The sequence below is a fragment of the Desulfonatronovibrio magnus genome (assembly GCF_000934755.1).
Lineage (GTDB): Bacteria > Desulfobacterota > Desulfovibrionia > Desulfovibrionales > Desulfonatronovibrionaceae > Desulfonatronovibrio > Desulfonatronovibrio magnus.
Window position 1 is genome coordinate 287,628 of record NZ_KN882175.1, and the last position, 43,808, is coordinate 331,435.

The window sequence follows — 43,808 nt, forward strand, 5'->3', positions numbered from 1 at the left end:
TTCCAGGAACCAATGCAGCATCAATCTTTTTTATAGTACCTCGCGGGGACTGTCCCAATTTCCAGAAAAGTGACAGACTCGTAAAGTTACTCACAGGTTCGGTCCTGGGCCACCCAGGTGAGACGCTCACAACTACCAAAAGGAAATTCTAAGCATGAGCAGTGATAAAATAGAAAAATTCCACAACTCCATTATACAGCACGGCCCCTTAAATCAAAGAATATACCTCATGCACCTTAGTCCTGATGACTATCCGCAAATCATTCCCGACCTCAAAAATTTTGCATTACAGCACGGCTACACAAAAATTTTTGCCAAAGTTCCATGCAATCTCAGCAGTCACTTTACTGAAGCTGGGTATATGAAAGAAGCTCATGTGCCCGGTATGTATCAGGGCCGGAATGATGGATGCTTTATGGGTCTTTTTCTTGATGAAATGCGCATGATTCCCTATAACGCTGAACTAATGAGACAGGTGCTTCAAGCTGCCACAGACCGAAAAGCTAAGCCACTTACTAATCAACCCCCGCCCAACTATAAAGTCAGACAGCTTGGGCCGGACGATGCTCAGAATATGGCGGAAGTTTATTCCCAAACCTTTGAGACGTACCCATTTCCTGTATTTAATCCTGACTACCTTGTACAAACCATGCAGGAAAACATTTCTTACTTCGGCATCTTTGCTGATAGCAATCTGGTTGCACTGTCATCAGCGGAAACAGATCAGGAAGCAGGAGCCGCTGAAGTGACCGATTTTGCTACCTTGATGTCTTACCGGGGCCAAAGGCTTGGAAGAGTGCTTATTCACTCCATGCTTCAAAGTATGAAGCAGGAAAAAATACTTACCCTTTACAGCATAGCCAGGTCTGTCTCATATGGCATGAACATTACTCTGGCCAGGTCAGGATTCAGGTTCACCGGTGTTCTCATCAACAACACCCATATCGCCGGAAACATGGAAAGCATGAATGTCTGGTACTTGTCGCTATAGCCTCAAATACAACAGGTTCTAAGTAACTACAAACGTATATGTAATAAATTCAAAGCATTACGGTTTTACCATACAGATTGCTTCGGTCGCTTAGGTTCCCTCGTGGGTGACAGGTTTTCAGCAACTACACCCCTGACAGCTCAGCTGTCATTGCGAGCGAGTCTTCGAGCGCGGCAATCTCTATCGCGCTAAGGCTATTACCTCTTTTTTTGTGGCTCAAGCCACATTTCAAAGAAGCGGCTGGAGCCGCAAGAACAAGACGTCCCCAAGCTGGAGCCTGGGAACGAGTGGTGTAAGTTCCTCACAAGTTCGGTCCAGGCCGCCCAGGTCAGGAGCTTCAAAATTTAAAGTCCAGTTATGCCCCAAAATTAACGACCCTAATTTTATCTAAGTTGTGGGCACAGCCCGCATTAGTAACTGATAACCCAATAACAACCAAAAAACGGAGAACAACAATGTCCAATGAAACTGAAATTGCCAAACTGTCCTATCCTGAAAGCCCCAAAATCGTAACCAAGGAAATTCCAGGCCCAAAATCACAGGAAATACTGAAAAAATCTCATGAATCCGAATCTATGGCACGTGGTGCTGGGGCTTTCCCCTTTGTTTTTGACACTGGACAAGGGGCAACTGTTCAGGATCCTGACGGCAATATCCTCATTGATATTTCTGCAGGGGTTGCTGTCAGTTCCATTGGACGCGGTCATCCGGAAGTAATCAAAGCCATTGAACAGCAGTCCAGACAACTCATGCATGCCGGTGACATGTCCAACACCCGCAGAACTGAACTTGCCCAGGCCATCTCTGCAATCATGCCTGGTGAACTGAAAAACAACACCATCACCTACTTTGCCCAAAGCGGCAGCGGTGCTGTGGAAAGTGCCATCAAGTTTGTGCGCATGATTACCGGAAGACAACAGATAGTTGCTTTTCACGGTGCATATCATGGCGTCTGGATGGGGTGCGGTTCTCTTACTACCGGAGACAAGTACAGGGCAGGTTTTGGACCTCACATGCCCGGGGTCATCCATGTGCCCTACCCTTACTGCTACCGCTGCTGTTTCAATCTTGAATACCCGGGATGTGATCTGCAATGCGCCAAGTATGTAGATTATGTCCTCAACACCCCGTATACTGGAGCAGATGATGTAGGCGCGCTGATTTTTGAACCGCAACAGGGAGAAGGCGGATATGTGATCCCTCCCAAGGGATACGTTGAAATCATCAAAAAAGCATGTGAAAAACATGGTGCCCTTTTCATTGCCGACGAAATCCAGGCCGGAGCCGGTAGATCCGGGAAAATGTGGTCCATAGAACATACCGATATTACTCCAGATATGATTACCTGGGGCAAAGGTATGGGAGGTGATCTGCCCATGGCCGGACTGTCCATGCGCAAAGACCTGGCCCTTAAAGTAAAAGAGGCTACCCAGCCCAATACCTTTGCGGGTAATGCCCTTTCTTCCGTGGTGACCATGACCAATCTGAAAGTACTGACAGCTGATAAAAATGCCCTCATTACCAGAGCAGGCAATCTGGGAGAGCAAATCAAAAAATGGCTCCTTCAGGAGACAGAAGCTACAGGACTTGTTGGTGATATCAGAGGCAGAGGTCTTTTTATCGGCATTGAAATGGTTAAAGATGTTCAAACCAGAGAACCCCTTGATCAGAATTCCATGCTCAAACTGATTGTCACCATGCTCAATAAGGGCGTGATCATGATCCCCTGTGGACGCAATGGCAATGTCTTTCGCTTCATGCCTCCACTGGTTCTCACTGAAAAACAGGCCAGAAAAGCTGTTGAAATCTTTGCCGATTCAGTCAAAAGCCTGTAATACTCTCTATTTTGACTTTGCAGATATCAGAATGCAAAAGTCAGATACCTGCCATTACTTATCGAAACACCTTAGGCTCCATGGATTGTCACATCAATCCATGGAGTTTATGGTATCAAATTTGAAATTAATATATTTAAATAATCCTGGACTTAGCAAGTAGTGCCAATGAAGTTCCCCCCGCCAAAAAACTGGACAAGGAGTTAAGGTGGATTTTATGAACATCCTCAAGTCCAGAATTGGGAGGAAAAATATCCAGACGAAAAAATCACAGCGCTTCTTTCAAAGCCCAGGTAGCCCTGCAGGCATAAAATGGAGATATATCATGCCAACTATTTCACTATTTTATGGAATAATAATTTACATGTTTTATTTCGATAACAAAGAACATAAAGCGCCTTGAACAGCGCCTCATATTCATGCGAATTATGCTGAATATGACGCAGTCATTTCAATACCAGAAGGTGAAGTTTTAAGTGGTGAAATGCCAGAGAATAAACTTAAATTGATAAAAGCATGGGTTGAAATCCATCAAGAAGATTTGAGGCCAATTGGAAATTGGCAGTTGAAGGTCATCAACCACATAAAATTTAACCATTGAGGTGAAGAATGTTAAAGGTAAAAAAAGTCAATGCAAATAATGATTATACCCTGTTTGTTGAATTGTCTGATGGATGAACAGGGATATTTGACGTTAAACCGTATATTGAAAAGGGCGTATTTAGACAACTACAAGATATTAATTACTTTAAACAGGTAAAGCCCTTCTTTTGCGGAATCACTTGGCCAAATGAGCAGGATTTAAGTGCTGATACGATCGCATGTGAACTAAAACAAGTTGAAATTGCATAACCAACCAGGGTGGAAGGAAGCCAACAGGGACAATATGTTGCCAGTTTAGTTATGATGCCAGTATCCCGCAAGGCAAAAGCCAACAGAAACAGACAAAACATGCTGATTTTGGAGAAACCTCTGTGGGAAAAATGCTGCACAGAAAGGCAAACTTTAAAATGCCCAAGACACCCTGATAGACCCAGCCTCGGAGCTTTACGGTCCACTTCCTGAGTATTTTTTATCTAAAATCTTACCCATTTGCCTCCCTGCCCAATTCTGAAAAATTAAGAGTCAGCATGGACAGGTTGAACTTGCACTCTGCTTCAAACTGTCGCAGTATAGATAAGGCTTTCTCCTCCCTTTTGATACCTACATCATGAGATGAACTTTCTACGCAAGCTAAAATTGTAGCAGTTCAGCCGTTTGAAGGAAAGCTAAACAGATACATAACAGGCTTGCAATTAACAGTAAGTCACTACTACAATCCGTCTGGAGACAGCTCATGGATCATGACCACTCACACTCCAAAAACAGATTTGATATTAGATATATCGTGCTTGAAACCATCTCTAATATCGGAATAACCCACCTGCAAAAGGCCTGCATCAGAAAAACAGGAGAGCCTGTAGTCTTGAAAAGCATTGACAGTTCGCAGGCCAGTCACCAGGATATTGCAGAGCTGCGCAATGAATACCAGATCCTGCAGGAACTGAATAAAAAGTCATCTCACATCATTAAAGTTCTGGAACTTGACAGAATAGGTCAGCACCATATTCTAATTTTGGAGGACTTCAGATCCGAACCTTTGACTGCTTTGTTCAGCAGGATGGACTTCTCAGAAAACATGAGCAGTTTTCTTAAGCTGAGTATAAAGATAACAGAACAGTTAGAAATAATCCACAACAACAACTTTATCCACAAAGACATTAACCCGGTCAATATTCTTATCAGTACTGACATGAATACAGTCAGACTAATCGACTTTGGTCTGGCCACCACCTTGAGCAGAGAAAACCTGGGATATCACCCCATTCCTGCCATTCGAGGATCTTTGCAGTATATTGCCCCTGAGCAGACAGGCAGAATGAACAGACCCGTTGACTACCGGGCCGATTTTTATTCACTCGGTATCACCCTGTATCAGATGATTACAGGGTTTCTGCCTTTTTCAGGAAATGATCCTTTAGAAATCATTCATGGTCATATAGCCATGGAGCCTCATTCCCCGCATACGCTTACTCCAGCTATTCCCCAGGCCATCTCTGAGATTATTATGAAGCTTATGGCCAAAAATCCGGAAGACCGCTATCAGAGCGCTGCCGGCCTTAAATTCGATCTTGAGCTCTGCCTTGAACATGTTGACGATCCTGATTTCTTGCAGAATTTTGAACCGGGAAAACGTGACATTTCAGAAGTATTCCAGATTTCTGACAAGCTTTATGGACGGGACCAGGAGGTGGAAAGACTTTTGACCACTTACGATGAAACAACTCGTGGTGCAAAGCGACTGGTTTTTATTTCCGGATATTCCGGGGTTGGCAAAACTTCACTGGTCAGGGAAATTTTCAGGCCCATTGTAAGCAATGACGGCTTTTTCATATCTGGAAAATATGAACGCTTCAAACAGGATATTCCATATTTTGCCCTTTTCAAGGGGTTTCAGGATATTGTCAGCGAACTTTTATCGCGTGGTGATGATGAAATAACACTCTGGAAAAACCGGATACTTAAAGCTGCCGGAAATAATGCAGGCCTTTTGACTGAAATGATTCCCAACCTGCAGATTCTTTTGGGAAAGCAGCCCCGGATAAAAGTTCTGAACACAATGGAATCGGAAAACAGATTTCATTATATATTCCTTAAATTCATTAACCTCTTCTGTTCTGCTGAACATCCTCTGACCATTTTCATGGATGATCTGCAATGGATTGATCAGCCATCCCTGAAACTTCTGGATCTGACCATGAATGATGCTGATATCAGTCATATAATGCTTATCGGCGCTTACCGGGACAATGAAATCGACCGTTCCCACCCGCTCTTCAACACCTTGAGCAGCTTCAGACAGCAGGGCATAAACTATCAGAACATTGAGCTTCAGCCCCTTGACAGCGAAGATATTACAGCACTTATTGCGGACACAATGCAGATCAGCAGGGAGAAGGCTGCTGGTTTGTCCAGGATCTGCCATAACAAAACTGGAGGGAACCCATTTTACCTGAACAGGTTTCTTCACCATCTGCATGAAACAGGATATATCTATTTAGACCGCGAAAGTATCCAATGGAAATGGAATGATGAAAATATCATGTCCTTGGATATTGCCGACAATATCGCCGGATTAATTTCCGGAAAGTTGCATCAGTTGCCGCGCATCACTCTGAAACTTATGCGGACCGCTTCTGTACTGGGCAATCGCTTTTCTCTCAAGCTGCTGTCTCAGGTCCTGGGAATGTCCACCCACAAAACCTTTGCTCATATACGCCCGGCTGTAGAACAGCATTGTCTGCTGCCGGTAAATAACGACTACACTGCCATGTCTGCCATTATTGACCAGAAAGTAATCAGCCATGCCGACCAGCTGGAATTCAAATTTTCTCATGACCGGGTTCAGCAGTCTGCCTATGGCATGCTTGAAAAAGATAAAAGGATCAAAATTCACCTGAAAGCAGCACAAACCATTGAAAAAAATACTCTTGACCTGGAAAAAAGTGATATGGTTTTCGCCCTGACCACCCATTTCAATGCTGCCGCAAGTCTTATTTACGATATGGGTGCAAAGCATAAAATTCTAAAATATAATATTATTGCCGCAAAAAGAGCCAGGGATGCAGGTGCCTATCTTCCTGCCCTGAACCTGATGAAAAATGCTCAAAAGATGCTTCCTGATAATCCCTGGCAAGAGGATTATCAGCTGACCAGGCAGGTCTTCAAGCTGAGTGCTGAATTACAATACCTTAACAAAGATTTCTCCAGCTCGGAACAAACAATCAGCACCTGTATGACCAGTCTGAATCCGGGTCGTGACCGCGCTGAGTTTTATTATCTGCTGATCCTGCAGCTGCTTTTAAAATCCCAATACAAGGAAGCTCTTGAAGCCGGTCAGAAGGCTTTACTTGAACTGAATATCACTATTCCTGATGACCTGGACCAGGCTGTTCAGAGTAAATTTGCATGGTTGGATGAACAGATACCAGGAGAAGATGCTTCTGCCCTGCTCAACCTGCCCTCGGCAAGTGACCCTGACTTTGTGGCAACCATGAATATAATTCAAACCATGACTCCTGTTGCCTACTACACCTCAGAAAAACTATTTACTTTTTTTGCCCTTCTCGGAATGGAATTGACCATCACCCACGGCAATACTGCCCAGGCATCCACCAGTTACTGCTGTTATGGCTTAATGCTGGCTCTGGCCTTTGGCAGACTGGAAAAAGGTTTTTCCCTCAACAAAACCGGACTTGAAATTGCCCGTAAATTTGGTTCAGGATCAGATATATGTCGCTCCAGCAATGCTTTTGGAGCCTTTATGTTCCATTGGTACAGACCCATGGATGAAACCGGCAGGATCTTTTCCCAGGGTTATCAGGCTGGAGTTGAATCCGGGGAAATGGAATTTTCTGGATATCTTTTGCTGCATCAAGTTGAGCTTATGTATTACAAGGGTCAAAATATTGAGGATATCTTAGAGGCCATGGACTATCCCCGTAATTTTGCACTGAAGACAAGAAACAGGCTGGTCATCCAGTCGCTTAAAAGCATAGAGGCCATAATTTACTGCCTTACGGAAAACAGCCCCGGCCCCTTAACACTGCACTTTGACAAACATGACGAGCACGACGAGCATAATTTCATTCAGAGCTGTATCAGCAACAATAATCTGCTGGTCCTGTTTCAACATTATACTTTTAAGGCAATGCTCTGTTACCTGCACGGTGATTCCAGGCAGGGTCTTGAACTGATTCTAAAAGCAAAAGAGTATGTTTCCTCAGCAGTAGGTCTGTACAGCACCGCTCTTTATAATTTCACATCATCAGTGATTTTGTGCGATATGTATGATCTGACCCTGGAAAATGACCGAGATGATCTATTAAAGCAGATTCAGAACAATCAACAATCCATGAAGTCCTGGTCAGCAAATTGTCCGGAAAACTTTTCAGCAAAATATTTGCTCATTGAAGCAGAACTGGCCCGAATGCATAATAAAACTGTTCAGGCCATGAATTTGTATGATCAGGCAGTAGAAGCAGCCATCAGAACAGGCTTTACCAATGAGGAAGCCATAACTTATGAACGTGCGGCAAGGTTCTGGTTAGATATGGATAAGCCTGATTTTGCTGGCATTTATATTAATCGCTGCAGACAAAGCTTCAACCTCATGGGGTTCAAGCATAAGGTTCGCCTCCTGGAAAGGGAGTTTCCAAGAATTACAGGCTCATACCATAACCCGCTACCTGAACCACAATTCACACGCCACACAAAGCCCCCTGGCATTTCAGATTCTATTTTAAGGTCAGCACACCTTCACTTAGATACCCATAGCCTGCTCAAGACTTACAGGGCCATTTCAGAAGAGATTAACTTAGACAGTCTACTGGAAAAAACCATGCGCGTTTTGATTGAAAATGCCGGAGCCAGAAAGGGAGCTTTAATCCTGGCCAAACCACGCTGGATGATAAAGGCTATGGCCGGATCTTCCGGCCGCGTTGAAATCCTGGATGGCCTGGACCCTGGATCTCAGGAAGCCGTGGTAAGACTGCCTTCCTCTCTGATTATGTACGTCATCCGCACCAATGACAGTCTGATTCTGCCTGATGCCTCTAAGGACATGCGCTTTGCTTCAGATCCTTACATTACAGCCTCTGAGCTGAAGTCCGTGCTTTGTTTGCCCATTGTTCATCAGGGGCAGACCACTGCCGTACTGTATCTGGAAAACAATCTTCTCAGAAATTCCTTCAACGCTGATCACCTTGAGATTATCAGGATCCTTGGTTCTCAGGCAGTCATATCCATTGAAAATGCCAGGCTTTACACCAATCTTGAAGAACAGGTAGAGCAAAGAACGCGCAAGCTCAACAGTGTCATCCATGAACTTAAAATGGCCAGGGACAAGGCTGAAAACGCCACCCTTGCCAAGGGGCTTTTTCTGGCCAATATGTCTCATGAGATCAGGACACCCATGAATGCCATCATAGGCATGGCTCATCTCACGGCACGGACAAAACTAAGTGCAAAGCAAGAAGAATATATCACTAACATCCAGCAGGCTTCTGAATCTCTTTTGGGTATCATCAATGATATTCTTGATTTTTCCAAAATCGAGGCTGGTAAAATTGATCTGGAAAGAAAAACTTTTTCCTTAAAGCAGGTTCTTGGGGACATCATCAATTTAATGCGGTTCAAGGCAACAGAAAAAGGACTTGACCTTATACTTAACATATCCTCTGACCTGCCCGGCTTCTTTGTGGGTGATGCTTTGCGCCTGAGCCAGATTCTGACCAACTTGACCAGTAATGCTATCAAATTTACCAGCCAGGGTGAAATAGTGATCTCAGCCCGGCAGGCTCCGGATCAGAAAAGTCATGAATCAAGGCAAGTGACTCTGGAGTTATCCGTATCAGATACAGGCATTGGTCTGAGTCAGGAACAGATCAGCAATCTGTTTCAGCCCTTTACCCAGGCCGATGCATCCACCACAAGGCGTTTTGGTGGAACAGGACTGGGCCTTGCCATAAGCAGGCAGCTTGCGGAAATCATGGGAGGCAGCATCAGCGTTAAGAGTACCAGTGGCAAAGGCAGCGTATTTACTTTATCCGTGGAGCTTGAAAGAACCAGTTTAAATCAAAAGGAACTTAGTTTACTGCAGGAAAAACAATTGGATATATCCGGTCTAAATAAAGACTTAAGCAAGTTGAAAGTTCTGCTTGTGGAGGATAACTCTATAAACCTGCTGCTGGCCAAAGAACTGCTCCTTGACCATGGCATCACTGTTGTGACTGCTGACAATGGACGCAAAGCTTATGAGTTATTTAAAAAACATTCTTTTGATATTGTGCTCATGGACATTCAGATGCCGGAAATGGACGGACTGGAAGCTACGCAAAAGATAAGAAGGTATGAAAAATATCAGAAAATCAATAGTAACAACCCGACCCGGGTGCCCATTATTGCCATGACTGCCCATGCCATGGCCGGTGACCGTGAAAAAAGCCTGAAGGCAGGGATGGATGATCACCTGACCAAACCCATCATCCCCAGGCTGCTTTATGATACCCTTGTCAAGTGGGCCCCGGCCCATACTCCGGTACTTCCGGCAGATGGTGACCTGAATGATCATGATAAAATTCGCAGGATCAGACAAGAAAAACCTGAGGACATGAATCAGGCCAGCCTTTTGCCCCCTTCTCTGCCACCTTTTGGCCTTGAACAGGCCCTGCTCAGATGCAACAGCAACCAGCACCTGCTGCACAGGCTGCTTCTGAAGTTTGGTTCAGACTTTAAAGATACAATCTTCAGGATAAAAGATGATATTAAGGGCAATAACCTTGACCAGGCCCGTATAACCGCCCACACTCTTAAAGGGGCAGCTGCAAATCTTGAAGCTGTTGAGCTTGCACAAAGCGCAGCCAAATTAGAAAAGGCTCTGGAGGCAAACATGAAACAGGAGTTTACGAAGCTCCTGCAAAATGTGGAAACCAGGCTGACCCAAGCCCTTGAAGCGGTAAAAAACTTAGAGGATTTTCCAGAACTATCAAATACTGATGAAAACCAGGCTATGAAAAAACCTGACATGAAAGATCTAAAGCCAAGGCTTGTTGAACTAAAAAAACATATTTCAGGCAACAACCTGAGGGCAAGGCACCTCTTTGGCGAGATCAAACCAATGCTCGCCGGGTCAGGCGTTGATCAGGAATGCGCAACTTTGGAAAACAATCTCAACAGTCTTGAATTCCCCAGTGCCTCCCGGGCATTAGATAGACTTTCCCGGAAACTGGGCATTAGAAGTTGATGGGAAAAAGTGGTTGCAAAGCAATCCATATTCCGTGGCATTCAGTCCATTCCGAGGGCAAAGGCTTTTGCCCGGCAGAGGTTTATTTTTCAGGCTGGGTTAAAGGCACAGTCTGCATCTCAAGACACTATGGCAGAATTCTAATTTGTACTGCAGCTGTGCCGGAAAGATCTCTGCAGTCCTGGCTGGTCACATCATAAGTATCAGCTCCATCAAACTCAGATTCAGGATCATTACTGCCAGCCCTAATAAATCCTTCTCCGGACAGACCGTCATCAGCCATACGATCAAGTTCGCATACCAGACGCAAGTCTGCATTGGGTATGTACAGCCAGGTTGCCTCCCCTTCTGAGCCTCCTGCATTCCATTCGTCACCCAGGGGATTTTTTTTGTCCCGGCTTGTCAGGAAACCCACAGAAATCAAAAGCGAAAAAAATGATGAGGTTTCATCACCGGCAACAATACCATCCCTGCTGTTGGTACAATTTATGGGATCTGTCTCTTGAGCATCACAACCATCTCCTGGAAAAAAGCCATATCTGTCATAAAAGGTATACATGGCTGAAACAATTTTATTATATGATGCGTAAGCATTTTTTACCCTTGCGCTGACCACCAGCTCACGGCCCTTTAAAAACATTCCCAGAACCAGCCCAATAACCACAAGAACTATGGCAATTTCAATGAGAGTCATCCCCAGGCTGACGGATTTATAGTCACTTTGCCTGCCCATTGCCTTGCCGGCAGCATGGGATTTGTCTCTTCTCCTGGCTTCCCTGAAGGCATAGAACAGATGGGAATAATTCCTGTTAAAGCATTTTATCATTGTAAAACTCTGGAAAGGGTCTGTACCAGAGGGTTATCCGGCACCTGTATTTTTAGTTGGGCCAACAGCACTCTGGCCTGGGCTTTCTGGTCAAGACGCACCAGTGCCAGGGCCAGATTAGCTCTGGCTATATGGTCTTCAGGAGCGCGGTTCAGTACTGCCGTAAACTTATCCCGAGCTTGTTCATAATTCTCCTGCTGCATGGCCAGTATACCCTCCCACTTTAATATCAAAGGGCTTTGTTCAGGCAGAATTTCATTAAGCATAGTCAGATAGCGGACAAAGGCATTATAGTCTCCAGAAGCAAATGCTGATTCAATATTTTTGTTCAAAGCCATGGCTCTGCGGTTGCGCTCTGCCTGCCTGGAAAAATGGTCAACAAGTTCAGTATCCAGGACAAAATGGCCAAGATCATCGGGAAATTGTGAAGAAGACTTGAATTCCCTGTCAGTTTTTGCTGCAGGCAGCACCGCAGGCCTGGCTTGCACTGAAAGATCTGATGACGCGTCAACAACAGGCTTTTTTTCGGAAAACTGCTCAACAGTTAAAGGCGTGTAATCATTGTTGTTTGCAGGTATAACTCTTGATTCATTAACGGGATCAATGCCTGCAATTAGAAGTTCTTCATCTTCATCCTGATCCATCATGTCGGAAAGAGGTTCATCTTTTTCAGACACTGAAATAGTTTCAGAAACATTGACAGTAGCCGGAGAGTCATTTTTCAACAACGCGATCTGACACAACAACAGGCTGCTGAAATCCTTGGAATGCCGCAGCCCAAATTATCCCAGCTCTTACACGGCAGTTTCCGGGGGATAAGTGAGGCAAAAATGATTGCCTGCCTCAATTCTCTTGGCAGCGATGTGGATATTGTTATCCATAAGACGCATCAGGATTTTTCGAAAGGACACACCCAAGTATCATTCGCCTGAAACTTTGCCGTTTGCTTTCTGTGTAATTCGAGTTGTTTTGCCATAATTCTGCAAGTAGTCCGAGTTCTTCACGGGCAATATGCCAAATTGAGTCGATTCTCTCGTCTCCAGGGCGATCAAATGCTCTTTAGCTGCGATGTTCATTCTGAGTGAATCTCAGGCATGGAATATGTGGCTATACAGCCTTATCACTTTCAAATGCTTCATCATAAAAAGATTTCATATCTAACGCGGGCTTTGCCCGCAACCCAAGTGTGAAGAGGTACTTTGCCGAAACCTGGGACAGTCCCCGCGAGGGCCTATATACAAGTATCATCGTTTATTCCGAAATGAAGATTATCACCTCTATCTCGATTCAGTCCAAGCGAGGGACAGTCCCACTCCCAGTCTCGCAGCCCTGATTTGAGCCGGGACATTTTCATGTTTTTTGTGACAGCATTTCAGCGGTAAGTTACTAAACATTTCTGCCATTTCCTATGCCTGTCTACACTTTCATCACGCTGTCCTCTTGGCATTGACAAAAAGCGAACTGTATCTACATAGCCTAACTCTTTAAACAAAATTTCCGTCCCTTTTGTTATCAGCTCTCTATCAGGCATTTCTCTTGTAACCGTCACTTTATATCCTCCTTTTCACAAAACATTATTGGGCTGCCCGTCCAAATATTAATTCCTGACCTTAAACATTTTTTTATTAACTTATCATCACACGATATAAAAGATGCCTGCATTTTTTCGGCATAAGCAATGTGGGCAGCTTCAGCAATTCCAAATCCTGACCTTGCAAGCTCCTCTGCTCTTTTCCTGGCATGACTTCCAGCCTGCTCAGATCTGAAGGCAATTGTTTCTATCAAATACAATAAGTCAGCCATCTCAATATGATCAGATATCGCTGAAATTTCTATCTCATGTACAGGAGAATAAACCATCCTGTATACACTTTTCTCAACTGCCCTTAATATCAGTTGGACGGCAGTAGTCTCCAGATTGCCACTGCATATCTGTTCGCTTCCACTGAGCCGCCAAAGGCGAGAGACAACCTTTGGTTCTGGCTTCTATCCAGGACAGAAATGGATAATTCAATTTTAAAAGAGCGCTTCAAAGAACCAAAAATTGGCTTGTACACGGACTGAATTTCCAGCGTTTCTTGACCATACCACCTCCATGAGCTATTGCTTACACAGATTTAATTTTTGAAGTGAAAAAAATGAGTGGAAAAATCCCGGGAGAGCAAGAAAGTCGGTGCCAGTGCTGGTGACTGAAAACTGACTCCTGCCCCCTGAAGCCTTCTTCTAAAGCGCGGGGTATGCGGGGTGCTTTTATTGGGAGCATTACGCGTTTCTGACAACTGAAAAAAAATGATGTGCTTGTCACAGCTTTTTTGTGGTTAGAATCGGTTTATCATGGCTTGGCACGGAGACTGTCCCTGGCTTCGGGACTGTCCCCTATCTGGTTGTCAGAAAAGCGTAATGCTCCCTACTTTAAACACTCAAAACCTAAAGAAAAAACAGGCGGGGTAGGACTGGGTATTGCTGGATACTGGCATCATAACTAAACTGGCAGCATAATGTCCCTATTGCTTGTGCTCTAAAGTGTTGTCTAAGATTTCCAGTCACATTCGAATAGCGATTGTCTTATATTTAATTTAGTAATCGGCGAAAATCGATCCAGGAAGATTATTTGGAAGGACAAAAAAAGGTCACACCTTGGCAGTGTGACCTTATTATGGATGTGTGTTTTATTGTAGTGCTCGGTTTACGAGCTCGGAGAATTCTTCCATGGACTGAGTTTTATAAAACTTTCTGGTTAAGGTCCGCAGGCTATCGATGGAGTCTATAGATTTGATTTTATCCTGTAGAGAATTCGGTAAAGGGCCATGGAAGTCTCCAGCTACATCTATAAGGGTTTCTTGGGTTGCTTTAAGTTCACTTCGCTTCTCCCATATAGGTTTTTCCTGCAAAAACCTCTGTTCAGTCTCCTCACGCCCCTCTCTTCTAAACATTTCAGCTATGGTTCCCATATATACTTCCCCTTCGTCTATCTCAGTTTCGGCAATCTGTTTTATGTCTATGTATTCCTTTTCGTCCCTGGTTAACTCCAGATAATGCAAAATCAATTGCAAAAAATCCAGCAAACGCGCTTTAGGATCAACCTTTTTTATCAACTGAAAGGCTCATTTAACCCCATTCATGAATTCTGGAGATCCTGAATAGCGCCAGATGGTAAAAAGAGCTTTTAAGGTTTCATCAAAATCGTAGTCTTCTGGGTCATCATTTACTGCATCATACAGCAAAAAGTTAAAGTCAGGAATGAAAATTTTGAAATCATCAGAGGGCAGATTAACCAGGTCTGACAATTTGGTGGGCTTCCAACCCTCTTCTGGATGAGCTATCAATATGGGGATAATGACCGGTAATCTGGTTTCACCAGTATTTTTCTGGTATTGTTCCCAAAACTCAAGGATATACCTCAAGAACTGCAGCGGAGTATTCTTCTTAAAAGTACTTTTGTGCTCAAGAAGAAAAAATACCTTGGCTACATATGAACTACATTTGGTGGGCACGCTGACAACCAGGTCGGAATAGTAGCTTTGCAGGCTCTTGGGCAGAAATGAATCCTTCTCGTAGTAAATCTTGTTAAAATCAAGCTGTTTCACAATTTTTTCAGGAAGCATTGATTTTAAGGATCTGTTTAGCGCTTTGGATGTGGCACGGGGACTGGCTCTTCCGGGACCCACTTGTCCCAAAAATGAGTCATTTTGATCACAAATTGATGATCAAGTGGGTCCCGGAGTGCCTGTCCCCTGCTTTCCTTAAAAGCGCTAAACAGATACGATTTTAATAAGCTGATGGCATTCAGCCGGTCCGACAAAAAGTACTTGATGGTGCTGTCGTGAATATTTGGTGTGCTCATATTGGTAAAATACTCCCTTCAAAGCTGGTTGGCAAGCACTTTCACAAACATCTCAACTTGCCCTGGAATTTATGGCGGAAATGCCCTTTGAACTTGCCAGCAAGCTGTTTGAAAAGAGTCCGGGAGCATTACGCGTTTCTGACAACCAGATAGGGGACAGTCCCGAAGCCAGGGACAGTCCCCCTCCGGGCTGTAAGCCTCCGGGCAGGAAGCCGTGCCAAGCCATGATAAACCGCTTTTAACCCCAAAAAAGCTGTGACAAACACATCATTTTTTCAGTTGTCAGAAACGCGTAATGCTCCCTACTGTGAAATTGTCTCGCTCCATGGACGGATATTAACAAGCTGTTCGGCCAAAACCGACTCAGCTACCTCCGTGTCATATGCTGCCTGAGCACGCAGCCAATAGCCGTTGGACAACCCAAAAAAACGGCAAAGCCGCAAATCTGTATCAGCTGTAATAGAACGTTTCCCCGCAACAATTTCACCTATCCGTTGCGCAGGAACTCCAATTTCTTTAGCAAGTCGATACTTAGTAATTCCCATTGTCTCAAGGAACTCTTTTTTCAGTAACTCGCCAGGCGTTACAGGATGTATATTACGCATGAGTAACCTCCTAATGGTAGTCAACAATTTCAACATCCTCCGCACCAGCCTTGGTCCAGAAAAAGCAGATGCGAAACTGTTTGTTGATTCGAATACTATGCTGCCCTTTACGATCATGAGATAGAGCTTCAAGCATGTTGCCGGGCGGGATCTTCATCAAGTCGTCCAGACGGCTTGCAGCCTGAAGCTGGCGAAGCTTACGCAATGCAATACGCTCAAAATTCACGAAATGTCTGACTCTCACACCGCCCGCAAGTTTTTCGGTATGCTTACATTTGAAAGAAATGATCATGATAACATAGTAACGCCGCTCATTAATAACGTCACGCATTACAGCATTACCTGGAGTCAGACAAATTTGAATCACTGCGAAAAGCGCATAACGCTCCGCATAACGGGCTGGGTATTGCTCGATACAGGCAACAAAACTTCACCCAGTTGGACAGACCGAAGGTCTCCGGCTCAGCCGCCGTTCAACCGGGTAAACTGGCAACATAATGTCCATGTTGGCTTCTTTTACTCGGGCATAGTAAGATTGAAACCACTATGCGCTATGCTCATCTTGCAGAGGAAACCCTGAAGGACGCAGTGAATGCTGTACCGCTGGGGAAGGCGGCATAGCTGCGGGTGATATTGTTGTGGCCACCCCTGGTTAGAGAGGTGGCCTTGTGGTGTGGTTATGCGAAAGGAGATTAGTTGAGTGCCGCTTTGTTTACCAGTTCTGTGAATTCATCCAGGGACTCTGTTCTGATGATCTTTCTGGCCAAAACCCGAAGGTTATCAATGGATTGAATAGATCTGATTTTATCTGAGAGCATGCCGGGTAGTGGACCGTAGAGTTCTGATGCCTGGTCTATCAGAGTTTCTTGGGCATTTTCTAGTTTGCCCTCCTGTCTCCCAATGATTGCTCCTTCATGCTTGCCCTCATTTCTAAACATTTCTGCTATGGTACCCATATACTGTTCCCCTTCATCTAATTCGGTTTCAGCTATTTTCTTTATCTCTGCGTATTCCTTTTCTTCCCTGTTCAACTCAAGGTATTGCAGAATGAGCTTGAGGTACTCATCCAGCCGTACATCCGGATCAATTTTCTTTATCAGCCTGAAGGCTTTTTTGATCCCTTCCATGAACTCTGGAGAGTGCGCATACTTCCAGATGGTAAAGAGAGCTTTTAGAGCTTCATCAAATTCGTAGTTTTCCGGATCGTCCTTGACTGCATCAAAAAGCAGAAACTCGAAGTCCGGTATGTACACCTTGAAATCATCAGAAGGCAAATTAACCAGGTCGGATATCTTCAAGGCCCGCCATCCATATTCAGGGTGGGCGATTAGAATAGGTATTACAACGGGCAACTTATCGCTTTCCCTCTTTGCATTTCTCAGATAAAAATCCCAGAACTCAAGTATATATCTTAAAAATTGGAGCGGCGTAAATCTTTTAAATGTGCTCTTATGCTCCAGCAGGAAAAGAACTTTGGATTCAGATGTTCCGCACTTAGTAGGTACGCTGGTCAGGAGGTCAGAAAAATACTCTCTGAGATGTTTGGGAATAAAGGTGTCTTTCTCATAGCGGATTTTGTCTAAATCCAAATGCTCCTGAACTTTCTTTGGGAGCAAAGCTCGTATTACACTGATGGCATTCTTCCGGTCTGAAAGGAAGTACTTGATTGTATTATCGTGGATCTTTGGTGCCTTTTGCATATTGCTACCTTAATCATTTTCGGCTGATCTTGCAACATATTTCGTCTTAAGCTCAACTTTTGGTAGGAAATTAAGGCTCGTTGCAAAAATATATACAATAAAATCAAATAATTAAGTATGAATCGAAGCCATATCCCTTCACCCAGGAAGTTTTCTATCAATTTTATTCACAAAATATTGAATTGATTTGATATTCATTATTACATTAAACACCAACTTTACCTTGGTGGAATAAATTTGAGAGCTTGAAGATTTCCGGTCCATCAAAAAAGTGTTGCAGAATAAGTCAAGGGATATTCTTCAGTCCGCTCCCAGTCGCTTCATGGAATACAAGCCCTCAACTCCACCTACGGGCGTAAATTTCCTTGTATCCTTGGAGCCAAGCAAATGCTTAACCTGGTCAAATACCTCCTGCACAAAATCCTTCCCACCGATAACCCCGGAATCTGTAAAATACCTGCATCTGTACCTGAACCTCTCAACACGGCTTATCCTGTAGCCTTTCTTCCTGGCCTTTTCCACGATCTTTTTGTCCATGGCCTTGCCTTTACCCGCATCAACAGCGCCGGTCTCGTAAACAAACTGCCTGTATTTGCGGACAATCTCAGATGGATTGAACTCATTCCATTCCTTCATACCAAAATCCATGGAGAGCAAACCGTCTTTATTCCCGGTTTGGGTGTGATAACCAAGGGAACACCAGCGGTAGTCCTCTGGTTTTTTTACAATACCTGCCCGGATGGGATTAAGGTCCACATAAGCAAGAAGATTAACAAGACTCAAACCATCCTGAACAATCATACTCTTGAATCTATCACCCCAGAAGAACCCCCTCCGGCCATACCTCTTATTGAAATACCTGGTGAATCCCTGCTTGATGTCCTTCACATAAGCCCCCAGGTTGGTCAGTCTCTTGCGGTAGTCGGATATAAGAACCCCGGTCACATTTAGCTCATCTCCATAGTACTTCTGCAGTCTTTCCTTGATTTCTTCATCCGTAGGATCAGATTCAGGATACATGCGGATTACCAAATGAAAATGGTTGCCTAAAAGTGCGAATCCCAGCACATCCACAAAGTAAAATGAGCTAAGCTTTTTGATCAGGCCAAGCAGAAAGTCATTGTCTTTATCTGTTATGGGCAGGCCCTGCAGGGCAGTTCTGGATATTACATGGTAGATGGTGGGCTGATTATCTCTGATAAATCTGGCAATTCTAGGCATGGTGAACCTCCATGAATGCTTGTGGTTGCTGGGTTGAGAGGAATTTAGCGAAATACGAAAAAAAAGTCAACTTAAAGAACCTGTCCCCAGTTTCTCTTGAAAATGGATGGGGACAGTCCCGAAGCCAGGGACAGTCCCCGTGCCATGCCGTAGTTTATATTTTTTTACTCAAAGATTGCCTTAACACACCCTATTCATATTTTGTTTTCAAAAAACTCGTAATGCTCCCATCCATACTGTTCTTAAATTGGGCATAGGTAAACGCTTATTTGGAGTTTCTATGGGACCATCATCAGTGTAGCGGGTTTCGTATGGCGACTCAACAGTGCTGGATACAGTTCCTGAGAGAGCATTACGCGTTTCTGACAAATGAAAAAATTTATGTGTTTGTCACAGCTTTTTTTGGGTTAAAAGCGGTTTATCATGGCTTGTTACGGCTTCCTGCCCGGAGGCTTACAGCCCGGAGGGGGACTGTCCCTGGCTTCGGGACTGTCCCCTATCTGGTTTGTCAGAAACGCGTAATGCTCCCGTTCCTGAAGTAGCTTGAGTTTCATGAGCTTGCGCCAATATCTCCCAATGAGAAGCTTTAAAACCCATCTTCATAAAGAAAGCAGCTTTTCCTCGACTCTTTTCCTTATTGAGCAGGTAATCAAGGACTTTTAGCTTTTCGACATAGAGCAGCTCATTTTTCATTGATGTGAGAAATGTCGGGTGTTATCTAAGTAATTGAATATTTTCAGAAACAATCCTCGTACAGCTTTTTGCTCCTCATGCTGATATAGTAGTGCTTGGAGATAGAAGGAGCAAGAGGTGATTTATGGGGTAGCGGAACAGTTGTGAATATCAGGAAAGCATATTTTGTCTTTCCCTTATGTTGCTCTTGAACACGGGCAGAATTTACAGTGTTTCTTGGTCATTCAACCTCCATGAGCTATTGCTCAGACAGGTTGTATTTTTTAAGTGAAAAAAAATGAGTGGAAAAGTCCCGGGAGAGCAAGAAAGTCGACGCCAGTGCTGGTGACTGAAATCTGACTCCTGCCCCCTGAAGCCTTCTTCTAAAGCGCGCGGTATGCGGGGTACGTTAAAACTCAAAATCTAAATAAAAATCAGGCGGGGTGGGACTGGGTATTGCGGGGAACTGGCAAAATGACTTAACCTAGCTGAACAGACCGAAGGTTTATGCCGCTGCAGTGTTCAACCGGGTAAACTGGCAACATAATGTCCCTATTAGCTTTACTTACCATTCGTTTTTTTCTTGAAGTTACTCGAAGGTTTGGTCCGGTGAGCGCCAGGGTGGAGCGCTTACGGTTAAAAAAATAGCCCTTGTTGCTAAGCAAGGGCTATTTTTTATTCATCAATTAGTTTTTAATTCTGATTAAAGCAAGATATATAAATCTACCAGTTCTTGCGTGCCATCATATGGTGCAGCAGCTGTTGGATCACCAACATTTGTTGCACGTATGCTTCCAAGATTATGCACACCATCATCGAGGTTTTCATCAAGTGCACGCGCAAATGCCCATGGTACTTCCTCAAAAAGGAACATGTTCCTATCAGTACTCCAAGGAGAATTTGCTGCTAGAATTTCTTCCAACCATACATCACCACCAAAAGGATGCAATAAGGCCCTTGCAGCAGAAACGATAAGATTTTGATCTGCAAGATCGTCATTCCAATCCTCAGGAGCGCCGCCACCAGTGTTTACAATTGCTGAAGGATCAACAGCAGGATCTTTTCCTGCGGCTGGACTTGATGATGACCGGGAGCAGTCCGGCCCTCAGCAGCACATAATTGATGAGCAGGCGCACCACCCGGCCGTTGCCGTCATCAAAGGGATGAATCAGGATAAATCGACGATGGATTTCGGCCAGCAGAGGGATAAGCCCCATGCTGGGAGACTCAATTTCTCCGGCCATCCACGAAGTAAATTCCTGCATTCTGGCCGGAGTCTCTTCTGGCGAAGCAAAGTAAAACATCTCCCCGGAAGCTGTGAGAACGTGGTTGGGTGCGGTTTTATACCTGCCAGGCTCAATCCAGCGCCGGGTCTGTCCTCCTGAACCAGTTTCCGCAATCTGCCAGTAGCCTTCTTTGAGCGAGATCCGGATCAAATCCCGGATATCTCCTTCAGACAGAATTCGCTGCTCCCTGGCCAGGGATCGGACATGCTCAATGGCCGCGTCATGTCCCAGCATCTCTTCATATTCCCGCAACAGGTGCTCCCCTCTGGTCCGGCCGTGAATAAGCAGGAGCATGGTTTCGTCGTAGCTGAGGGTATTACCCTCTATATGATTGGAATTATAATTCCACTCCAGCCTTAATCTCTGCCAGAGCCGATTTTCCCTGTCTAAGGTCAGAGGCTGGACCTTGGTCCACTGGTCACACAAATCTTTCAGCCTGGAATTGAGACCTTCCTTAAGCCGGTTATAAAGTTCCATGGTCAGTCTCTTTTGCCATCGCCAAAATTCACGCAAAGCCTCTTAGAACCCTGCAGGGTTAGACGTTATCTCTAATCATGGGAAACATGGGCGGGGAGTTTTTGACCTGGATTTTGCCCAGCAGTCTAAAGCCCAGTCGCTGGTAAAAGGCAACACTTCTTGTAGAGGTGGACTCCAAGTAAACAGGCCATTCCTTCTTTGCACAGTGCGCAAGGGCGTGTTCCATTAATGCCCGGCCATATCCGCGGCCACGACAGGCTGGATCAACGGCTGTCCAAGCCAGATGCCACACAGCATCCTTAGGATAATATTTCTCCATTTCCTGATAAACTGCAAAAAGATCAGACAGAACATGGGATGGAACATACTTTGTGTTCAGCTCAAACAGTTTTTCAAAGTCTGGCTGGACTCCGTGGGGCAGCACCTGGACAAGGCCTGTATAGTCCTGGAAGCAGAAAGCACTGCCATGCTCAACGCTTCTGCCCCCAAAATACCTGCTTATAAAAGGCATTACCTTAACGTATACAGATGGATCAGGAAATGACCAGCGAACAATCGGATCTGCGCTGAAAGCCAGAATCATCATTTCATACAAAGCTTTTTCATCTTCGGGCAGTACTTTGCGAATTCCGGGTATATTCATAAACCATGCTCCATAATAATATATCAGCCACCCTAAGCCCTCTATGTAAAGGCAGGTTTTAAGACAGACTGAATTTTGTCAGGCAGGTGCTGACATATACGATTGTAGTTACCTGGAAATTACCGTCCAAAAACCCTGCGCAAAATATCAGTTGTCTGTTTGGCTGGATTGTTTCTGATGGCAGCCTCTTCCAAGGCCAGATAGTCAAATATGGCCATAATGGATCTGTCTACCACATGTCTTGAAAGGTCCACACTGACATCCGGAACAAAAGGGAGCTGCTGATAATCACTCATTAAGTCCTCATACAGCCTTACAGCACCTGCCTCTGAAAGGCTTTGGCGCACAACAGGCTGAAACTCATCAGCAAGTGGCATGGACATGCGGTCCTGAAAGTACCTTGTGGCAGAATCGTCCGGCCCGGTGTATATGGAGTAGGCATCTTCCAGTGTCATGCTGGAAATGGCCTGGGCAAACATATCCTTTGCTTTGGGTACAGCCATTTCAGCAGCCCTGTTCATTCGCACCTCAAGATCATCCAGCATTCTTCCCATGCCTGCCCGGTTCATTAAATGTTGTACCTGCTGCAGTCCCTCAGGCAGGGAGATATGTGCTCTTGGATCAAGATAAAAACCGTTTTCTCGCCCAAGATGAGATACTACGTTTTCACTTCCCACTTTCAGGGCCTCTCGCAGACCTGCAGCTATATCAGACTCGGGCAACCGCTTGGACTGATTATTTTCTGGATGGTCACGAAAAATATCCATGCCTCTTTGCAGCCAGCTTTCAGCATGAATATGCCCTGCCCAGAAAATGCTCAGAAAAAAGAACAGCACAATACACTTTTTCATAAAAAATATCCTTTAATGAATTATCAGGCCTCAAATGGCAGATCATAGGTAATATAATTAACTCCGCCAATGGTTATATGACGCAAATTCCGGGCGTATCTGCTTAGAATAAGAAGCCCCAGCTCCTCAGGATCAACAAGCCCGTCAAATTCTTGCAAATCCTCCACTGCAAAGTCAATATCCTTTGCCCGGGATGAGTCAATAAATTCTACATGTATGACATCGTCTTCGCCGTGCAGATTTATGCGCAGTACCGGAGACGTGAACTTTTCCAGAGAGCATAGATGTGTAAACAGCTCCTCTGTTGTCAATTGCAGCCTGTGCAACTGATCTGGTGAAACCTTTCTTGTCTGTGAATACTCATTTATGAAAACCTGCAGCTTAGATACTTGACCGAGATCTCGCTCCACGGTGAATCCGGCCCTGCCTGCAGGCTTGAGATAAAAAAGAACACTCAGAATGATTGCTGTCACTCCTCCTGCAGCCATCCCATTGCCCACAAAGGGTGACACAAGGTCCGGTATCAGATGAGGAAAGAAAAGATCGTTATGAAATGTAAAGCCCACCCAGAATGATACCCCGATAATGATACCGCTTTCATAATTCAACCCATGCGAGGCAGCCAGCTTGATGCCTGTTACAAAGAGCATTGCCAGCAGAACAAAAAGAAACGCTCCAATCACAGGAGAAGGAATGGAAGTCATGATGGATGCAACCTTGGGAGAAAAAGCCAGCAGACCAAGAAACCCGGCCACATAATAACCAACCCTGCGCGCTGTTACCCCTGTGAGCTCAACAGCAGCAATGGCATTGGAATAAGTTGTGTTAGGTATAGTTCCGAGGGCGCCTGCAATGGCATTAGATACACCATCAGCATATATTGCCCCCTGAACTCGCTCATAATCTATTTTGCGGAAATCACGCTGGGAAATATGCTGAATGGCCATGCCATCTCCAATGGTTTCTACTGTGCCGACTATGGTCACCAGAGCAAAGGTCAGGTACAGGGATATCAGTTCCGGACTGTATTCAAGATAAAAGCCCGGCCATGATCCCTGTGGCAGGCCAACCCAGCTGCTTTCTGTGATTGCTGAAAAATCTGTCAGACCGAGAAAAGATGCCAGGATGGTGCCGGACAGCAATCCAATGACCAGACTCCATAGTTTGAGAAACTTGTTTCCGAAAATCGCCAGACTTAAAATGACTGTCAGGGTGCCGACAGAGACCATCAGATAATGAACATCAGCACCTTCCTGACCTGTCCCGGTCATAAGGTCAAGGGCAATGCTTAAAACAGAAACCACAATGAGCATAATAACCACTCCACCCACTAAGGGCGTGATGATCTTACGCAATGGCCCCAGAAGCCACCCGAAAAGTATCTGCAAGGGAGCTGAAAGAACCGCCATTGTTGCTACAAGAGCCATGCCTCCAATCTGGGCTGCTGCCAGTGCGCATGCCAGAAATGCTCCTGAACTGCCAATAAACAGAAGATAACCCGAACCTACAGACCCAAATCTTCTAACCTGAATAAAAGTGCCAATGCTGCTGGCGAGAAGTGAAGCAAATATAATCCATGAGTACTCTATGGGATCAATGCCGGCCATCCTGGCTACAACCAGCGGAGTTACTGTTATAGGCCCTACAATGAGCAGAATCAGCTGAAAACCAGTAAAAGCGCTGATCCATTCCGGAGGACGCTCATCCACAGCATATAAAAGGTTTCCGGGCCTGGAAGTCTGATTCTTCAACTTGTCAGAAGTTTTACTTTTGCCTGTCGTCATTATACCTCAATGGATTATCTGTCTAATGTGGGCTTTGCCTGCAACCCAACTTAAACAGGGAACTGTAAGTTGGGGAGAACTTAACTTTTAAGGCTGAAGGCTGAAGATTAAGGATCATGGTCATTATAGCTCTTGTCAGTATCAGATAATTTTCTTGTATCTGTTTAGCGCTTACAAGTAACTACAAACGTATATGTAATAAATTCAGAGCATTACGGTTTTACCATACAGATTGCTTCGGTCGCTTAGGCTCCCTCGTGGGTGACAGTTTTTCAGCAACCACATCCCTGACACCTCAGGTGTCATTGCGAGCGAGTCTTTTTACCTCGTTGAATACACGCAGTGTAGGCACAGCCATTCAACTGGGGCGAGCGCGGCAATCTCAAACGCGCTAAGGCTATTTTTCTTGTTCCCAGGCTCCAGCCTGGGAACGAGGGGTGTAAGTTACTCACAGGTTCGGTCCCGGGCCTCCCGGGTGAGGAGCTTTTAAGGAAAGCCGGGGACAGGTACTTTTGCCGACCTGAAACCGTAATACAGCCGGACTATCCGGTTGCAAAAGCGCCAGTCCCCTGCAAATTTAAATAAAATTTCGCTTCAGTGCTAAACAATTACTAATATTGATTTTTTTACGCAAGCCATAAAATCATGCTCAGCCAGTCAGTACTCCTCTCTGCAGTGATAATCACCTCACTCAAATTCTTTCTTGAGGCCGCGAATTTTTTTTGTTAATAATCCTTCATGCTAACATTTATTCACGCTGCTGATTTTCACTTAGACAGTCCCCTGCGCGGTCTTGGCCGCTATGAAGGCGCCCCTGTTGCTGATATTCGTGAAGCAAGCCGACGGGCCCTGGCCGGTCTTGTGGATTATATTCTGGAAAACAAGATTCCATTGCTTCTGATTGCCGGTGATCTTTACGATGACGACTGCCCGGACTTTCAGACCTTGCTTCATGTATCCATGCAAATGGATAAAATCAAAGAAGCAGGCACCAGAGTTGCTTTTATCAAAGGCAACCACGACGCTGGCAATTCCATGACCAGATCCCTCAAGCTTCCGGACAATGTTAAAACTTTCTCGACCAGCCAGGCCGGTACATGGATAATTGAAGAGCTTGGAGTTGCAGTACACGGCCAGAGTTACGAATCAGCCGAAGTTCTGGACAATATTGTCCAGGCTTACCCCGACCCCCTTCCGGACCTTTTTAATATTGGCCTCCTGCATACCTCCCTTTCAGGCAAACCTGGAAAAAGCGGCTATGCTCCCTGCGAACTCAAACATCTCCTGTCCAAGGGATATCATTACTGGGCACTGGGTCATATCCATAGATACGATGTTTTCCATGAGAACCCTTATGTGATTTTTTCAGGCTGCATTCAGGGCAGGCATATCAGAGAACCTGGTGCAAAAGGATGTGTTCGGGTTGACGTAAACAATTCAGGACAGGTCAGCATAGAACGTATTATCCTTGATGTATTCAGGTGGAAAACCTTAGAAGTGGATATCACCCACCTTGACACCTTTCAACAGGTTATGGACAGAACAGCTCGAGAAATGGAAAAAGTTTACTCTGACGAATCTGACGGGAGGTCTATGGGACTTCGTGTTGTGCTGCATGGAAATGGAGCTGCTCACGATCAGATAGTAAATGACCGGGAAGCTTTGGAAGCACATATCAGGCGCATAGGCACGGATATTTCCCGCAGGAAAATCTGGGTTGAAAAAATTTATACCAATACCAGTCCGGCTGTTGACCTTGACGAACTAAAAAAAAGCAAAACACCTCAGGGTGATCTGATAAGGTTCATTGATGAGCTGGAACATAACCCTGAGAGTTTTGAGCAGCTTGAATTCAGCTTAGAAGAGCTTGGAGCAAAACTATCTGGAAAAGGCGTTGCCCTGCCGGATTTGACAGATCCAGAACAGCGCAGGCAATACCTGGAGAGAGCCCGGCGCATGATCATACCCCTGATGTCATAAACTGAGTAAGCATCAGACATTAAAAAAATTGCCTGAAATCCCAGGCGAGCATTATACGTTTCTAAAAAAGTCAATTGGGGGCAGTTCCTGTGCCAGGCCGACACAACCGGGTTTTAACCCCAAAATAACCGTGACATACAACTCAAGTTTATAGTTTTAAGAACGCGTAATGCTCCTGCAATCACAGGCTCTGTGGACAGAAGAGCCTTAACCATTTCATCCCAAGGAGATTGTCCGACCATGAAAAAGCTCTTTTTTTCAACAATCCTCAGCTTGTTTATGTTTTTTGCCCTTGCAGTCAATGCACAGCCAACTGAAAAACCTTTAGAAAAAAAGTCCACCAACCTTACCAAAATTGTAGGCGGTGAACCTGTTATAGATGAATCCCGGTACCCCTGGATGGTATCGCTTAATCGTGACTTCAAGTTTCCTGACTTGTACCTCGGTCATCAATGTGGTGGCATCCTTATTGCCCCAGACTGGGTACTTACAGCTGCCCATTGCACACCACATGTGTATACCCATTTTCATGCCATTCTTGGCACCACGTCTTTGTCAGCTCCTCCCGGCAAATATGAACGTATTCCCATACGCCGGGTCCTTCTTCACAAAGACTATGATTTAGATTATGATCCTAATACTTACTACAATGATGTTGCCCTTCTCCAGCTGAGCTTTCCTTCTTCCATGACACCCATCTCCGGCCTGATGGAAGTTGACGAATTCACTCCCTTTGAAACCATGTTTACTGCTGTTGGCTGGGGAGCACTTGAGTACCGTGGTGAATATCCTGAACAGCTTATGCAGGTGAGTGTTCCCTACGTGGACAATGATATTTGTCGAATAACCCTTGAAAAGGAAGGACTCACAATCACTGACAATATGCTTTGTGCTGGAGCATGGGAGGGCGGAAAGGATGCATGTTACGGAGACAGCGGTGGACCGCTCCTCAGGCAGGTACAGGGCCGGGATGTTCTCGCCGGAATAGTCAGCTTCGGCCATGAATGCGCTGTCAGGGCCAAACCTGGAGTATACGTCAGGGTTTCAAAATTTACTGACTGGATAAAAACAACTGCCCAAAGCGAATGCACCTTTGATGCCTTAGAACAGCAGTTTCCCCAGTATTTTACCAGACCGTCCGAAAACAGTATTATAATGACTACTGAAGATGACGATATGAGATACCGCTCCTACCCCCTGTCCAGTTCTTTTCTGGGCTTGCGCGGCAATCAAATTATCTATTCCGGGGAACTCTCAGATTATCAACTGACCGACCTTGGAACGTTAGATGAGTGGGCTGAGGCCACCAATTGTCGCATACTGCATTGATGCTCAATGGTAATAGTTTAGCTCCAAGGGTGTGGCATGGGACCAGGCATTCCCGGTGCCACACTCAAACGATTATTGACTTACTGGTTCAATCCTGTAGCAAACAGCAAGAATATTTTGGGATACTGACAAGACCAACAAGGCCTAATAATCTGAATCTTCAGCCTGAAAGTTAAAACTAACCTCCAACTTAACAATACTCGCTTCAGCTGGATTGCAGCAAAGGGCAGCTTTAAACTATTATCTCACTGCTTTTTCGTAAGCATCAATACATAATCTCGGATTTTTTTCTCATCTTTAATGTGGTTATCCAAGGCCCAGTCAGTAGTAAGCTTCAATATTCTGCCAATTTCCGGCCCCTGGGGCAAACCGGTATATTGCATAACCTGTTTACCAGTTAGAACAAATCTACTGTCCGATTTATTCTGCCTGGTCGAGGCCATGATTTTTTCCTGCAGGCACTCAACTGACCGCTTAAATTCAACAGCACTCTGTCCCCTGGCCTGGATATCACATTCCACTGTTTTCTTCAATACCGGCCAGCCTGGCTCAGACATGAGCCTGTAAATTTTGGAGGGCTTCATTTCATGTATTTTCAGGGCCTTCATATGATTTTCAGCAGCAAAAGCTACCTGGCCCAATATCCTGCCTGGAATTTTCAACCTTCTGGCCACACTTCTGATAATGTCAATACTGGCCTTTTCATGCCTGTAATACGTTGGCTGTCCATCTCGTATGGCAAAAGTTGCTGCTTTTCCTGAATCATGAAATAAGATGGAAAGATTGATCACTGGATCTGCAGTGTCATTGGCTTTGAGGGCAGCCATGGTATGTTCAAATACCCCCCCTTCTGGATGATGCTTGAAATTATGAGTAAAGGTCTTGAGCCTGCTGATTTCCGGCAGAATAATTTCAAGGAGTCCGCTCTGATCCATAAGCATTATGGACTGAGCAAAAACTTTTCCTGGAAGCCTGCACATTTTAAAAAACTCAGAACTTATTCTTTCGGACGCTGGCTTGGAAATAAGGTGCGCATTATCCCTGATACAGGCCATTGTGCTGCCTTCAATGCTGAATCCAAGTTCACAGGCAAACCTGACGGCCCTGAGCATGCGCAGGGGATCACTGATTAGAATCAAATCCGGTTGGCTTGGAGTTTTGATGACCCTGTTTCTGAGGTCTTCAATCCCATTACAGGGATCAAGGATACGTTCTGATGAATCCAGGGCCATGGCATTAACCGTAAAATCCCTGAGCAGGGCATCCTGGTGAAAAAGATGCTCCTTTTGAGACAGACACACTTTGCAACTTGAATGATCCTGCTTGCCTCCCCTTAGCTCGGTTACCTCAAAATACCTGCCCTGATTTTGAATAAGCAGTGTTCCAAAATCTCTGCTGCTGCCCATATTCTTTGAAGGGTAAATTTGTGCAAGATCAGTCAAAGGCATGGAAGTAGCAATATCTATATCATGGATTTGTTTTTTCAACAAATAATCCCGCACGGCTCCACCCGCGATAAAGGCTGCAAAACCCCGCGCTTCAATGTTTTCAAGGACATTAAACGCGGACTGCAATGCTTGGGTATCACTGTCCATTGCCATAAATCCCGTTTCAATTACCTGCTGTCTTCATGCAGCCATTTCTGAAAAGCTTCGCGCTCCCCCTGCCAGTCTATAGACATTCTTTTGTGCAGAAACAATTTGTAAGCCTCGTCAATCAACTCCATGGCCCTTTCCAGAAGAAACATTTTTTCCAGAAAAGCACTGTCAGGATCATCACCCTCTTCCTGTTTTGTATCAACCTTTGGAGTCTTAAGACCGGAAAAGGCAAAGTCAGCTGCATCTAACTGCACCAGCCATTCATTGTCATCCTGCTCTAACTTTATTTTGGCCTGAACAACTTTTTTTCCAGTCCTGAGGCCCTGCCTGGCCTCCCAGAGATCAGACATAATGCCGGTACACACAGCCTTTTCCAGACTATCGCCCTCCCCGCCTTCAACAACAATTTTCTGCTCGAGATACAGCGCAAAGTCCTGACCACTTCCGGTCTGAAATACACCATCCTGGATTTCACTTCTGAACCAGAGCCATGTCAAAAAATCCCGTCCAAGTGCAGCGCCCTTTTCCTTGGCAAGTTGTAAATCAACTTCCATATATTCCTCCTTTATATATGTGTCTCATCATTGGTCAGTCTTTTTATCACTACAGCGAAATTTTGTTTTAATCGGCCAGCGGGGACAGGTACTTTTGCCGACCTCAAGAGATAAAACAGTTAGGCAGTTAGACTATCCGGCGGCAAAAGGTCCATTCCCCTTTCAGCTCAAAATGTCGCTGCACTGCTATATCATCGGCTGATGATTCCAAATAAGACACCTTTTTGATATATCTTTGCAAACTTATCGCCTGGAAACTGAACCATCTTGTTGCCTGCCTTTTGAAGCCAGAGCCGGTCCAGGGTTATCAAACTGTCAAACAGGGCCTGACCGGGTCCAAGCCTGTCCAGAACATTTTTATAAAGCCTGAGTCGAACCGAGCATGACAGGGTCTGCAATGTATCCGGAGCACAAAAAAAATCATCACCCTTTTTATGCACAGGTATATTTTCAAGAATATCCTGCCAGTGCCTTTCATCTATCCTGCCGAGCTGCCACATGCTTTCCACAGCATCTAAGTATCCGGGATTAATCTGCTCCATTTCAGGAACAATATTATGCCTGACCCGGTTGCGGGAAAAAGATGTATCATCATTGGAATAATCTGTAATATAGTTCTGTCTTACAGCTTTCAGAAAATCTAAAATATCCTGCTTAGGCGTACGCAACAAAATACGCATCAGCCGTCTTGAAGGATCATACGCCTTCATGCCTGCAAGCCCGGGCCATCCAGTGCCCCGTCCCAGCCTTAACAGCTGATCCTCTGCCAGATCATTGAGGTGATGACCGGTCATGATAAAGTCAGCGTCAAGCCTGCTGGCCTCCTGGGCAAGAAACTCATATCTTATGAATCGGGCAGCTTCCTCTATCCCCATCCTGTTGCCGGCAGCAAAGGCTTGAACATCTTCCCTGGCTCTAACCAGCAAGATATCATGCTCCCGGCAGCAATTACTGACGAAATCCTCTTCCTGGTCTGCTTCCGGCCTTAGCATGTGATTAAGATGAGCCGCGTGAATATCCAGGTTATTTCTAATTCTTAAATAAAAAAGCACCTTGAGCAGGGCCACCGAGTCAGGACCGCCTGAAAGGGCAATCAAAACCCTTGATTCCTTAACTTTTCCAGCATGCTTTGTAATGCCAGCGGCACTGCATTTTGAGGAAGAACATATAATCTTGCCAGCAGTGCGTGAATCTTCATAGTCAGCTTCCAGGTCACAAACTTCCTGCCAGAAAGATTCAATTCTTAGACAGAATCTGGCCCACTTGCCAGGGAGTGTCTGCAAAGTATCCAACATTCTATCCTAGAGGTTGAGAGTTCAAAATACTTGGTTGTAAGCGCCTTACCCGGGCGGACCGGGACCGAACCTGGGAGTACTTTTTATATCCCTCGTTCCCAGGCTCCAGCCTGGGGACGTTTTTCTCTTGCGGCTCAGCCGCTTCTTTGAAATGTGGATAGGAGCCACAAAAAAAGGTATAATAGCCTTAACACGTTAAAGATTGCCGCGCTCGAAGACTCGCTCGCAATGACACTTGAATTGTCAGGGATGTAGTTGTTGAAAACCTGTCACCCACGAGGGAGCCTAAGCGACCGAAGCAATCTGCATGGTAAAACCATCACCTACCCTCTCGCGCCCAGGGAGGAGCTTAGAAGTAACTACAATCGTTTTGATAATAAAATCAGATGGTTACAATTTTCATATTTTTACGTTTTTTGCTTATGATTGATGGACATTTGCCTGAAAAATTCCGTCAAAGATGGGAACTTTACGCCTGGCACAGGGACTGTCCCTCGCTGTGTAAATTTTATCATTAAAGCAAATTTCTTCCAGGAACCAATGCAGCATCAGTCTTGTTTTGTAGCACCTCGCGGGGACTGTCCTAATTTCCAAATATGGGACTGTTCTTCAATGTGGAGGCGGCTTCCAGCCGCCTGGTCTTTAATAGCCTGCAGGATGCAGGCTCCACTCTAAAGACAGTTACTCACAAGTTCGGTCCAGGTCCGCCCAGGTGAGGAGCTTCTAAGCAACTGTAGAGAGTAACTAATGCGGAATTGAAAATCGCTGTAGACTTTCTGGAACCCACCAGTCTTTAAAATTATACATAATCCCTGAAGGCGCAGGTTCAATGCCCATAAATCTGGCATGAACTATGGGCAAGGCATTCTGGACATACAAAAACATATACGGCTGCTCATAATGCAGAATTTCCTGGATTTCATCGTATGCCTTTTTACGCACCTCCATATCAAAACTCTGCCTGCCTTTTTCCAGCAGCTCGTCAACACGATCATTCTTGAAATACACAAAGTTCAGGCCGTTTTCCACAGCCTGAGAAGAATGCCATACATTGTACATGTCGGGATCCTGTGGAGTTGACCAGCCTAAAAGTACAACATCAAAACGCCCTTTATCCACAAACTCTCTGATAAAGGTGGCCCATTCGACTGTTCGAATGCGCACTCTTATACCTATCCTGGCCAGACGGTACTGGATTATGGTCGCTGTTCTGATGCGCAAGTCATTGCCCTGATTGGTCAGAATCGTAAACTCAAAAGGAGTTCCGTCTTTTACCAGAACATTGTCAGGTCCCATTTCCCACCCGCTCAGGGCAAGAAGTTCCAGAGCCTTCTGAGGATCATATTGATAGTCCTGGATACTATCGTTATAAACCCATGTACCCGGCATATAAGGGCCAACAGTTGTTAATCCTTCTCCCAGCAAAACTCCCTTGACCAGTTCCTCCCTGTCAACAGCATGGGCCAGTGCCTGCCGCACCCGGACATCAGTAAAAAAAGGATGCTTAAGGTTATATCCGAGATAGGTATACCCTGAAGCCGGATAACTGAACTTCTGAAAATTTTGCTGCCAGAAATCATCATCAGTCTGAAACAGATGCTGTTGCGGGGTCATATTCATCATATCTAAGTTGCCTGCCTGAAGCTCGAGAAACATGGTGGCCTGGTCCGGTATTATCCTGTAAACTATCTCATCAATATGGGGTCTGCCTTCGAAATAGTCATGGTTGGCCCGAAGTACAAGCTGCCTGCCTGCATCCCATCGATGCAGTCGGTAAGGCCCGGCACCTACGGGGTCGCGAATATATCTGGTACTCAGCAGGTCTTCATCCTCAAGAATATGTCTTGGCAGAACAGGCAAAGCCCATGTCACCAGTGATCTGGCAAAGGGTTTTTCATAACTTACTTCAAAAGAATACCTGTCAAGAACCTGAAAATCGCTGATGGCCAAATAGTCCTGGGCATAGGCCGTAGGTGTCTCAGGATCAATCATTAACTCATAAGTAAAAAGTACATCGTCAGCTGTCAGCTCTTCACCGTCAAACCATTTAATATCAGGCTTGAGCCTGATTAATATTTTTTGCCCACCGTCAATAATTTCCAGTTCTTCAGCAGCCCATTTTTCCAGCTCAATATCCTTGTTATAGCGCAGCGGCGATATGTAAATATGATTGTTGATCTCGCTGGAGGCTGAATCTGAAGCAAGGGGCGGAATAAGATTACTTGGCTCTCCGGTAATGCCTATGACAATACGCCCCCCATGTAACGGTTCTTCTGGAAAAGCATTCTGTTCCTGCCACCGGGCAGGACTCTGAGAAGTATCTGACAATAAGTGATCACTCTCGGTTTCACAAGCTGCAATAAACAGCAGACAGAAAAGCATTAAAAATATTGATTTATGAAAAAACATGATTAGTCCCGGCTTATATTGAAATTTAGAATTAAACTTGCTTTAACCTTGACCCGGAACCTGATTCAGGGTCCAGTGTTTTTTTAGCTGCTTAGAAGCTCCTCACCTGGGCGGACCAGGACCGAACGTGTGAGTAACTTTAAGACTCTGTCACTTTTCTGGAAATTGGGACAGTCCCCGCGAGGTGCTATAAAAAAGATTGATACTGCATTGGTTCCTGGAAGAAATTTGCTATAATGATAAAAAATACACAGCGAGGGACAGTCCCTGTGCCAGGCACAAAGTTCCCATCTTTGACGGAACTTTGCTGGCAAATGTGCATGAATCATAAGCAAAAATCATAAAAATGTAAAAATTGTAACCATTTGAATTTATTATCAAAACGATTCTAGTTACTTGTAAGCAGGCAGACATACTATTATATTTTTTTTCCTTAGAATGAAACCCCCTTTGCCTTGCGTTATCTTCCGGCAGAACGTTACATTCATATTGTGGATAATAAGGCAAGTGCAGAACCAGGACCAAGGCCGAAAGCACCGATCTCTGGATATTAGACTTCAGACTTCCGCCTTCAGCCTTCAGCCCCCCGACCTCTGACCTCTGACCTCTGACGTCTGACTTCCGCCCCCAAAACTTCTACCCCCGGGCATCAAGTCGGGGACCTCAAAACAATTTTTCAAAAAATATCTTTTTTCACTTGAAAAAAAAATTAACTTTGTTTAAATGAATCAATCTCATTTCGCCTGCGCAATTCCAAAGTCGCAAGGCTTCTCAGAAAAACAGGTAAAGTAATGCTTAGTACAGAAGAACAAAAAGTAAAAAAAATCGTCCAGAGTTTTGTTAATGAGAATATACCTGAATATATTCTCGAAAACGCCAAAAACATTTTCTCTGAAAATGGCGCCCATAAAATCAGCATCAAAAAGAGGGACCATTACTGGGATCTTGAAGGCAGGATACAGGGAGATGACTTTCAGGTATACAATTCTGAACTGGGTCTTAACCTTGAAAACGACACCATCAATTTTTACTGTAACTGTCCTGACTCATTTTCAGGAGTCTGCAAACATGTTGGTGCAACAGCTTTAAAATTTCTGGCTTCCTTAAGCGAGGATGATAAGGAAGAACTCCCCAAAACCAGAACCGACTGGCGACATAATTTCAGGCTTTATTTTGCTACCGCATTAGAGCCAGAACCAGGTCAACATTACTTAGTCTACCGTTTTTATCCTGAACCAGGCAGACTTCAGGTTGAATTTTTCAGGGCCAGGCAGAACAAGACAGGCCTTTCCACTGTGCTCAATCCCGTCACTCTGGAACAGATCATTCGCAATCCCAACTGGTGTGAAACTTCTCCAACTCTGCCCGATGTGCTAAGACAAATCGGCCACTCTCTTGATTATTACGGACAGAGAGTGGAAGTGCCATTTGGCCTGATTACCTGGCTTTTCTGGGCCATCAAGGACGAATACTATCTATTTCATGAAGACACAGAACAGCCCATAAGAGTTGAAACCACCACCATGCGTTTACAGCTGAGTCCCCGGCTTTCCGAAGACGGTCTTAACTTTGACATCATGCTGGGACGCGAAGGCAAGCTGCCCTTTTCCATTTCCGGACAAAAGGTATACTTTTATGGTCAACTGCCCCTGTGGGTCTGGTGGAAAAACAGTTTTTATCCTGTGCAGACAGGCCTGCATCCCAATCTCGTCCAGGAATTAGTTTCTGAAGCTCCTATCATCCCTCATGGAGAAATTTCTGAATTTCTGGATCGAGTCTGGACCAGTCTTCACGCTTCAGACCTTTTTGGTCAGGAAGAGTTTCTGGAAAGAATGTCTCCTATTTTTGTACCTGCAGAATTTGATCCTAAACTGTACCTTGATGAAGAAGGAAGCCTGCTGACACTGCAGGTTCAAAATGTCTATGAAACAGAACACGGAGAAGTTACTCTGTCAGGTCCGGACCAGGATCTCCAGACCGGCAGCTATCAATTTGAAGGCAAGTCTTTTCTGGTACGCAGGGATCAATTAAAAGAAGAAGAACTGCTTAGCAGTCTTGTGGACATGGGCTTTCAATCAAGAAGTAACACCATGTGGTTTCTTGAACCTGAAGAGGCCATCAATTTTCTTCTGGACTCCTATCCCAAGCTGGTGGAAAAATATCGGGTGTATGGAGAAAAAAATCTGACCCGCTACCGCGTCAGATTGAGTCCACCCAATGTTGTTGCCAAGGTCGAAGCTGGTGAAGATGACAAGTGGTTTAATCTGGACATTTCTGTTGAGTACGATGATATCCGGGTCCCCATAGAAAAAATATGGAAGGCATGGACCCAGGGCAAACGCTATGTACAACTAAAGGACGGTTCCTATACAAGCCTGCCGGAATCATGGATCAAAAAACTTGGGCATAAACTGCAAGCCATGGGTTATGATCCGGAAAAACCTCCCAAACAGAAATATGAAAACCACGAAGTCCCGGTACTGGACAATATTTTAGATGATATCGAACAGGTTCAGTCCGACACATTCTGGACTGAGTTAAGAGAAAAAATTCATTCCTTCAATCACATCAGGCAGGTTGACCTGCCCGTGAACCTTAACGCAGAACTGCGTCCTTACCAGCATCAAGGAGTCAGTTATCTCAATTTCCTGAAAGAATATCGTTTTGGAGGCATTCTGGCTGATGAAATGGGCCTGGGCAAGACAGTACAGACTCTTACCTTTATCCAGCTCATGAAAGAAAAAGGTGCCAAGGGTCCCACCCTGATCATTGTTCCCACTTCAGTATTGCCCAACTGGGAGCGTGAGGCTGAAAAATTCGTACCCAACCTGTCCAGACTGGTTATCTATGGAGCAAGGCGCTCCAGTATGTTTCGAAAAATCAAGGATTCAGATCTGGTGATGACCACTTATGCATTGCTCAGACGGGACCTTGAGGAACTGCTGGCACATGAATACAGTGGAATAATTCTTGATGAAGCTCAAAACATCAAGAACCCCAACACCATAACAGCCCGATCAGTACGCAGACTGAAGTCAGAATTCCGTCTCTGCCTGTCAGGCACCCCCATAGAAAATAACCTTTTGGAACTGTGGTCATTGTTTGAATTTCTGATGCCCGGTTTTCTTGGCTCGCAACATGCCTTTCAGAAAGGATTTGTTAAACCCATCAAGGACGGTGACGAGGAAAGCCTGGGCTATCTGCGCTCCCGGGTCAAACCATTTATTCTTCGCAGAACCAAAAACGAAGTAGCCAAAGATTTGCCGCCCAAGGTGGAAAACGTTTACTACAGTGCTCTGCTTGAAGAACAGCACGACCTGTACACAGCTCTGGCCAAAAAGCTCAAAGAGCAGGTTATGCAGAGAGTTGATGAAAAAGGTCTTGCCGCAAGCCAGATGTCTATCTTAGATGCACTGTTAAAATTGCGTCAGATCTGCTGTCACCCCAGGCTGCTGAAAATGGACATGCCGGGAGTAAGCACCAACCTGCCATCCGGAAAGTTTGAAGCTTTTAAGGATCTGGTGACCAATATTGTTGAAGATGGGCATAAAGTGCTGGTCTTTTCCCAGTTTGTCCAGATGCTGCACATTATAAGATCCTGGCTGACCATGAACAAAACCCCGTTCGCATATCTGGACGGGTCCAGCAAGGACAGGTTTGAACAGGTGGACAGATTCAACAACTCCCCTGATATTCCCATATTCCTGATCTCTCTTAAGGCAGGTGGAACTGGCCTTAACCTGACCTCTGCCGACTATGTAATTCATTATGATCCCTGGTGGAACCCGGCTGTGGAAAGCCAGGCCACTGACAGAACACACCGCATTGGTCAGACCAGACAGGTATTCGCTTACAAGATGATTTGCGAAAACACTGTTGAGGAAAAAATACTCAAGCTTCAGGACATGAAAAGAGGTGTGGCAGAAGCTGTAATACCAGGACAAAATGCCTGGAAAGGACTGACTCGCGATGATCTGGAAATGCTCTTTGATGTTTAAATAAAATGCAGATCGTTTTATATCAGCCCAGAATTCCGCCCAACACCGGCTCCATAGCCAGGCTTTGCGCGGCCACTGAGACACCTCTGCACCTTGTGGGTCCTTTGGGATTCAGTATTGATGACAAACATTTGAAGAGAGCAGGACTTGATTACTGGCCCTATGTTGAAGTACATGAGTGGAGCAACTGGTCTGCATTTATCGAGAACCTTGTTCCCGACTCCAGACTGATTATGACCAGTGCCAGAAAAGGCAAATGTTACACAGAACATGACTATCAGTCAGGGGATATGCTGGTGCTGGGTCCGGAAACATGGGGCCTGCCCGAGAATATTGTCCAGCAGGGGCATGTCCTGATTACTATCCCCATTTGGGGTAAGGTTCGCAGTCTGAACCTGGCAACAGCTGCAGCTGTAGTGCTTTACGAGGGTTACCGGCAAACCGGTGGCTTGAAACATTTTACCAAATAATGATAATGAACTGCTAACTTTTTAACTCTCAAGATAATATTATGACCACACAGAATTTCCAACCAGTCATTACAGCATTTTTATGTAAGTGGTGTTCATACGCTGCAGCAGACCTGGCCGGAGTCAAACGACTGCACTATCCACCATCCATTAGAATTATCAAGATTCCATGTTCCGGAAACATGCATCCTGAATACATTCTGCAGGCTTTCAGGGAGGGTGCTGATGGAGTATGGGTCTCGGGATGTCATCCTGGCAACTGTCATTACAACAGCGGCAACCTCATTGCCCGCAGACGCTTCGCTGTCTTTAAAAATCTTCTGGACTACATTGGGATTGAACCTGAACGAATCCGCTTCAGCTGGATTTCCTCCTCAGAGGCTGCAAACTTTCAGGCAATGGCTGAAGATGTGGTGCAAACCATCACCAGGATGGGCCCTGCCCGCAGACTGGTTAAAAATATCATCCCGGAACAGGGATCTTTTGCCGGGAGTTCAATATGTCAGAAATAAACCAGATACTAAGAGAAGCCGCAAAAAAACTGCTTCAGGACAAGAAAGTCCAGTCCATAATCGGTTTCAGAAAGGGTGTGGTTCCCATGCGTGAACAGCCTTTTTTTGCCAGAACAATCAGTGAAGCAGACCAGCTTGTGTGGACAGGGTTTTGTACCAATAATCCTGCAAAATTCCTGATCAATGCTGATTTTCCTGTAGCTGTCGTAGCCCAGGGGTGTGTGTCGAGAAATATCAACATTCTCATCAGGGAAAACAGAATCAAACGTGATAATGTTCATATCCTGGGCGTTCATTCACCAGGAATGCTTGACAGGTTTAAAATTGCTGCAGAGTTTCCAGGCCGCTATATCCATGAAGTTCAGGAACATAATGAAGACATTTATGTTTCCGGACCCGGCTTTGAGGAAAATCTGAATCGCAGACGATTCAAGCGAGACAACTGCTACACCTGCACCCACCGTAACCCGGTATTGTATGATCAAATGCTGGGCACTGAAGGTTCACATCAAGGAGGCGGGAATATTGACAAAGTTGCAGCACCCTGGCTTAATAAATCGTCAGAGCAGCGCTGGGAAATGTTTAACGAAACTTTCAAAAAGTGTGTTCGCTGCTATGCCTGCCGGGATGCCTGCCCTTTGTGCTACTGCAAAACCTGTTTTGTGGACAATTCCAAACCTCAATGGTGCGGTAAAACCATTGAGGAAACTGATGTGCACACCTTTCATATTTTGCGGGCCTTTCACTGTGCAGGCAGGTGCACGGATTGCGGAGCATGCGAATCTGCATGTCCTGAAGGAATCAAAATGCGCCGCCTTACCAGCAGACTTGAACTGGATATAAGGCAGATGTACGGCTTTTCTCCTGGTCTCAGCCCAGATGAGATAAACCCCTTAAGCACATTCAGCCCTGAAGATCCTGAAGACTTCATAGGATGATTTTCATGTCTCAAAAAATTACTTCCAAAGAAAAATTTCATGAGCTCTTTGAAAAAATTATCAGTAATCATGAAATATACGCCCCTGTTAGAGATGGCATTGATGTTGTCTGGACCAGAATAGAGAACGCCGATAAAATTGACTGGGATTTTTTGAACTCTGATTTGTCTCCCAAAAATTTCTTCCTGCCTCAGACTCAATGTATTTTAGAATTTAAAAATGACCATTCAAGTAATGACGGCATGATCTTTACCGAGGCCCCTGACTCACATAACCCTGTGGCCCTTATTAATATGAGGCCCTGTGATGCCATGGCCATGGCTATCCTGGACAAAGTGTTCCTGCAGAATCCGCAGGCACCTGATACCTATTGGAAGGCTAATCGGGACAGTACCCTGATTATCGCTCTGGCCTGCAACTCTGTGTGCCCGACCTGTTTCTGCACTTCTGTTGACTGCGGACCGCATCATACTGAGGGTGTTGATATTCTCATGACTGATCTTGGCGAAACTATTTTGTTTAATTCTTACACTGAAAAAGGCCGGGAACTGATTGAAAATCTTGATACACCGGCACCGTCAGACCTTGAGAAAGCCCAACAGCTGAAAGACAGTGCCCACAAAATGATCCAGACTTCTGTGAAGACTGACAATGTCAAGACTGCCCCACTTCTTGAACTGTATGACAGCCCCTTGTGGGAACGGGTTCATGAAACATGTCTCAACTGCGGCATCTGTACTTACTACTGCCCTGCCTGCCACTGCTTTGATATTCAGGACGAGGTACAAAAGGGTTATGGACGCAGAGTTCGCAACTGGGACACATGCATGAGCAGCCTGTTTACATTGCATGCTTCAGGTCATAACCCGAGGGGTTCAAGGATGAGTCGGGTGAGACAGCGCTTCATGCACAAGTTCAGATACATGCCTGAGAAGCTCAACCAGGCACTTGGCTGCGTTGGCTGTGGAAGATGTATTCAGAAATGCCCTGTCAGCATTGACATCAGGGACGTTGTCATGCAGATGAACAAAATGTAATCGGCAATGGTCATCAAATGCTGCTCCAATAATTATAACCCCAAAGATTTTTATGAAAAATCCATATCTTCCGCTACCTGTAAGAATTAAAGAAGTAATCACTGCCACTGAGGATAATTCCTTAAAAACCTTCAGATTGGAATTTTTACACTCAGAACATGCCGAATCATTCCAGTTCAAACCAGGTCAGTTTGCACAGATCAGTGTTCCCGGAGCAGGTGAAGTACCCATAGGTATAGCTTCCAGCCCACATGAAGGCCCTGATCTTCTGTTCACAATCAGTAAGGCGGGAGTTGTGACCACTAAGCTCCACAGCATGAAGGCCGGAGATCGCCTTGGAGTCAGAGGGCCACTGGGGCATCCCTACCCTCTGGATCAGGCAACTGGGAAAAACCTCGTAATTCTGGCAGGCGGCTATGCCGTTACAACTTTGCGCTCTACCATGATTTGGCTGCTGCACCCTGACAACCGTTCCAACTATGAACGTATCACTTTTATATACGGAGCGAGAACACCAGGCATGCTGCTCTACCTGGAAGATATTGTGCAATGGGAAAAATCCGGCCAGGCTGATATTCACCTTACTGTTGACAATGAGGCACCCGGCTGGGAACGTCTCGTGGGTTTTGTACCCCAGATCGCACAGCAGGTGGCCCCGTCTCCTGAGAACAGCATGGCTCTAATCTGCGGCCCCCCAGTTATGATCAAGTTCACCCAGCCGGTTCTGGATAATTTGGGATGGAAAAGCGAACAGATCATCATGAGTCTTGAGAATCGCATGAAATGCGGCATAGGAATATGCGGGCGATGCAATGTGGGGCCTTACTATGTTTGTAGTGACGGACCTGTTTTCACCAAGGCTGAACTTGATGTTTTACCTGCAGAATATTAGTAACTTACTCCTGAAACCCTGTCATGAAAAAACAAGAAGTTGTTATCAGTTAATAGTTAATTGTTGAAGAACAAAAGCCTGAATTCACTGCCTTACCCTGATAACAAATAACAGATAACAGATAACTGGGTTGCGGGTACAGCCCGCATTAGTCTGTTAATATATCTTTTTTTTGGGTTTAGGGTGAAGCCAGCCTTAAAGGAGTTTAAATGAATATTCTGGTAACCGGTGGTTGCGGTTTTATCGGCACAAACTTTATATATTTCATGCTGCATGAAAATAGCCATGTAATCGTCAACCTTGACAAACTTACATATGCCGGAAACCCTGAAAACCTGATCTCTGTAGAGGAGAGATACGGCGGCAAAAACTATTTTTTCGAGAAGGGTGATATTTGTGACCGTGAAACAGTCCAAAATATTTTAAACAAATATGACATTGATATCATTGTCAATTTTGCAGCTGAATCTCATGCTGATCGCTCCATAAGCGCTCCGGATCAATTTATTGATTCCAATATACATGGCACCTACACACTTCTCGAAATGGCCAGGAAATCCGGGATTAAAAAATTTGTGCAGATCTCTTCCGACGAGGTATACGGAAGTTTAGGGTCTGAGGGTGTTTTCCAGGAAAACTCAGCTCTTGCGCCCAATAGTCCATACGCTGCTTCCAAGGCTTCTGCTGATCTTTTATGCCGTTCATTTTACAAATCCTACAATCTCCCTGTTTCCACCATCAGATGTTCCAACAATTATGGTCCTTTTCAGTTCCCGGAAAAGCTTGTGCCATTAACCTTTTTAAGGGCCAGGGAGGACAGATCCGTTCCTGTTTACGGCGATGGATCCAATATCCGGGACTGGATTTATGTTTCTGATAATTGCCGGGGAATTTATTTATGTATTGAAAAAGGACGTCCCGGAGCTGTGTATAATCTGGGCGGCGACGCTGAATACAAAAATCTTGATGTTGTTAAGAAAATCCTGGATGTAATGGGCAAGTCTCATAAGCTCATCAAATTTATCCAGGATCGTCCCGGACATGATCATAGATATGCCATTGACCATTCCCTTGCTGCAAAGGAATTGGGTTTTAAGCCAGGAGTGAGATTTACCGAAGGCCTTGAACTGACCATCAACTGGTACCTCAAAAATGAAGAATGGGTTGACGGCATCAAGTCTAAAGAGTCATCTGAACTAATGCAAAGCTGGTACAGGTAGGTGGATATGATGCAGACCAGAAACGCTTTAATCTTGGGAGGCAAAACAGGTTTATTGGGGCAGGCCCTTGCCCACGTCATGAAAATGCCCCAATGGCAGGCTTTTTGTCCCGGACGAAATGAACTTGATGTCTTTGATTCCTCAGAAATAAAAAAATATATTAAAAAGCATAACATTGACACAATATTCAACACCATTGCTTATACTGCTGTGGACCAGGCAGAAGATGATCCCGAGCAGGCACACACCCTTAACCGAGATTTGCCCGCCCTGCTTGGCAAGATATGTCAGGCAGACAGCATTTCTCTGGTTCATTACAGCACTGACTTTGTATTCAACGGAAGCAAGACCACTCCATACACCACCGAAGACCAGGCTACCCCGCAATCAGTGTACGGTAAAACAAAACTCCTGGGTGAAAAGGCGCTGCTGTCCAATACCTGGGACAAACTGATCATTATAAGGACTGCCTGGCTTTTCGGACCGTTCAAAACTAACTTTGTGGATAAAATCATTTCTCTTGCGAGAGAAAATAAATGCCTGAACATCGTCCATGACCAGGTAGGCTCCCCCACTTACACCATAGACCTTGCAAAACATTCGCTTAAACTGGCTGAAACTGACAGCTCCGGAGTATTTCACCTGGCCAATAAGGGTCAGGCTTCCTGGTGTGAACTTGCTTCCGAAGCCATCAAATGTGCAGGCCTTTATTGCAGTCCCACACCTGTTACTTCCAGCGAATATCCTCAAAAGGCGAAAAGGCCGCCCTACTCTGTACTGGACTGTTCAAAATATTCCATGATCACTGGATGTAAACCCAGAACCTGGACTCAATCCCTGCGTGATTATGTTTACCATTACCAGGAAACAGATTGATAATATTCAAAGTCCTGAATCTGAAGCCTTCCACCTTCAGCCTTCAGTCTCCCCCCTTCCCCTTTCAGCCTTCCCTCTTCAGTCTTCCCTCTTCCTCCTTCAGCCTTCAGCCTTCAGTCTTC

At 45.1% G+C, this 43,808-nt stretch carries 37 protein-coding genes; 17 read left to right on the forward strand and 20 right to left on the reverse strand.

Features of this window, described 5'->3' with window-relative positions; genetic code table 11:
• Nucleotides 1-154: 154 nt before the first annotated feature.
• From ablB to LZ23_RS13270, 6 genes are all read left to right on the forward strand, one after another.
• Complete coding sequence (gene ablB / locus LZ23_RS13255) at nucleotides 155-991, forward strand: putative beta-lysine N-acetyltransferase (protein ID WP_045214889.1); 837 nt, start codon at nucleotides 155-157, stop codon at nucleotides 989-991.
• Between the two features lie 455 nt (nucleotides 992-1,446).
• Nucleotides 1,447-2,826 carry an aspartate aminotransferase family protein gene (locus tag LZ23_RS13260; RefSeq protein WP_045214890.1) on the forward strand — a complete coding sequence of 460 codons (1,380 nt, stop codon included), beginning with the start codon at nucleotides 1,447-1,449 and terminating at the stop codon, nucleotides 2,824-2,826.
• A 217-nt stretch (nucleotides 2,827-3,043) separates the two neighbouring features.
• Nucleotides 3,044-3,229 carry a hypothetical protein gene (locus tag LZ23_RS24720; protein ID WP_198145993.1) on the forward strand — a complete coding sequence of 62 codons (186 nt, stop codon included), beginning with the start codon at nucleotides 3,044-3,046 and terminating at the stop codon, nucleotides 3,227-3,229.
• A 12-nt stretch (nucleotides 3,230-3,241) separates the two neighbouring features.
• Nucleotides 3,242-3,427, forward strand: a complete 186-nt coding sequence (locus LZ23_RS25560) for a DUF4160 domain-containing protein (RefSeq protein WP_198146012.1) — start codon at nucleotides 3,242-3,244, stop codon at nucleotides 3,425-3,427.
• Nucleotides 3,428-3,510: 83 nt separating this feature from the next.
• Nucleotides 3,511-3,678 carry a DUF2442 domain-containing protein gene (locus tag LZ23_RS25565; RefSeq protein WP_198146013.1) on the forward strand — a complete coding sequence of 56 codons (168 nt, stop codon included), beginning with the start codon at nucleotides 3,511-3,513 and terminating at the stop codon, nucleotides 3,676-3,678.
• 484 nt (nucleotides 3,679-4,162) lie between these two features.
• A complete protein-coding gene (locus LZ23_RS13270; RefSeq protein ID WP_045214892.1) occupies nucleotides 4,163-10,669 on the forward strand; it encodes a protein kinase domain-containing protein in 6,507 nt (2,168 codons plus the stop codon).
• Between the two features lie 127 nt (nucleotides 10,670-10,796).
• Here the strand turns inward: LZ23_RS13270 and LZ23_RS22690 are convergent, their stop codons facing one another.
• On the reverse strand, nucleotides 10,797-11,495 hold the full coding sequence (locus LZ23_RS22690) for a type II secretion system protein (protein WP_052507365.1): 699 nt from the start codon (nucleotides 11,493-11,495) through the stop codon (nucleotides 10,797-10,799).
• The gene (locus LZ23_RS13280) at nucleotides 11,492-12,238 is read right to left on the reverse strand and encodes a tetratricopeptide repeat protein (RefSeq protein ID WP_157493232.1); all 747 of its coding nucleotides are present in this window, start codon (nucleotides 12,236-12,238) and stop codon (nucleotides 11,492-11,494) included. Before LZ23_RS13280 ends, LZ23_RS22690 begins: the two co-directional genes overlap by 4 nt.
• Nucleotides 12,239-12,262: 24 nt before the next feature.
• Here LZ23_RS13280 and LZ23_RS25570 point away from each other — a divergent pair, with 24 nt between their 5' ends.
• Nucleotides 12,263-12,427 carry an XRE family transcriptional regulator gene (locus LZ23_RS25570; protein ID WP_353740104.1) on the forward strand — a complete coding sequence of 55 codons (165 nt, stop codon included), beginning with the start codon at nucleotides 12,263-12,265 and terminating at the stop codon, nucleotides 12,425-12,427.
• Nucleotides 12,428-12,867: 440 nt separating this feature from the next.
• Here LZ23_RS25570 and LZ23_RS24725 read toward each other — a convergent pair whose 3' ends face one another.
• The 14 genes from LZ23_RS24725 to LZ23_RS13345 all read right to left on the reverse strand — a co-directional run bounded on the left by LZ23_RS24725 (nucleotide 12,868) and on the right by LZ23_RS13345 (nucleotide 24,578).
• Nucleotides 12,868-13,044 carry a hypothetical protein gene (locus LZ23_RS24725; protein WP_198145994.1) on the reverse strand — a complete coding sequence of 59 codons (177 nt, stop codon included), beginning with the start codon at nucleotides 13,042-13,044 and terminating at the stop codon, nucleotides 12,868-12,870.
• A complete protein-coding gene (locus LZ23_RS13285) occupies nucleotides 13,041-13,355 on the reverse strand; it encodes a hypothetical protein (RefSeq protein WP_198145995.1) in 315 nt (104 codons plus the stop codon). Before LZ23_RS13285 ends, LZ23_RS24725 begins: the two co-directional genes overlap by 4 nt.
• An 809-nt stretch (nucleotides 13,356-14,164) precedes the next feature.
• A complete protein-coding gene (locus LZ23_RS25115) occupies nucleotides 14,165-14,590 on the reverse strand; it encodes a hypothetical protein (RefSeq protein WP_045214897.1) in 426 nt (141 codons plus the stop codon).
• A 9-nt stretch (nucleotides 14,591-14,599) separates the two neighbouring features.
• On the reverse strand, nucleotides 14,600-15,082 hold the full coding sequence (locus LZ23_RS25120; RefSeq protein ID WP_232300495.1) for an Rpn family recombination-promoting nuclease/putative transposase: 483 nt from the start codon (nucleotides 15,080-15,082) through the stop codon (nucleotides 14,600-14,602).
• A gap of 559 nt (nucleotides 15,083-15,641) precedes the next feature.
• The gene (locus LZ23_RS13300) at nucleotides 15,642-15,944 is read right to left on the reverse strand and encodes a HigA family addiction module antitoxin (protein WP_045214900.1); all 303 of its coding nucleotides are present in this window, start codon (nucleotides 15,942-15,944) and stop codon (nucleotides 15,642-15,644) included.
• Nucleotides 15,945-15,954: 10 nt separating this feature from the next.
• On the reverse strand, nucleotides 15,955-16,275 hold the full coding sequence (locus LZ23_RS13305; protein WP_435050741.1) for a type II toxin-antitoxin system RelE/ParE family toxin: 321 nt from the start codon (nucleotides 16,273-16,275) through the stop codon (nucleotides 15,955-15,957).
• A 361-nt stretch (nucleotides 16,276-16,636) separates the two neighbouring features.
• The gene (locus LZ23_RS13310) at nucleotides 16,637-17,644 is read right to left on the reverse strand and encodes an Rpn family recombination-promoting nuclease/putative transposase (protein WP_045214901.1); all 1,008 of its coding nucleotides are present in this window, start codon (nucleotides 17,642-17,644) and stop codon (nucleotides 16,637-16,639) included.
• 300 nt (nucleotides 17,645-17,944) lie between these two features.
• On the reverse strand, nucleotides 17,945-18,865 hold the full coding sequence (locus tag LZ23_RS13315; RefSeq protein ID WP_045214903.1) for a transposase: 921 nt from the start codon (nucleotides 18,863-18,865) through the stop codon (nucleotides 17,945-17,947).
• Between the two features lie 453 nt (nucleotides 18,866-19,318).
• A complete protein-coding gene (locus LZ23_RS13320; protein ID WP_045214905.1) occupies nucleotides 19,319-19,558 on the reverse strand; it encodes a DUF6883 domain-containing protein in 240 nt (79 codons plus the stop codon).
• Between the two features lie 682 nt (nucleotides 19,559-20,240).
• Nucleotides 20,241-20,459, reverse strand: coding sequence for a hypothetical protein (locus LZ23_RS13325; protein WP_157493233.1), 219 nt, complete (start codon nucleotides 20,457-20,459; stop codon nucleotides 20,241-20,243).
• A gap of 124 nt (nucleotides 20,460-20,583) precedes the next feature.
• Complete coding sequence (locus LZ23_RS13330; RefSeq protein ID WP_052507366.1) at nucleotides 20,584-21,300, reverse strand: Fic family protein; 717 nt, start codon at nucleotides 21,298-21,300, stop codon at nucleotides 20,584-20,586.
• 58 nt (nucleotides 21,301-21,358) lie between these two features.
• Nucleotides 21,359-21,943 carry a GNAT family N-acetyltransferase gene (locus LZ23_RS13335; protein ID WP_045214908.1) on the reverse strand — a complete coding sequence of 195 codons (585 nt, stop codon included), beginning with the start codon at nucleotides 21,941-21,943 and terminating at the stop codon, nucleotides 21,359-21,361.
• 119 nt (nucleotides 21,944-22,062) lie between these two features.
• Nucleotides 22,063-22,794: a DUF4197 domain-containing protein gene (locus LZ23_RS13340; RefSeq protein ID WP_045214909.1), complete on the reverse strand. Its 732-nt coding sequence runs from the start codon at nucleotides 22,792-22,794 to the stop codon at nucleotides 22,063-22,065.
• 23 nt (nucleotides 22,795-22,817) lie between these two features.
• Complete coding sequence (locus LZ23_RS13345) at nucleotides 22,818-24,578, reverse strand: uracil-xanthine permease family protein (protein WP_052507367.1); 1,761 nt, start codon at nucleotides 24,576-24,578, stop codon at nucleotides 22,818-22,820.
• 738 nt (nucleotides 24,579-25,316) lie between these two features.
• Here LZ23_RS13345 and LZ23_RS13350 point away from each other — a divergent pair.
• Nucleotides 25,317-26,558: a metallophosphoesterase family protein gene (locus LZ23_RS13350; protein ID WP_045214911.1), complete on the forward strand. Its 1,242-nt coding sequence runs from the start codon at nucleotides 25,317-25,319 to the stop codon at nucleotides 26,556-26,558.
• A 240-nt stretch (nucleotides 26,559-26,798) separates the two neighbouring features.
• Entirely contained in the window at nucleotides 26,799-27,887 is a 1,089-nt protein-coding gene (locus LZ23_RS13355) for a serine protease (RefSeq protein ID WP_045214913.1), read from the forward strand.
• 245 nt (nucleotides 27,888-28,132) lie between these two features.
• On the opposite strand, the gene LZ23_RS13360 is transcribed toward LZ23_RS13355, so the two are convergent.
• The 4 genes from LZ23_RS13360 to LZ23_RS13375 all read right to left on the reverse strand — a co-directional run bounded on the left by LZ23_RS13360 (nucleotide 28,133) and on the right by LZ23_RS13375 (nucleotide 33,743).
• A complete protein-coding gene (locus LZ23_RS13360) occupies nucleotides 28,133-29,482 on the reverse strand; it encodes a CCA tRNA nucleotidyltransferase (RefSeq protein ID WP_198145996.1) in 1,350 nt (449 codons plus the stop codon).
• Nucleotides 29,483-29,502: 20 nt separating this feature from the next.
• On the reverse strand, nucleotides 29,503-30,039 hold the full coding sequence (locus LZ23_RS13365; RefSeq protein ID WP_045214916.1) for a hypothetical protein: 537 nt from the start codon (nucleotides 30,037-30,039) through the stop codon (nucleotides 29,503-29,505).
• Nucleotides 30,040-30,230: 191 nt separating this feature from the next.
• Entirely contained in the window at nucleotides 30,231-31,334 is a 1,104-nt protein-coding gene (gene tilS / locus LZ23_RS13370) for a tRNA lysidine(34) synthetase TilS (RefSeq protein ID WP_045214918.1), read from the reverse strand.
• 744 nt (nucleotides 31,335-32,078) lie between these two features.
• The gene (locus LZ23_RS13375) at nucleotides 32,079-33,743 is read right to left on the reverse strand and encodes a peptide-binding protein (protein ID WP_045214919.1); all 1,665 of its coding nucleotides are present in this window, start codon (nucleotides 33,741-33,743) and stop codon (nucleotides 32,079-32,081) included.
• 791 nt (nucleotides 33,744-34,534) lie between these two features.
• On the opposite strand from LZ23_RS13375, the gene LZ23_RS13385 reads away from it, so the two are divergent.
• The 8 genes from LZ23_RS13385 (at nucleotide 34,535) to rfbD (ending at nucleotide 43,686) form a co-directional block, all read left to right on the forward strand.
• Nucleotides 34,535-37,741, forward strand: coding sequence for a DEAD/DEAH box helicase (locus tag LZ23_RS13385; protein ID WP_045214922.1), 3,207 nt, complete (start codon nucleotides 34,535-34,537; stop codon nucleotides 37,739-37,741).
• 5 nt (nucleotides 37,742-37,746) lie between these two features.
• Nucleotides 37,747-38,211 (forward strand): tRNA (cytidine(34)-2'-O)-methyltransferase, encoded by a 465-nt coding sequence (locus LZ23_RS13390; RefSeq protein WP_045214925.1) that lies wholly within the window; start codon nucleotides 37,747-37,749, stop codon nucleotides 38,209-38,211.
• A 41-nt stretch (nucleotides 38,212-38,252) separates the two neighbouring features.
• The gene (locus tag LZ23_RS13395; protein ID WP_045214926.1) at nucleotides 38,253-38,723 is read left to right on the forward strand and encodes a hydrogenase iron-sulfur subunit; all 471 of its coding nucleotides are present in this window, start codon (nucleotides 38,253-38,255) and stop codon (nucleotides 38,721-38,723) included.
• Nucleotides 38,711-39,661: a ferredoxin family protein gene (locus tag LZ23_RS13400; RefSeq protein ID WP_045214928.1), complete on the forward strand. Its 951-nt coding sequence runs from the start codon at nucleotides 38,711-38,713 to the stop codon at nucleotides 39,659-39,661. The genes LZ23_RS13395 and LZ23_RS13400 overlap by 13 nt, the downstream gene beginning before the upstream one ends.
• 5 nt (nucleotides 39,662-39,666) lie before the next feature.
• Nucleotides 39,667-40,698 (forward strand): 4Fe-4S dicluster domain-containing protein, encoded by a 1,032-nt coding sequence (locus LZ23_RS13405; RefSeq protein ID WP_045215460.1) that lies wholly within the window; start codon nucleotides 39,667-39,669, stop codon nucleotides 40,696-40,698.
• A 52-nt stretch (nucleotides 40,699-40,750) separates the two neighbouring features.
• Nucleotides 40,751-41,590 carry an FAD/NAD(P)-binding protein gene (locus LZ23_RS13410; protein ID WP_045214929.1) on the forward strand — a complete coding sequence of 280 codons (840 nt, stop codon included), beginning with the start codon at nucleotides 40,751-40,753 and terminating at the stop codon, nucleotides 41,588-41,590.
• A gap of 209 nt (nucleotides 41,591-41,799) precedes the next feature.
• Nucleotides 41,800-42,810, forward strand: coding sequence for a dTDP-glucose 4,6-dehydratase (gene rfbB / locus LZ23_RS13415; RefSeq protein WP_045214930.1), 1,011 nt, complete (start codon nucleotides 41,800-41,802; stop codon nucleotides 42,808-42,810).
• 6 nt (nucleotides 42,811-42,816) lie between these two features.
• Complete coding sequence (gene rfbD / locus LZ23_RS13420; RefSeq protein ID WP_045214931.1) at nucleotides 42,817-43,686, forward strand: dTDP-4-dehydrorhamnose reductase; 870 nt, start codon at nucleotides 42,817-42,819, stop codon at nucleotides 43,684-43,686.
• The last annotated feature ends 122 nt before the right edge of the window (nucleotides 43,687-43,808 follow it).

Excerpts from the sequence above, each read along its gene's own strand:
- LZ23_RS24720 (WP_198145993.1), top strand. The coding sequence starts at position 3,044 with ATGAACATCCTCAAGTCCAGAATTGGGAGGAAAAATATCCAGACGAAA.
- LZ23_RS13365 (WP_045214916.1), bottom strand. The coding sequence starts at position 30,039 with ATGGAAGTTGATTTACAACTTGCCAAGGAAAAGGGCGCTGCACTTGGA.
- LZ23_RS13330 (WP_052507366.1), bottom strand. The coding sequence starts at position 21,300 with ATGGAACTTTATAACCGGCTTAAGGAAGGTCTCAATTCCAGGCTGAAA.
- LZ23_RS13340 (WP_045214909.1), bottom strand. The coding sequence starts at position 22,794 with ATGAAAAAGTGTATTGTGCTGTTCTTTTTTCTGAGCATTTTCTGGGCA.
- LZ23_RS13375 (WP_045214919.1), bottom strand. The coding sequence starts at position 33,743 with ATGTTTTTTCATAAATCAATATTTTTAATGCTTTTCTGTCTGCTGTTT.
- LZ23_RS13270 (WP_045214892.1), top strand. The coding sequence starts at position 4,163 with ATGGATCATGACCACTCACACTCCAAAAACAGATTTGATATTAGATAT.
- tilS (WP_045214918.1), bottom strand. The coding sequence starts at position 31,334 with ATGTTGGATACTTTGCAGACACTCCCTGGCAAGTGGGCCAGATTCTGT.
- LZ23_RS13310 (WP_045214901.1), bottom strand. The coding sequence starts at position 17,644 with ATGCAAAAGGCACCAAAGATCCACGATAATACAATCAAGTACTTCCTT.
- LZ23_RS13300 (WP_045214900.1), bottom strand. The coding sequence starts at position 15,944 with ATGCGTAATATACATCCTGTAACGCCTGGCGAGTTACTGAAAAAAGAG.
- LZ23_RS25570 (WP_353740104.1), top strand. The coding sequence starts at position 12,263 with ATGCCGCAGCCCAAATTATCCCAGCTCTTACACGGCAGTTTCCGGGGG.
- LZ23_RS13305 (WP_435050741.1), bottom strand. The coding sequence starts at position 16,275 with ATGCGTGACGTTATTAATGAGCGGCGTTACTATGTTATCATGATCATT.
- LZ23_RS13400 (WP_045214928.1), top strand. The coding sequence starts at position 38,711 with ATGTCAGAAATAAACCAGATACTAAGAGAAGCCGCAAAAAAACTGCTT.
- rfbB (WP_045214930.1), top strand. The coding sequence starts at position 41,800 with ATGAATATTCTGGTAACCGGTGGTTGCGGTTTTATCGGCACAAACTTT.
- LZ23_RS13285 (WP_198145995.1), bottom strand. The coding sequence starts at position 13,355 with ATGGTTTATTCTCCTGTACATGAGATAGAAATTTCAGCGATATCTGAT.
- LZ23_RS13385 (WP_045214922.1), top strand. The coding sequence starts at position 34,535 with ATGCTTAGTACAGAAGAACAAAAAGTAAAAAAAATCGTCCAGAGTTTT.
- ablB (WP_045214889.1), top strand. The coding sequence starts at position 155 with ATGAGCAGTGATAAAATAGAAAAATTCCACAACTCCATTATACAGCAC.
- LZ23_RS13335 (WP_045214908.1), bottom strand. The coding sequence starts at position 21,943 with ATGAATATACCCGGAATTCGCAAAGTACTGCCCGAAGATGAAAAAGCT.
- LZ23_RS13410 (WP_045214929.1), top strand. The coding sequence starts at position 40,751 with ATGAAAAATCCATATCTTCCGCTACCTGTAAGAATTAAAGAAGTAATC.
- LZ23_RS13320 (WP_045214905.1), bottom strand. The coding sequence starts at position 19,558 with ATGAAAAATGAGCTGCTCTATGTCGAAAAGCTAAAAGTCCTTGATTAC.
- LZ23_RS13350 (WP_045214911.1), top strand. The coding sequence starts at position 25,317 with ATGCTAACATTTATTCACGCTGCTGATTTTCACTTAGACAGTCCCCTG.
- LZ23_RS13260 (WP_045214890.1), top strand. The coding sequence starts at position 1,447 with ATGTCCAATGAAACTGAAATTGCCAAACTGTCCTATCCTGAAAGCCCC.
- LZ23_RS13390 (WP_045214925.1), top strand. The coding sequence starts at position 37,747 with ATGCAGATCGTTTTATATCAGCCCAGAATTCCGCCCAACACCGGCTCC.
- LZ23_RS13405 (WP_045215460.1), top strand. The coding sequence starts at position 39,667 with ATGTCTCAAAAAATTACTTCCAAAGAAAAATTTCATGAGCTCTTTGAA.
- LZ23_RS22690 (WP_052507365.1), bottom strand. The coding sequence starts at position 11,495 with ATGATAAAATGCTTTAACAGGAATTATTCCCATCTGTTCTATGCCTTC.
- LZ23_RS13360 (WP_198145996.1), bottom strand. The coding sequence starts at position 29,482 with ATGGACAGTGATACCCAAGCATTGCAGTCCGCGTTTAATGTCCTTGAA.
- LZ23_RS13315 (WP_045214903.1), bottom strand. The coding sequence starts at position 18,865 with ATGCCTAGAATTGCCAGATTTATCAGAGATAATCAGCCCACCATCTAC.
- LZ23_RS13355 (WP_045214913.1), top strand. The coding sequence starts at position 26,799 with ATGAAAAAGCTCTTTTTTTCAACAATCCTCAGCTTGTTTATGTTTTTT.
- rfbD (WP_045214931.1), top strand. The coding sequence starts at position 42,817 with ATGATGCAGACCAGAAACGCTTTAATCTTGGGAGGCAAAACAGGTTTA.
- LZ23_RS13395 (WP_045214926.1), top strand. The coding sequence starts at position 38,253 with ATGACCACACAGAATTTCCAACCAGTCATTACAGCATTTTTATGTAAG.
- LZ23_RS13345 (WP_052507367.1), bottom strand. The coding sequence starts at position 24,578 with ATGACGACAGGCAAAAGTAAAACTTCTGACAAGTTGAAGAATCAGACT.